Origin of the sequence: Cedecea neteri NBRC 105707 = ATCC 33855 (genome assembly GCF_001571265.1) — a bacterium.
In the GTDB taxonomy this organism is placed as follows: Bacteria; Pseudomonadota; Gammaproteobacteria; order Enterobacterales; family Enterobacteriaceae; genus Cedecea; species Cedecea neteri.
In genome coordinates this window covers 1-57,671 of sequence record NZ_BCTL01000025.1, presented here as the reverse complement: position 1 = coordinate 57,671, position 57,671 = coordinate 1, and the positions used below count along the sequence as shown (strand labels likewise).

Annotated in this window: 51 protein-coding genes (1 of these 51 running past the window's edge); 25 read left to right on the top strand and 26 right to left on the bottom strand. The window is 54.5% G+C overall.

The window, feature by feature from the left end; all coding sequences use genetic code 11:
* From CNE01S_RS11610 to mnmL, 7 genes are all read right to left on the bottom strand, one after another.
* A protein-coding gene (locus CNE01S_RS11610) for a glycerate kinase (RefSeq protein ID WP_061276149.1) crosses the window boundary here: on the bottom strand, positions 1–217 show its 5' portion. 920 nt of this gene lie to the left of the window's left edge; 217 of the gene's 1,137 nt are visible here — the first part of the coding sequence; the start codon lies at positions 215–217; the stop codon falls past the left edge of the window.
* A gap of 10 nt (positions 218–227) precedes the next feature.
* Entirely contained in the window at positions 228–1,496 is a 1,269-nt protein-coding gene (locus CNE01S_RS11605; protein WP_061276147.1) for a GntP family permease, read from the bottom strand.
* A 138-nt stretch (positions 1,497–1,634) separates the two neighbouring features.
* A complete protein-coding gene (locus tag CNE01S_RS11600) occupies positions 1,635–2,762 on the bottom strand; it encodes a sugar diacid recognition domain-containing protein (protein WP_061276146.1) in 1,128 nt (375 codons plus the stop codon).
* A 65-nt stretch (positions 2,763–2,827) separates the two neighbouring features.
* Positions 2,828–3,556: a monofunctional biosynthetic peptidoglycan transglycosylase gene (mtgA, locus tag CNE01S_RS11595; protein ID WP_061276144.1), complete on the bottom strand. Its 729-nt coding sequence runs from the start codon at positions 3,554–3,556 to the stop codon at positions 2,828–2,830.
* The gene (gene elbB, locus CNE01S_RS11590) at positions 3,553–4,206 is read right to left on the bottom strand and encodes an isoprenoid biosynthesis glyoxalase ElbB (protein WP_061276143.1); all 654 of its coding nucleotides are present in this window, start codon (positions 4,204–4,206) and stop codon (positions 3,553–3,555) included. The genes mtgA and elbB overlap by 4 nt, the downstream gene beginning before the upstream one ends.
* Positions 4,207–4,437: 231 nt before the next feature.
* Positions 4,438–6,780 carry an aerobic respiration two-component sensor histidine kinase ArcB gene (gene arcB, locus CNE01S_RS11585; protein ID WP_061276142.1) on the bottom strand — a complete coding sequence of 781 codons (2,343 nt, stop codon included), beginning with the start codon at positions 6,778–6,780 and terminating at the stop codon, positions 4,438–4,440.
* A 61-nt stretch (positions 6,781–6,841) separates the two neighbouring features.
* Positions 6,842–7,774 carry a tRNA modification radical SAM protein MnmL/YtqA gene (gene mnmL, locus CNE01S_RS11580; protein WP_061276140.1) on the bottom strand — a complete coding sequence of 311 codons (933 nt, stop codon included), beginning with the start codon at positions 7,772–7,774 and terminating at the stop codon, positions 6,842–6,844.
* Positions 7,775–8,453: 679 nt separating this feature from the next.
* Between mnmL and gltB the strand changes: the two genes are divergently transcribed.
* Both gltB and CNE01S_RS11570 read left to right on the top strand, forming a co-directional pair.
* Entirely contained in the window at positions 8,454–12,914 is a 4,461-nt protein-coding gene (gltB, locus tag CNE01S_RS11575) for a glutamate synthase large subunit (RefSeq protein WP_096753944.1), read from the top strand.
* Positions 12,915–12,923: 9 nt separating this feature from the next.
* On the top strand, positions 12,924–14,342 hold the full coding sequence (locus CNE01S_RS11570; protein WP_061276139.1) for a glutamate synthase small subunit: 1,419 nt from the start codon (positions 12,924–12,926) through the stop codon (positions 14,340–14,342).
* A gap of 82 nt (positions 14,343–14,424) precedes the next feature.
* Here CNE01S_RS11570 and sspB read toward each other — a convergent pair whose 3' ends face one another.
* From sspB to zapE, 5 genes are all read right to left on the bottom strand, one after another.
* Complete coding sequence (gene sspB, locus CNE01S_RS11565) at positions 14,425–14,928, bottom strand: ClpXP protease specificity-enhancing factor (RefSeq protein ID WP_061276137.1); 504 nt, start codon at positions 14,926–14,928, stop codon at positions 14,425–14,427.
* Between the two features lie 3 nt (positions 14,929–14,931).
* Entirely contained in the window at positions 14,932–15,573 is a 642-nt protein-coding gene (gene sspA / locus CNE01S_RS11560) for a stringent starvation protein SspA (protein WP_061276135.1), read from the bottom strand.
* Positions 15,574–15,893: 320 nt separating this feature from the next.
* Positions 15,894–16,286 (bottom strand): 30S ribosomal protein S9, encoded by a 393-nt coding sequence (rpsI, locus tag CNE01S_RS11555; RefSeq protein ID WP_000829818.1) that lies wholly within the window; start codon positions 16,284–16,286, stop codon positions 15,894–15,896.
* A 15-nt stretch (positions 16,287–16,301) separates the two neighbouring features.
* Entirely contained in the window at positions 16,302–16,730 is a 429-nt protein-coding gene (gene rplM / locus CNE01S_RS11550) for a 50S ribosomal protein L13 (protein WP_008454874.1), read from the bottom strand.
* Between the two features lie 227 nt (positions 16,731–16,957).
* A complete protein-coding gene (zapE, locus tag CNE01S_RS11545; RefSeq protein WP_061276133.1) occupies positions 16,958–18,082 on the bottom strand; it encodes a cell division protein ZapE in 1,125 nt (374 codons plus the stop codon).
* Between the two features lie 176 nt (positions 18,083–18,258).
* Between zapE and zapG the strand changes: the two genes are divergently transcribed.
* From zapG to degS, 3 genes are all read left to right on the top strand, one after another.
* On the top strand, positions 18,259–18,657 hold the full coding sequence (gene zapG, locus CNE01S_RS11540) for a Z-ring associated protein ZapG (RefSeq protein WP_061276131.1): 399 nt from the start codon (positions 18,259–18,261) through the stop codon (positions 18,655–18,657).
* Between the two features lie 174 nt (positions 18,658–18,831).
* Positions 18,832–20,202: a serine endoprotease DegQ gene (gene degQ / locus CNE01S_RS11535; RefSeq protein WP_061276129.1), complete on the top strand. Its 1,371-nt coding sequence runs from the start codon at positions 18,832–18,834 to the stop codon at positions 20,200–20,202.
* A gap of 88 nt (positions 20,203–20,290) precedes the next feature.
* Entirely contained in the window at positions 20,291–21,358 is a 1,068-nt protein-coding gene (gene degS / locus CNE01S_RS11530) for an outer membrane-stress sensor serine endopeptidase DegS (protein WP_061276127.1), read from the top strand.
* A gap of 57 nt (positions 21,359–21,415) precedes the next feature.
* On the opposite strand, the gene mdh is transcribed toward degS, so the two are convergent.
* A complete protein-coding gene (gene mdh, locus CNE01S_RS11525; protein ID WP_039298218.1) occupies positions 21,416–22,351 on the bottom strand; it encodes a malate dehydrogenase in 936 nt (311 codons plus the stop codon).
* A 488-nt stretch (positions 22,352–22,839) separates the two neighbouring features.
* Here mdh and argR point away from each other — a divergent pair, with 488 nt between their 5' ends.
* The 3 genes from argR (at position 22,840) to yhcN (CNE01S_RS11510) (ending at position 24,335) form a co-directional block, all read left to right on the top strand.
* The gene (argR, locus tag CNE01S_RS11520; RefSeq protein ID WP_061276125.1) at positions 22,840–23,310 is read left to right on the top strand and encodes a transcriptional regulator ArgR; all 471 of its coding nucleotides are present in this window, start codon (positions 22,840–22,842) and stop codon (positions 23,308–23,310) included.
* Between the two features lie 370 nt (positions 23,311–23,680).
* Positions 23,681–23,944: a peroxide/acid stress response protein YhcN gene (gene yhcN / locus CNE01S_RS11515; protein ID WP_038478367.1), complete on the top strand. Its 264-nt coding sequence runs from the start codon at positions 23,681–23,683 to the stop codon at positions 23,942–23,944.
* Between the two features lie 124 nt (positions 23,945–24,068).
* On the top strand, positions 24,069–24,335 hold the full coding sequence (yhcN, locus tag CNE01S_RS11510) for a peroxide/acid stress response protein YhcN (protein ID WP_039288192.1): 267 nt from the start codon (positions 24,069–24,071) through the stop codon (positions 24,333–24,335).
* Between the two features lie 71 nt (positions 24,336–24,406).
* On the opposite strand, the gene CNE01S_RS11505 is transcribed toward yhcN (CNE01S_RS11510), so the two are convergent.
* The 5 genes from CNE01S_RS11505 to aaeX all read right to left on the bottom strand — a co-directional run bounded on the left by CNE01S_RS11505 (position 24,407) and on the right by aaeX (position 29,384).
* Positions 24,407–24,679 (bottom strand): barstar family protein, encoded by a 273-nt coding sequence (locus tag CNE01S_RS11505; RefSeq protein ID WP_061276123.1) that lies wholly within the window; start codon positions 24,677–24,679, stop codon positions 24,407–24,409.
* A 35-nt stretch (positions 24,680–24,714) separates the two neighbouring features.
* Positions 24,715–26,169, bottom strand: coding sequence for an NAD-dependent succinate-semialdehyde dehydrogenase (locus CNE01S_RS11500; protein WP_061276121.1), 1,455 nt, complete (start codon positions 26,167–26,169; stop codon positions 24,715–24,717).
* Between the two features lie 99 nt (positions 26,170–26,268).
* Positions 26,269–28,230 (bottom strand): p-hydroxybenzoic acid efflux pump subunit AaeB, encoded by a 1,962-nt coding sequence (aaeB, locus tag CNE01S_RS11495; protein WP_061276120.1) that lies wholly within the window; start codon positions 28,228–28,230, stop codon positions 26,269–26,271.
* Positions 28,231–28,240: 10 nt separating this feature from the next.
* Complete coding sequence (gene aaeA, locus CNE01S_RS11490; RefSeq protein WP_061276118.1) at positions 28,241–29,173, bottom strand: p-hydroxybenzoic acid efflux pump subunit AaeA; 933 nt, start codon at positions 29,171–29,173, stop codon at positions 28,241–28,243.
* A 7-nt stretch (positions 29,174–29,180) separates the two neighbouring features.
* The gene (gene aaeX, locus CNE01S_RS11485) at positions 29,181–29,384 is read right to left on the bottom strand and encodes a p-hydroxybenzoic acid efflux pump operon protein AaeX (protein WP_008454892.1); all 204 of its coding nucleotides are present in this window, start codon (positions 29,382–29,384) and stop codon (positions 29,181–29,183) included.
* Between the two features lie 177 nt (positions 29,385–29,561).
* Between aaeX and aaeR the strand changes: the two genes are divergently transcribed.
* On the top strand, positions 29,562–30,497 hold the full coding sequence (aaeR, locus tag CNE01S_RS11480; RefSeq protein ID WP_061276116.1) for an HTH-type transcriptional activator AaeR: 936 nt from the start codon (positions 29,562–29,564) through the stop codon (positions 30,495–30,497).
* Positions 30,498–30,517: 20 nt separating this feature from the next.
* Here the strand turns inward: aaeR and tldD are convergent, their stop codons facing one another.
* From tldD to csrD, 8 genes are all read right to left on the bottom strand, one after another.
* Positions 30,518–31,963: a metalloprotease TldD gene (tldD, locus tag CNE01S_RS11475; RefSeq protein WP_038478346.1), complete on the bottom strand. Its 1,446-nt coding sequence runs from the start codon at positions 31,961–31,963 to the stop codon at positions 30,518–30,520.
* Positions 31,964–32,049: 86 nt separating this feature from the next.
* Positions 32,050–35,862 (bottom strand): AsmA2 domain-containing protein YhdP, encoded by a 3,813-nt coding sequence (gene yhdP / locus CNE01S_RS11470; protein ID WP_061276114.1) that lies wholly within the window; start codon positions 35,860–35,862, stop codon positions 32,050–32,052.
* Between the two features lie 46 nt (positions 35,863–35,908).
* The gene (rng, locus tag CNE01S_RS11465) at positions 35,909–37,378 is read right to left on the bottom strand and encodes a ribonuclease G (RefSeq protein WP_061276112.1); all 1,470 of its coding nucleotides are present in this window, start codon (positions 37,376–37,378) and stop codon (positions 35,909–35,911) included.
* Positions 37,368–37,961: a Maf family protein gene (locus tag CNE01S_RS11460; protein WP_061276111.1), complete on the bottom strand. Its 594-nt coding sequence runs from the start codon at positions 37,959–37,961 to the stop codon at positions 37,368–37,370. The genes rng and CNE01S_RS11460 overlap by 11 nt, the downstream gene beginning before the upstream one ends.
* Positions 37,962–37,970: 9 nt before the next feature.
* Positions 37,971–38,459 carry a rod shape-determining protein MreD gene (mreD, locus tag CNE01S_RS11455; RefSeq protein WP_008454899.1) on the bottom strand — a complete coding sequence of 163 codons (489 nt, stop codon included), beginning with the start codon at positions 38,457–38,459 and terminating at the stop codon, positions 37,971–37,973.
* Positions 38,459–39,445, bottom strand: coding sequence for a rod shape-determining protein MreC (gene mreC / locus CNE01S_RS11450; RefSeq protein ID WP_008454901.1), 987 nt, complete (start codon positions 39,443–39,445; stop codon positions 38,459–38,461). Before mreC ends, mreD begins: the two co-directional genes overlap by 1 nt.
* A 64-nt stretch (positions 39,446–39,509) precedes the next feature.
* On the bottom strand, positions 39,510–40,553 hold the full coding sequence (gene mreB, locus CNE01S_RS11445) for a rod shape-determining protein MreB (protein ID WP_000913396.1): 1,044 nt from the start codon (positions 40,551–40,553) through the stop codon (positions 39,510–39,512).
* A 306-nt stretch (positions 40,554–40,859) separates the two neighbouring features.
* The gene (gene csrD, locus CNE01S_RS11440; RefSeq protein WP_061276109.1) at positions 40,860–42,800 is read right to left on the bottom strand and encodes an RNase E specificity factor CsrD; all 1,941 of its coding nucleotides are present in this window, start codon (positions 42,798–42,800) and stop codon (positions 40,860–40,862) included.
* A 207-nt stretch (positions 42,801–43,007) separates the two neighbouring features.
* Here csrD and acuI point away from each other — a divergent pair, with 207 nt between their 5' ends.
* From acuI to CNE01S_RS11360, 16 genes are all read left to right on the top strand, one after another.
* A complete protein-coding gene (acuI, locus tag CNE01S_RS11435) occupies positions 43,008–43,982 on the top strand; it encodes an acrylyl-CoA reductase (NADPH) (protein WP_061276107.1) in 975 nt (324 codons plus the stop codon).
* A 113-nt stretch (positions 43,983–44,095) separates the two neighbouring features.
* Positions 44,096–45,100, top strand: coding sequence for a protein-methionine-sulfoxide reductase catalytic subunit MsrP (msrP, locus tag CNE01S_RS11430; RefSeq protein ID WP_061276105.1), 1,005 nt, complete (start codon positions 44,096–44,098; stop codon positions 45,098–45,100).
* Positions 45,101–45,700 carry a protein-methionine-sulfoxide reductase heme-binding subunit MsrQ gene (msrQ, locus tag CNE01S_RS11425; protein ID WP_008454910.1) on the top strand — a complete coding sequence of 200 codons (600 nt, stop codon included), beginning with the start codon at positions 45,101–45,103 and terminating at the stop codon, positions 45,698–45,700.
* 231 nt (positions 45,701–45,931) lie between these two features.
* Positions 45,932–46,384: a type II 3-dehydroquinate dehydratase gene (gene aroQ / locus CNE01S_RS11420; RefSeq protein ID WP_061276103.1), complete on the top strand. Its 453-nt coding sequence runs from the start codon at positions 45,932–45,934 to the stop codon at positions 46,382–46,384.
* A gap of 22 nt (positions 46,385–46,406) precedes the next feature.
* A complete protein-coding gene (gene accB / locus CNE01S_RS11415; protein ID WP_008454913.1) occupies positions 46,407–46,886 on the top strand; it encodes an acetyl-CoA carboxylase biotin carboxyl carrier protein in 480 nt (159 codons plus the stop codon).
* A 10-nt stretch (positions 46,887–46,896) separates the two neighbouring features.
* Positions 46,897–48,243, top strand: a complete 1,347-nt coding sequence (accC, locus tag CNE01S_RS11410) for an acetyl-CoA carboxylase biotin carboxylase subunit (protein WP_045784153.1) — start codon at positions 46,897–46,899, stop codon at positions 48,241–48,243.
* Positions 48,244–48,356: 113 nt separating this feature from the next.
* The gene (locus CNE01S_RS11405; RefSeq protein ID WP_061276102.1) at positions 48,357–48,599 is read left to right on the top strand and encodes a YhdT family protein; all 243 of its coding nucleotides are present in this window, start codon (positions 48,357–48,359) and stop codon (positions 48,597–48,599) included.
* Positions 48,589–50,043 (top strand): sodium/pantothenate symporter, encoded by a 1,455-nt coding sequence (gene panF, locus CNE01S_RS11400; RefSeq protein ID WP_061276099.1) that lies wholly within the window; start codon positions 48,589–48,591, stop codon positions 50,041–50,043. Before CNE01S_RS11405 ends, panF begins: the two co-directional genes overlap by 11 nt.
* Before the next feature lie 11 nt (positions 50,044–50,054).
* Positions 50,055–50,939, top strand: coding sequence for a 50S ribosomal protein L11 methyltransferase (prmA, locus tag CNE01S_RS11395; protein WP_061276097.1), 885 nt, complete (start codon positions 50,055–50,057; stop codon positions 50,937–50,939).
* A gap of 371 nt (positions 50,940–51,310) precedes the next feature.
* Positions 51,311–52,276: a tRNA dihydrouridine synthase DusB gene (gene dusB / locus CNE01S_RS11390; protein WP_039298255.1), complete on the top strand. Its 966-nt coding sequence runs from the start codon at positions 51,311–51,313 to the stop codon at positions 52,274–52,276.
* Positions 52,277–52,301: 25 nt separating this feature from the next.
* Positions 52,302–52,598, top strand: a complete 297-nt coding sequence (fis, locus tag CNE01S_RS11385; protein ID WP_000462905.1) for a DNA-binding transcriptional regulator Fis — start codon at positions 52,302–52,304, stop codon at positions 52,596–52,598.
* Positions 52,599–52,888: 290 nt separating this feature from the next.
* Complete coding sequence (locus CNE01S_RS11380; RefSeq protein ID WP_061276095.1) at positions 52,889–53,110, top strand: putative periplasmic lipoprotein; 222 nt, start codon at positions 52,889–52,891, stop codon at positions 53,108–53,110.
* A gap of 297 nt (positions 53,111–53,407) precedes the next feature.
* The gene (locus CNE01S_RS11375; RefSeq protein ID WP_038478292.1) at positions 53,408–54,433 is read left to right on the top strand and encodes an amino acid ABC transporter substrate-binding protein; all 1,026 of its coding nucleotides are present in this window, start codon (positions 53,408–53,410) and stop codon (positions 54,431–54,433) included.
* Between the two features lie 71 nt (positions 54,434–54,504).
* On the top strand, positions 54,505–55,686 hold the full coding sequence (locus tag CNE01S_RS11370) for an amino acid ABC transporter permease (RefSeq protein ID WP_061276093.1): 1,182 nt from the start codon (positions 54,505–54,507) through the stop codon (positions 55,684–55,686).
* 9 nt (positions 55,687–55,695) lie between these two features.
* A complete protein-coding gene (locus CNE01S_RS11365) occupies positions 55,696–56,799 on the top strand; it encodes an amino acid ABC transporter permease (protein ID WP_061276092.1) in 1,104 nt (367 codons plus the stop codon).
* Positions 56,800–56,807: 8 nt separating this feature from the next.
* Positions 56,808–57,566 carry an amino acid ABC transporter ATP-binding protein gene (locus CNE01S_RS11360; protein ID WP_039298264.1) on the top strand — a complete coding sequence of 253 codons (759 nt, stop codon included), beginning with the start codon at positions 56,808–56,810 and terminating at the stop codon, positions 57,564–57,566.
* Positions 57,567–57,671: the final 105 nt, after the last annotated feature.

The following is a 57,671-nucleotide window of genomic DNA, read 5'->3' as shown; positions in this document are numbered from 1 at the left end:
CAGGCAGCCCCAGCGGGCCAGTAACCGTTACCGGAATGATTTTCCCTTCCGTCGCGGCCACCATTGATTCAACGGTCCCTTCACCTCCGTCGGCCATCGGTAGCTTGATATACTCTGCGTTCGGGTAAACCTCCCGAAAACCTTGCTCAATGGCCTCAGCGACCTGCATCGCACTCAGGCTTTCTTTGAAAGAATCGGGGGCAATAATAATTTTCATGGCTACCTCATTAACCCGCTAAATTAAACACACCAAACATCAGGGTTGAAACAAAAGCGATGACCAAACCAACGGCGGTTTCATAGGGAAGCAGCTTTAAGCGTTCGTGAACCTGCATATTCACGCTGCCACCTGTGGCATGGAAAAAGCTGCCGTGCGGCATATGGTCAAGCACCGTCGCCCCGGCATGGATCATTGCCGCACCGGCAAGAGCAGAAATCCCCATATCGACAAGCGTTGAGCTAAACACTGCCGAAGCTACCGCGGTCCCGGCGGTCGTTGATGCCGTAGCCATCGACATCAGCGCCCCGGAGAAAGGTGCCAGTAGATAAGACGGCATGCCGGAGGCCGTTAAGCCGCTAATCAAAACATCCTTCAGCCCGGAGTTGGCGATAATCCCGGCCAGCGTCCCGGTCCCCATTAGCATAATCGCCACCGGAGACATTCGAGCCAGCCCCGACACCATATAATGGTTTGTCTGCCGCCACTGCCCCATCACTATAGTCCCAATCAGGCCGCCGATGGGCAGCGCGACCAGCGGGTCAATGGCGATGCCGGCGATCGGACGCAGCGCCAGCAGAAAAATAGCCACCAGCGGGGCCGCTATTGCCGCTCCGAAGGCCGGTAAAGCCTTCTCTGTTTTCACCGCAACCAGCTCATTGATGTCCACCTTCGAGCCTCGATGCTTCAGCCGTTTTGCCAGAAAATAGGCCAACACCAGGCCAAATAATCCCGGTACCACGCCAGCCATCATCAAATCGGTAAGCGGCACATGGAAAGCGTCAGCCGCCGCGATAGTATTGGGATTGGGCGACATAACGTTGCCGGCCTTACCACCGCCAATCATCGCCAGCAAAATAGCCATTTTCGAAATATCCGCCCGATGGGCTATCGCGAGGGCAATAGGTGAAACGGTGATCACAGCGACATCGATAAATACGCCGACGGCAGTCAGCAGCATCGTGGCCACCGCCAGAGCGAACAACGCCCTTTTCTCACCCACCTTACGGACAATGGTTTCGGCGATCGTGTTGGCGGCCCCGGATTCAATCAGTACGCCTGCCAGTATGCCCGCCCCCAGAATGCGCAGCACCGCGTTGGTAATGCCCTGCGCTCCGGTAATCATCAATGAAATGGTCTGGACTAAGTCTGCGCCGCCGACCAAACCGCCCGCCAGCGCGCCAGCAATCATGCCGTAGGCAGGCGGAACCTTGCGTAAAATAAGGACAATAGAGACAACCAGCGCCACCAGGGCGCCCAGAGCCGAAACCGTGGTCATGTATCACTCCTGTTTTGATTTTTTTAGGGAGATCGAATGGGTACGGCGGGACATTACCCTGGGCGGGCGATGAATAGCTTGAGACGAAACGCCAGAAAATAAGCGCCGAAAGAAAGATTTTTTGTAGATAACTACAAATCAGTCACTGAGCTGCATTCCGATAAACAGCTGAAGAATTGAATCTAACTTATTAATATTTAATGCTGTTATCGACTCTATTTTGCCCAGCCGATAGCGTAAGGTATTCACGTGGATATGCAGTAATTTCGTCGTTTGAGACAGATCACAATTCTGTTCAAAATAGCAGCGAAGCGTACGGCGCAATACGCCTTTTGGATCAGCCTCGCAGAGCGTCTGCCATGCCCGTCCCATTTCGTCCGCCTGCCAACTTCCGGCGAGACCGTTAATCAATACGGGCAATAAAAGGTCCTGATAATACAGCGTCGACTGCTCTATTTTCTGGCGTGTAGCCATTTCGTGCAGCGCCACCGCGCTAAGCCAGGAACGCCTTAAGGCATCGTTTCCGTCGAATAAACCACCGACAGAAAGAGTGACGTCAAAATGTGCCAGCAGCTGAGAGTGAAGCTTACGCAGCATTTTTTTCAGCAACGCCTGGCGTTCCTCGATTCGCCCTCCACCCAACGGCAGCAGCATCGCTATTTGTTCAAAACCGAATGGCGTGACCAGAACCTGGCTGTCGTAGTTGCTGAGGCGTTCCAGCAGTTCACGCTGACGCAGAGCCTGCTGAGATGAAAAGTGAATCATCAAAGCCACGCGCGGCAGTTCAAGATCGACCCCAAGGCCGCTGGCCATCGGGCGCAGTTCCGCCAGACTTTGCTGCCCGGAAATAATCTGGGCGGCGAGTTGCTCCCGATAGCGCTTTTCCCACTGATTTTGTTCGAGCATGTCCGCCTGCTCCAGAATCAGCTCGGCGGCCATTTTTACCAGCTCCGCGTAGGCCTGCACTTTCTCCGGCTCACCGGAAATACCGACCACGCCCACAATCTGCTGACGAAAGACAATAGGCAGATTAATGCCAGGTTTTACTCCTTTAAGACGGCGGGCAGAGGCTTCATCGATGATTACCGTCCTGTTTTCCGTAAGCGCAAGGACCGCACCTTCATGACGCTGGTGCAAACGGCGAGGATCGCCGGAGGCAATAATGACGCCCTGTTCGCTCATCACATTCACCGAGTGATCGATGATGTTCATGGTGCGCTGGACAATTTGCCGGGCGGTATCTTCTTTCAGGCAGGAGGTCATCATAGCGTTTACCTTGTCGTGGAGACAGCGGGATTGCACCGGGTGCGGCAGTGATAAAGCCGAATGGCTTATTTTAAATTGTGTTGTTCGAGGAACGACTCCCCACCCAGCTGGCGCATCTGACGCAAAATCCACTGCTGACGCTGGCGAATATAACCTGAAGGCGCGTTGGCTTTAAAACGAATCGGGTTAGGCAGGACGGCAGCCAGCAGCGCCGCTTCGGCTGGCGTCAGGCGGCTGGCCGGCTTGTTGAAGTAGCGACGGGAGGCTTCTTCCACGCCAAAAACGCCCTCACCAAATTCGGCAATATTGAGATACACCGTCAGAATACGTCGCTTGCTCCACGCGGTTTCAAGCCCCACCGTGAGACCAGCTTCCAGCCCTTTACGCAGCCAGCTTCGTCCATCCCACAAAAACAAATTCTTTGCGGTTTGCTGGGAAAGCGTCGACGCGCCTCGCACCCTGTTTTCGTTACGCTCGTTATGCGCCAGGGCCTTTTCTATGGCATCGGTATCAAAGCCCCAGTGCTCGGGAAACTTTTGATCCTCAGAGGCGATCACCGCCAGCCCCATCCACGGCGAAATATCATCCATGGAAACCCAGTCAGAATGGGCTACGTAACCGAAGTTGCCGCTAAACCAGGCGCTGAACTGCCGTTCTACCATCACCGCGGAAAAAGGCACCGGAAGGAAGCGGAAAACCAGTATACCCATGATCCATAAGGCCAAAACCGCCAGAACAACTTTCAGCAACCACCGTTTAACCCACTGCCACGGCGCGAAACGCCCTTTACTCATGCGCTAAGTTCCAGGACTCGGGCAACCAGCTTGTCGATCCCGGCAGCGGCTTCAGCGATATTTTGCGCCAGCATGTAAGCAGGCGTGGTGACAACCTTCTGTTCCTCGTCCACCACGATATCATCCACCGGGCAAGGGATGTGCTCAGCCCCCATAGCTTCCAGTAACTCAGCGGTATCAATGTCGGTACCGATGGTCAGACGCAAAGGCATATCCAGAATCTTTGGCAACATCGCCGGAGCAATACACATAAAACCGAGCGGCTTGCCCTGTTCGTGACATTCCCGCGCAAGGCGGCGTAAATCTGCATCCACCTCACAATCAGCACCCTGTGAAGCAAAGGTGCTGAGATTTTTAGCCGCGCCAAAACCGCCCGGCACAATCAATGCGTCAAGGTTTTCAGACAAAGCTTCATGCAACGGCTGAATATTGCCGCGAGTAATGCGCGCAGCTTCCACCAGCACACCACGAGTCTCCGTCGCAGGTTCACCGGTTAAATGATCGATCACGTCAGACTGAGGTTTATCCGGCGCGAAGCAAACTGCTTCAGCACCAGAGCGAGAAATCGCAAGCAGCGTTAATACCGCCTCATGGATCTCACTTCCGTCATAAACCCCACAGCCGCTCAGCACTACGCCTATTTTTTTCATCCGTCAGTTCCTTTTTGTTCCGGGTGAACCAGTATCAGTCACGTTAATTTGATCGCTATGCTTCACATATTTTACTGATTCACGTAACAAATATTTTAAGGTTTGCTATCTTATATGGCTGACAGCCCGCGAATTGCTGGTTGTGCCATTCGATAATTCAACGCTAAAAAAGGCGCAACCCTGTTTTCCCTGGTGTTGGCGCAGTATTCGCGCACCCCGGCCTGGCCGGGGTCATTTTTTTCCAGCATCCGCAACCCACGCTTTTAATACGCTAACGTCATGTTGCCACTCTTGTTTCAGCTCTTCGATCCATTCACCGACATTATCAGACCAGGCCGGTAAGTCCGGCGACTGAATTTGCTGGGCAACCTGCTGTAAATGCCGCAAACCAACCGAGCCAGCCGCGCCTTTTATTTTATGCCCCTCTTCCACCACACCTTTGTTATCTCGCGCGGTCATATTGGAATCGAGAACGTCTAAATAACCCGGCATCATTTTTTCAAACATCGCCAGGCCATCGGTAATGAGTTTTGGCCCCACCAGCTCGATATATTGTTCGAGCATCGGAATATCGAGTAACGCTTGCTGTTTTTCACTATCGACTTTTGTCACCACAGGCTCCTTGTCCGTTATCTGGTTATCCCAGAATTTTTGGATCATCGACATCAAGGCCGGCACGGCGAGCGGCTTACTCAGCACATCATCCATCCCGGCCTCAAGATATTCAGTCTTGTTTTTCAGCACGTTAGCCGTTAATGCCACCAGAGGCGGCAGTTCATCTTTGCTAAAGCGTTTATTCAGCTCGCGGGAGATATCCAGCCCGGTCATATCCGGCAACTGGATATCCAGCAGCACCAGGTCGTATTCGCCCGGCATAAACATTTCCAGCGCGTCTTTCCCGGTCATTGCTACGTCAACGCTGTTGCCAAGCTTCTCTAGTACCGAGCGCGCAACGATGACATTAAGCTCAATATCCTCCACCAGAAGCACATGCAGGGCAGGCAGCGGCATATCGTCATCTTCAAGCGTATCTTCCACTTCTTCCGCCACGCTCGGTGCCTGAACGGTCAGCGTGAACAGCGAGCCTTCACCCGGCCTGCTAGTGACGGTAATGTCTCCGCCCATGCTTTTCGCCAGACGGCGAGAAACTGCCAGCCCAATCCCCGTGCCGGTCGCAGGCTTGCCACCGTGGCTGTCTTTAACCTGATAGTACATAGCAAAGATTTTGTCCTGCTCATCCACCGGAATACCAATTCCGGAGTCCTGAACCTCAAAGCGCAGACAGCTCTCTTCTTCATAGCGAACGCGCACCGTGACTAATCCACCTTTCGGCGTGAACTTCACGGCATTGCTGATCAGGTTCCAGAGGATCTGGCGCAGGCGAGTACCGTCCGTCACTACCTTGTGCGGCAGCGGCAGAGTAGGATCCATCACAAACGACAATCCTTTTTGCTGAGCCTGCAGGCCAGAAAGGTTTTCAAGGTCAGCAAGGAAGCTGGTGAAATCCACCGGCTGGTTATCGAGCTGCACTTTGCGGCGCTCAAGCTTATCCATATCAATAATATCGTTGAAGATATTGCCAAGCGTGATGGCGGAAACGTGGATCGTTTTCAGGTAATTGGTTTGTTCGGCGGTGAGGTCGGTATCCAGCAGAATACGGCTCAGGCCGACAATGCCGTTCAGCGGCGTACGCAGCTCGTGGCTGATGGTTGAGATGAAGGTTGTCTTGTCCCGGCTCGCGCGCTCCAGCGCATCCTGGTAGCGTTTACGCTCGGTAATATCGCGGCCAAACCCCATCAACCCGTGGCGTTTACCAACGCGGTCGTAATAAGGCACTTTACGGATTTCGAAGCAGGCTTTTCGCCCATCCGGGTAATCCAGCCACTGCTCGTAGGTCAGAGAAACGTTATGGCGGAACACTTTTTCATCCGTTTCCAGCACTTTCTCTGCCGCTTCAGCCGTGTACACGTCCTGCGGTTTGAGATGCACCAGCTGTTTCTCGCTTTTGCCGGTCAACAGCTCCATCGCCCTGTTACAGCCGGAAAACTCTCGGTCTTCGTTGCGGTAGAAGACCAAGTCGGGAGAGGCATCAAGGAAAGAACGCAGGAAGGAGGATTGCTGCTCGAGGCGGATTTGCGTCTCTTCACGCTCCTGCATCTCGACTTTAAGCTGCTCAAGCATGGTCTGGCGTTCAGCTTCCGCTTTCACGCGGTCGGCAATTTCCTGGTTTAGCTGCGAGATATTGTCCTTCAGCTGCACGTTCAGAATAAGATCGCGCTCGCGCATCTCTTCCAGCTTTTCCACCAGCTTCGACAGCCGTTGCCTGGACTCCTCAAGCTGTTCGACAACCACCGACAGGAAGTAAACCGCCCAGGGCGTAATCAACAAACCAAAGAAGATAGAGCGGACCACGTCGATACTTTCGACCTGCCCGCGCAGCAGCATGGTGACGGCCATTTGCACCACCATCGCCAGTAGAACCAGCGCTGAGGCCAGCAGCAGGGAAAAGCGAACCAGCCCCAGCTTCACCATAAGATCAACGTAATACTGCGCCAATAACCGAATTTGCTTCATGGAACGATTCCTTCGCCGTGGATGCGCTAAATATACCGCAAAAAGGAATCGGGCTCAGGATTTACGAAAGAAGTGAGAGATCCCACGGCGTGCCCAGCGCTGAACCCTGCGTCCCGTGCGTCAGCAAATACCTGTCGATATCCACCATCGCGGCCCAGCGATTTTCACACCACAAAGGGGCCAGCAGCGTGGGGCGCCTGGCGTTAGCCGAAATACGATGGAACACCACATCAAGCGGCGTATGGCGAATCATTTCTCCCGCAGTGACGACGTACTCATCCAGCGCAATGCCCTCCAGGCGACCTGCTCGCCAGCTTTTGGCCATAATACTGCCTTCAACAATATGCAGAGGATGCAGCTTCAGGCCATCCACGCCGGTTTCAACCACTTTTTCCAGCGTGTCCATGCATTGCTGCTGACCTTCACCGGGCAAACCGACAATCAGATGGCTGCAAACCTTTAAACCTCTCGCTCGAGCCCGGCGGGTTGTCTCCTGATAGCAGGCAAAATCATGCCCACGGTTGATCCGGTGCAACGTCTTGTCATTCGCCGTCTGTAAACCCAGCTCCAGCCACACTTCATAGCCCTGTGCATGATAATCGCTTAACAAATCCAGTACGCTGTCGGGCACGCAGTCAGGTCGGGTACCGACACACAGCCCCACGATGCTAGTCTGGCTCACCGCCTGTTGGTACATCGACCGCAACACCTGCACCTCAGCCCAGGTGCTGGTGTAGGCCTGGAAATAGGCCAGATAGCGCTGAGCACGGTTCACCCGGCTGGCCTGATGTGCGAGTTGCTCGGCGATGGAATTGTGCTGCTGAGCTTCGTCAGCAAAAGAGGCTACGTTGCAAAAAGTGCAGCCGCCCCGCCCGATAGTGCCGTCGCGATTTGGGCAACTGAATCCACCGTGCAGCGTAAGTTTATGGACCTTTTGCCCATAGCGACGAGAGAGATCGCCGCCAAACATATTGACTAATTTCTGTAACTGCATAATCTGATGGGCCGTCCCGAAAAAGGGGCCTAGCCTGCCATTTTCTTCTCGCACCGGCGATGACCTGGATCAATCGCTTCGGCGCAGCCTTATCCATTGCATATAAACTCAAAATAAGTGCAACTCTATTCACATCAAGCTTGATTACTTTTCCTTATGATGCTGCCCTTTATTTAAAGAATATGACGAGCGGTGAAAAACAGTGTCATGCTGCACTCCTTGGGGGTTAAGCAGCATATCATGCTGGCAATACTACTCATGCCAGCATGGTCTGGAGTTTCAGAGGCTTTCGGATAGTGAGGACGATCACATAACGCTCGGCACTCGCCGTGCCGTCACTACAGGAAAAAAAGCTTAAAACCCCATTATATTCATGCTGTTAAACCACTCTTAGTACAATTCTGTATAAATAAGAATGCCATTTGACCTGTGTGCTCTTTCCCGATAAGTTGGAAATCCGCTGGAAGCTTTCTGGATGGGTTCTGTGCCCATCATATTTATGCAGTAATTGAGATTCCCTCTAAAGCAAGTCCTCAACACTTGTGACACCGGATGCGTTGGACATTAAGAGGGCGACACGCGAGGCAAGCGTATGATGCGCAAACCCCGTCGCCATGCCCTTGCTGCGTCCACGCGCAAACGGTTGGGAGTAACGTAGAGCCTGGGGAGGTTCACTGATATGTTGTACGATAAATCCCTTGAGAAGGATAACTGTGGTTTCGGCCTGATCGCCCACATAGAAGGCGAACCTAGCCACAAGGTAGTGCGTACCGCTATTCACGCGCTAGCCCGTATGCAGCACCGTGGGGCCATCCTGGCCGACGGTAAAACCGGCGACGGTTGTGGCCTGCTGCTGCAAAAACCAGATCGTTTCTTCCGCATTGTTGCAGAAGAACGCAATTGGCGTTTGGCCAAGAACTATGCCGTTGGCATGATTTTCTTAAGCCAGGATGACGCGCTTGCTCGCGCCAGCCGCCGCATTGTTGAAGAAGAGCTGCAAAACGAAACTCTGTCTATTGTTGGCTGGCGTGAAGTGCCGCTGAACAAAGACGTGCTCGGTGAAATCGCCCTCTCCTCTCTGCCACGTATTGAACAAATTTTCGTTAACGCCCCGGCGGGCTGGCGTCCTCGTGATATGGAACGCCGCCTGTTTATCGCCCGTCGCCGTATCGAAAAACGCATCCAGGAAGATAAAGACTTCTATATCTGCAGTCTGTCTAACCTGGTGAATATTTATAAAGGTCTGTGTATGCCGGCTGACCTGCCGCGCTTCTACCTGGACCTGGCGGACCTTCGCCTGGAATCGGCCATTTGCCTGTTCCACCAGCGTTTCTCCACCAATACCGTGCCGCGCTGGCCGCTGGCTCAGCCGTTCCGCTATCTGGCCCACAACGGTGAGATCAATACCATCACCGGTAACCGCCAGTGGGCGCGCGCCCGTACCTATAAATTCCAGACGCCGCTGATCCCCGATCTGCACGACGCCGCGCCGTTCGTGAACGAAACCGGCTCCGACTCCAGTTCCATGGATAACATGCTTGAGCTGCTGCTGGCGGGCGGGATGGATATCGTGCGCGCCATGCGTCTGCTGGTTCCGCCGGCATGGCAGAACAACCCGAACATGGATCCTGAGCTACGCGCCTTCTTCGACTTTAACTCCATGCACATGGAGCCGTGGGACGGCCCAGCCGGTATCGTGATGTCCGACGGGCGTTTCGCCGCCTGCAACCTGGACCGTAACGGCCTGCGTCCGGCACGCTACGTCATCACCAAAGACAAGCTCATCACCTGCGCCTCTGAAGTCGGGATCTGGGACTACCAGCCGGACGAAGTTGTTGAGAAAGGCCGCGTTGGTCCTGGCGAGCTGATGGTTATCGACACCCGCATTGGCCGTATTCTGCATTCCGCTGAAACCGATGCCGAGCTGAAAAGCCGCCATCCGTATAAAGAGTGGATGGAGAACAACGTTCGCCGCCTGGTGCCGTTTGAAGACCTGCCGGACGAAAAAGTGGGCGCGCGGGAGCTGGACGATGACACGCTCGCCAGCTACCAGAAACAGTTTAACTACAGCAGCGAAGAACTGGATTCAGTGATTCGCGTTCTGGGCGAAAATGGTCAGGAAGCCGTAGGTTCAATGGGCGATGATACCCCGTTTGCCGTGCTTTCCAGCCAGCCTCGCATTATTTATGACTACTTCCGCCAGCAGTTCGCGCAGGTGACAAACCCGCCAATCGATCCGCTGCGTGAAGCACACGTTATGTCCCTGGCCACCAGCATTGGTCGCGAAATGAACGTCTTCTGTGAAGCAGAAGGCCAGGCACACCGCCTGAGCTTTAAATCGCCGATTCTGCTGTGGTCTGATTTCCAGCAGCTCACCACGCTGGAAGAAGAACACTATCGCGCCGATACGCTGGACATCACCTATGACGTGACCGAGAAGTCGCTGCATGAAACCGTGATGGCGCTCTGTGACGAAGCAGAACGCATGGTGCGCAACGGCACTGTCTTGCTGGTGCTGTCCGACCGTAATATTGCTAAAAATCGTCTGCCGGTGCCGGCCCCGATGGCCGTGGGCGCCATCCAGACTCGTCTCGTCGAGAAGAGCCTGCGCTGTGACGCCAACATCATTGTTGAAACCGCCAGCGCCCGCGACCCGCACCACTTCGCCGTGCTGCTGGGCTTCGGCGCGACCGCTATCTATCCGTATCTCGCCTATGAAACCCTGGCGAAGCTGGTCGACAACGGCGCTATCGACAAAAACTACCGCACCGTGATGCAGAACTACCGCAACGGCATCAATAAAGGGCTGTACAAGATCATGTCCAAAATGGGCATCTCGACTATCGCCTCCTACCGTTGCTCTAAGCTGTTCGAAGCCGTCGGGCTGCACAAAGAAGTGTCCGAGCTTTGCTTCCAGGGTGCGGTCAGCCGCATCGGCGGGGCAGGCTTTGGCGACTTCCAGCAGGACCTTCTGAACCTGTCCAAACGTGCCTGGCTGGTGCGTAAGCCATTGGATCAGGGCGGCCAGCTGAAGTTCGTTCACGGTGGGGAATACCACGCCTACAACCCGGACGTGGTACAAACGCTGCAAAAAGCGGTGCAGAGCGGCGAATACAGCGACTATCAGCAGTATGCGAAGCTGGTTAACGAGCGTCCGGTTGCGACGCTGCGCGATATGCTTGCGCTGAATCCGCAGGACGAGTCCGTCAAAATTGAAGACGTTGAGCCAGCGACCGAGCTGTTCAAACGCTTTGATACCGCGGCTATGTCTATCGGTGCCCTGAGCCCGGAAGCACACGAATCCCTGGCTGAAGCGATGAACAGCATCGGCGGGAACTCTAACTCCGGCGAAGGCGGCGAAGATCCGGCGCGCTACGGCACCAATAAAGTGTCCCGTATCAAGCAGGTGGCTTCCGGCCGCTTCGGCGTCACCCCTGCTTACCTGGTCAACGCCGACGTTATCCAGATTAAAGTCGCACAAGGCGCGAAACCGGGCGAAGGCGGCCAGCTGCCGGGCGATAAGGTCACACCTTACATCGCCAAGCTGCGCTACTCCGTTCCGGGCGTGACGCTGATTTCACCTCCGCCTCACCACGATATCTACTCTATCGAGGATCTGGCACAGCTGATTTTCGACCTGAAACAGGTTAACCCGAAGGCGATGATCTCCGTGAAGCTGGTTTCCGAACCGGGCGTGGGTACCATTGCGACGGGCGTAGCCAAAGCCTATGCCGACCTGATTACCATTGCCGGCTACGACGGCGGCACCGGTGCAAGCCCGCTGTCGTCCGTGAAATACGCGGGCTGCCCGTGGGAGCTTGGCCTGGTGGAAACCCAGCAGGCTCTGGTGGCTAACGGCCTGCGCCATAAGATTCGCCTGCAGGTGGACGGCGGCCTGAAAACCGGCCTCGACATCATTAAGGCAGCCATCCTTGGCGCGGAAAGCTTCGGCTTCGGTACCGGGCCAATGGTTGCGCTGGGCTGTAAATATCTGCGAATTTGCCACCTGAACAACTGCGCAACCGGCGTGGCAACTCAGGATGACAAACTGCGTAAAAACCATTACCACGGCCTGCCGTTCAAAGTGACCAACTACTTTGAGTTCATCGCTCGCGAAACCCGCGAACTGATGGCGCTACTGGGCGTGAAACGTCTGGTTGATTTGATTGGCCGTACCGACCTGCTGAAAGAGCTGGACGGGTTTACCGCCAAGCAGCAGAAGCTTGATCTGTCTGCCCTGCTGAAAACGGCTGAACCGATGCCGGGCAAAGCGGTGTACTGCACCGAGCATAACCCGCCGTTCGATAAGGGCGACCTTAACGCGCAGCTGCTGAACCAGGCGCAGGCGTATGTGGACGACAAACAGAGCAAAACATTCTGGTTTGATATCCGCAACACCGACCGTTCGATTGGAGCTTCGCTCTCGGGCTACATTGCCCAGCAGCACGGCGATCAAGGCCTGGCGTCTGACCCAATCAAAGCGCACTTTAGCGGCACCGCGGGCCAGAGCTTCGGCGTCTGGAACGCAGGCGGCGTAGAGCTGTACCTGACCGGCGACGCCAACGACTATGTAGGCAAAGGCATGGCGGGCGGCCTGATTTCTCTGCGCCCTCCGGTCGGCTCAGCCTTCCGCAGCCACGAAGCGACCATTATCGGCAACACCTGCCTGTATGGCGCTACCGGCGGGAAGATGTATGCCGCAGGCCGCGCAGGTGAGCGTTTCGCGGTGCGTAACTCCGGTGCCATCACCGTGGTTGAAGGCATTGGCGATAACGGCTGTGAGTACATGACCGGCGGTATCGTCTGTATTCTTGGCAAAACCGGGGTTAACTTCGGGGCCGGCATGACGGGCGGATTCGCCTACGTGCTGGACGAAGACGGTGAATTCCGCAAACGCGTGAACCCGGAACTGGTTGAATTACTGAATGTGGAAGAGCTGGCGATTCATGAAGAGCATCTGCGCGGCATGATAACCGAACACGTTCAGCTGACCGGCTCCCAGCGCGGTGAAGAGATTCTGGCTAACTGGCCGGCATTCGCCTCGAAATTCACCCTGGTTAAACCGAAGTCCAGTGATGTTAAAGCATTGTTGGGTCACCGCAGTCGTTCCGCAGCCGAGCTGCGGGTGCAGGCGCAGTAAGAGGTCACGATGAGTCAAAACGTTTATCAATTTATCGACTTGCAGCGCGTTGATCCGCCGAAGAAACCGCTGAAGATCCGCAAAATTGAATTTGTGGAAATTTACGAGCCGTTCTCTGAGGGGCAGGCCAAGGCGCAGGCCGACCGCTGCCTCTCCTGCGGCAACCCGTACTGCGAGTGGAAGTGCCCGGTTCATAACTACATTCCAAACTGGCTGAAACTGGCCAATGAGGGGCGCATCATTGAGGCAGCCGAGCTGTCTCACCAGACCAACAGCCTGCCGGAAGTGTGCGGCCGCGTCTGTCCGCAGGACCGCCTTTGCGAAGGTTCCTGTACGCTGAACGACGAGTTCGGCGCAGTGACCATCGGCAATATCGAGCGCTATATCAACGATAAAGCGATTGAGATGGGCTGGAAACCGGATCTGACCGGCGTGAAGCAAACCGGTAAGCGCGTGGCTATCATCGGTGCAGGCCCTGCCGGGCTTGCCTGTGCGGACGTCCTGGCGCGTAACGGCGTGAAGGCCGTGGTTTATGACAGGCATCCAGAAATCGGCGGCCTGCTGACCTTCGGTATTCCGGCATTCAAGCTGGAAAAAGAGGTGATGACCAAGCGTCGCGAAATCTTCAGCGGGATGGGGATTGAATTCAAACTCAATACCGAAGTGGGCCGCGACGTACAGATGGACGAGCTGCTCGGTGAATACGACTCCGTGTTCCTGGGCGTCGGCACCTATCAGTCAATGCGTGGTGGTTTAGAGAATGAAGACGCGCCTGGCGTTTATGACGCCCTGCCGTTCCTCATCGCTAACACTAAGCAGATTATGGGCTTTGCTGAAACGGTTGAAGAGCCGTACATCAGCATGGAAGGCAAACGCGTCGTTGTGCTTGGCGGCGGTGACACCGCGATGGACTGTGTGCGCACGTCTATTCGCCAGGGCGCAAGCCACGTAATTTGTGCCTACCGCCGTGATGAAGAGAACATGCCGGGCTCCAAACGCGAAGTGAAAAACGCGCGTGAAGAAGGCGTGGAGTTTCAGTTCAACCTGCAGCCGCTGGGCGTTGAAATTAACGCTAACGGCCGCGTTTGTGGCGTGAAGGTTGCGCGTACCGAACTAAGCGCACCAGATGCTCAAGGCCGCCGTCGCCCGGAAATCGTGGCAGGATCTGAACATGTTCTGGCTGCTGATGCGGTCGTTATGGCGTTTGGCTTCCGTCCACACAGCATGACGTGGCTGGAGCAACACAGCGTTGAGCTGGACAGTCAGGGCCGCATCATCGCGCCTGAAGGCAGCGAAAACGCTTTCCAGACCAGCAATCCGAAAATCTTCGCCGGTGGCGATGCCGTTCGTGGTTCCGATCTGGTGGTGACCGCCATTGCTGAAGGGCGTAAAGCCGCCGACGGGATCCTGAACTTCCTCGAGGTGTAAACGTTAAAACCTGGCGGCTTCGGTCGCCAGATTTAGCCGCCATCACGCCATAAAAAAAGCCAGTCTTTCGACTGGCTTTTTGTTATTTCACCACGCGCAGTGCGGGGCGACCACCACGCGGCGGCGGCGGCGGATCGTCATCAGGGTTATTGTCGTCATCGCCGTGATCCGGGCGATCGCCGTCAATAACCTGCATCACTGTTTCAGGCTCACCGACGACTGGCTGGTCATCATTGTGGCTTTCGGCGTCTTCATCATAGCCCGCTTCTGGCTCAAACATCGTACCCGCGCCATTTTCACGCGCATAGATAGCCAGAACGGCGGCCATAGGCACGTTCACCTGGCGAGGTACGCCGCCGAAACGCGCGTTAAAGCGCACTTCGTCATTGGCCAACTCCAGATTGCCCACGGCGCGCGGCGCGATGTTCAGCACAATTTGCCCGTCACGCGCATACTCCATCGGAACCTGTACGCCCGGCAGCGTGATATCGACCACCAGATGCGGCGTGAGCTGGTTATCCAGCAGCCACTCATAAAAAGCCCGCAGCAGGTAAGGACGGCGCGGCGACAGCTGCGACATATCCATCACTTAGCCTCGGGTCTGCAGACGCATTTCGCGCTCAGGTTCGGTCAAAGAGGCGAGGAAGGAGTCACGCTCGAAGACGCGGGTCATATACCCTTTCATCTCTTTGGAACCCGCACCTGTCAGCTCAATGCCCATCTGCGGCAAGCGCCACAGCAGCGGAGCCAGGTAGCAGTCTACCAGGCTGAACTCATCGCTCAGGAAGAAAGGCTTCTGGGTAAATACCGGGGCAATGCTTAACAGCTCTTCACGCAGCTGCTTACGTGCTGCTTCCGCTTCCTGCGCGGAGCCGTTCATCACCACGTTCATCAGGGTGTACCAGTCTTTCTCAATGCGGTGCATGTACAGACGGCTTTCACCACGCGCAACCGGGTAAACCGGCATCAAAGGTGGGTGCGGGAAACGCTCATCAAGGTATTCCATGATGATGCGGGATTCCCACAGCGTCAGCTCGCGGTCAACCAGGGTCGGTACGCTGTGATTGGGGTTGAGGTCAATCAGATCCTGAGGCAGGTTATCCGTTTCCACATGCTCAATTTCAACGCTAACACCTTTCTCAGCCAGGACGATACGTACCTGGTGGCTGTAGATGTCAGTAGGACCGGAAAACAGCGTCATCACCGAACGTTTGTTGGCAGCGACAGCCATGAAAACCTCCAAGTTTATCCAGAAAATTACTGCTAATAGCCGCAAGCGGCGACTAACCTGACCGTTTATTACCCAATGCTTCGCCAAAACATCGCTGACGCCCTTTAAGGGGCGAAAACAACCGGATGCCGACATTTGGGCAGAAAATTGGATGATAGTTTACCAGATTTTACTGGTTTTGTGGTGGTCGTATATTGAATTTGCCTGAAAGGCAATTTATTTCAAAGTGTTAGAAGCAATAATATAAATTACGGGCATAAAAAAACCCGGTGCGAAGACCGGGTTTTTGCCAATTGCCTTTCTGCGTAAGCAGAGAACAATTAACGTTTGGAGAACTGAGGACGACGACGTGCTTTACGCAGACCGACTTTCTTACGTTCAACCTGACGAGCATCACGGGTAACGAAGCCAGCTTTACGCAGCTCGGAACGCAGGGACTCATCATACTCCATCAGAGCGCGGGTGATACCGTGACGGATCGCACCAGCCTGACCAGAGATACCACCACCTTTAACGGTGATGTACAGATCCAGTTTCTCAACCATGTCGACCAGTTCCAGCGGCTGACGAACTACCATGCGGGCAGTTTCACGACCGAAGTACTGTTCCAGAGAACGTTGGTTGATAACGATTTTGCCGTTGCCCGGTTTGATAAACACGCGAGCTGCGGAACTTTTGCGGCGACCAGTGCCGTAGTATTGATTTTCAGCCATTGCCTATAATCCCGATTAAATGTCCAGAACTTGCGGTTGCTGTGCCGCGTGGTTGTGCTCGGTGCCCGCGTAAACTTTCAGTTTACGGAACATTGCACGACCCAGCGGGCCCTTTGGCAGCATGCCTTTAACCGCGATTTCAATCACACGCTCAGGACGGCGGGCAATCATCTCTTCAAAGGTCGCTTGTTTGATACCACCGATGTGGCCGGTGTGATGGTAGTACACTTTGTCAGTACGCTTGTTGCCGGTTACAGCAACTTTGTCAGCGTTCAGAACGATGATGTAATCACCAGTATCAACGTGCGGAGTGTATTCCGCTTTGTGCTTACCGCGCAGACGGCGAGCCAGTTCAGTAGCCAGACGACCTAAGGTCTTACCTTCAGCATCAACAACATACCAGTCGCGCTGTACAGTTTCTGGTTTAGCTGTAAAAGTTTTCATTAAAAGCTTACCCAATATATAGTTACACGTTGGTGAACACCCAAACGTTTAAAATCAGTTGAGGTTCACGCGACATTGTCCAGCAAACCTACCCCTTCGAATAGCCTATGCCGGCACGACAAAAGTTTTGGGAAAAAAACTTTGGTTGTAACGTGGGGTCGCAAGATTATAGAGAAGTCGACCTCAAAGATCGACCACAATTTGTCGTTGATATCACATATTCATCGTCAAGGCAGATGAGGGCGACGTAAATACTCTTCACTTTGCATTTCCTGCAGCCTGGAAAGGCAGCGCTGGAATTCAAACTTAAGCCTTTCCCCTTGATAAATAGTAAATAGCTCAGCCTCTGCGGACACCACCAACTTCACGTGGCGCTCGTAGAATTCGTCCACCAGCGCGATAAAACGGCGAGCCTCGCTCTCCATCAACGTGGTCATCACCTGTACATTAAACAGCATGACGGTATGAAACTGACGAGAAAGCGCGATGTAATCATGCTGGCTGCGGGCGTCCACGCACAGCGTGGTAAAATCGACCGCCAGCGTCTGATTAGCCATGCCGAGCGTCGCCAAAGGGCGATGATTAATCTCCAGCACCGGGCCGCCTTCACGTTTAGCGCCCGCAAGCGCCGTATAAAGCTTCTCCATCTGCTGAGCAGACGCATCGTTAAGCGGCGAAAGCCAAAGGTGTGCTTGGGTCAATGTTCTCAGACGATAGTCAATTCCGGCATCGACGTTCATCACATCGCAATAGCGTTTAATCGCTTCTATAGCCGGCAAGAACCGTGCGCGCTGTAACCCATTACGATACAAATCATCCGGCGGGATATTCGACGTTGCTACCAGCGTGATACCGCGCGCAAAAAGCGCTTTCATTAATGTACCCAGCAGCATCGCATCGGTGATGTCGGAGACAAAAAATTCATCAAAGCACAGCACGTCCGCCTGAGCTTTAAAACCGTCGGCAATGATTTCCAGCGGATCGGTGTGCCCCTGCTGCTGCGCCAGTTCCTCATGTACCCTAAGCATAAAGCGATGGAAGTGCAGCCGAAGCTTGCGCTCTCCCGGCAGGCTATGAAAAAACATATCCATCAGCCAGGTTTTACCGCGACCCACGCCTCCCCACATATATAAACCTCGAGCGGGCTCCTGCCCGGCCTGAGTCTCTTTTTTACCGAACAGTTTGCCAAACTTAGTCAGTAGCCCACCGGAAGGTACAGGCGTGGGTGCAGTCGACAATGCTTGCCAGATAGCGTCGAGGCGCATAATCGCTTCACGCTGTACTTCATCAGGTTGGAAGCTGCCTTCTGCCAGGGCCTGCTGGTAGCGCGATGCAGGAGAGAGATTTTGCATGGTATTATTATCTTCCCTTTATAATCGGATAGCCGTTCACTGCCATTTTCGAGCAGGTTGTCGAAAAAAAGGCCGTTCTACCCTAAGCGATGCTGCGTCAGGATTCCACTTCTCTTCGGTTAACGGTTATAGTGGCTACATTACCCTACGGAATCACAAGATAACGGGAGAAGTTCATGACTTGGGAATATGCGCTTATTGGGTTAGTGGTGGGCCTTATTATCGGCGCCGTAGCCATGCGTTTCGGCAACCCTAAGCTGCGCCAGCAGCAAGCTCTGCAGTATGAGCTGGAAAAGAACAAAGCGGAGCTTGAAGAGTACCGCGAAGAGTTAGTCAGCCATTTTGCCCGCAGCGCCGAGCTGCTGGACAACATGGCGCACGATTATCGTCAGCTTTATCAGCACATGGCAAAAAGCTCCAGCAGCCTGCTGCCGGAAATGACCGCGGAAGCCAATCCGTTCCGTAACCGCCTTGCCGAATCCGAAGCCGGTAACGATCAAGCGCCGGTTCAGATGCCGCGTGATTATTCAGACGGTGCTTCCGGCCTGCTTCGCGCCGGTGCAAAACGCGATTAATCCCCGTCTTAGCTTTTCCGGGGCACAGTTCAAGTGCCCCATCCTTTCCTGACCCAGCTATCATTTAATTGTCTTGTGCTTTCTTATTACGCCATTGTGAGTCGACTGGTATTTCAATAACATCAATTGCGTGAGTGGGCATTCCTTTTTCCAGGTGACGAGAGCCAGCATCCAATGAAGAAACAAACACGGCTGTTGAGTGCATTAGCGTTAAGCGTCGGTCTGACGCTCGGCGTATCCCCTCTGGCAAGCGCGTCACTGCCTTCCCAGGTTCCTGGCCAGCCGGCTTTGCCAAGCCTTGCGCCGATGCTGGAAAAAGTATTGCCGGCGGTTGTCAGCGTGCAGGTTGAAGGCACCGCCTCAGCTTCCAGCCAGAAAGTGCCGGAAGAGTTCAAGAAATTCTACGGGGATGACGCCCCGTCCGACACGCCACAGCAGTTCGAAGGCTTAGGTTCCGGGGTCATCATCAATGCCGCCAAAGGCTATGTCCTGACCAATAACCATGTCATCAATCAGGCACAAAAAATTAGCGTGCAGCTGAATGACGGGCGTGAATTTGATGCCAAACTGATTGGCGGGGACGATCAAAGCGATATCGCGCTACTTCAGTTACAAAACGCGACCGGACTTACCGAAATCAAAGTTGCCGACTCTGACAAGCTCAAAGTGGGTGATTTTGCCGTTGCGGTGGGTAACCCCTTTGGCCTGGGACAAACCGCGACCTCCGGCATCGTTTCCGCGCTGGGCCGCAGCGGGCTTAACCTTGAAGGCCTGGAGAACTTTATTCAGACCGACGCCTCAATCAACCGCGGGAACTCCGGCGGCGCGCTGCTGAATCTGAACGGTGAACTGATTGGCATTAACACCGCTATTCTTGCCCCAAGCGGCGGCAGCGTAGGGATTGGTTTCGCCATCCCGAGCAATATGGCCCAAACCCTGGCCAAACAGTTGATGGAGTTTGGTGAAATCAAACGGGGCCTGCTGGGCATTAAAGGCATGGAGATGAACGCCGACATCGCCAAAGCGTTTAATCTTTCCACCCAGCGCGGCGCGTTTGTCAGTGAAGTCCTGCCTCAATCCGGGTCGGCAAAAGCGGGCATTAAAGCCGGGGATATCATCACCAGCCTGAACGGCAACCCGCTGAGCAGTTTCGCCGAGCTACGAGCGAAAATCGCCACAACCGAGCCAGGTACCGTGGTGAAACTGGGCCTGCTGCGCGACGGTAAACCGCTGGAAGTTAGCGTGACGCTGGACAAGAGCACAGCCTCTTCCGCCAGCGCTGAAATGATCCTGCCAGCGCTGCAAGGGGCCACGCTCAGCGATGGGCAGCTAAAAGACGGTGGCAAGGGCATTCGTCTGGATAACGTGGATAAAGGCACGCCTGCGGCTCAGGTTGGGCTGCACAAAGACGATGTCATCGTCGGCATTAACCGCGAGCGTATCCATACCATCGCCGAAATGCGTAAAGTGCTTGAAGCCAAACCCGCTGTCATTGCGCTGCATATTGTTCGCGGCGAACAGAGCCTCTATTTACTGTTGCGTTAACGGAAGCAGAGAAACGGACATCGTCTGTACGATGTCCGTTCAACTCATGCTATTCTGCGGTCGATATCTCACTCATTAACTCAAACTCATGTTTCTAAAGATCTTACGTTCGGTGGTCATTGGGCTGATTGTTGCGGGGCTGCTGCTGCTCGCGATGCCGTCATTACGCAAAGCCATTGGTCCGCTTGCGCCTGCGCAATATGACAGCGCAGACGAAACGCCGATGAGCTTTAATCCGGCGGTGCGCCGCGCTGCCCCTGCGGTGGTGAACGTGTACAACCGCAGCGTCGGCAATAACGGCCAAAACCAGCTTCAAATCAAGACGCTCGGCTCCGGCGTTATCATGGATGGGCGTGGCTACATTATTACTAACAAGCACGTTATCAACGATGCCGAGCAGATCATCGTCGCGCTCCAGGACGGGCGAGTGTTTGAAGCATTGCTTATTGGTTCCGATAGCCTGACCGACCTCGCGGTGCTGAAAATCAACGCCACCAACCTGCCGATCATTCCTATTAACGGCAAGCGCCAGCCGCATATTGGCGATGTGGTGATGGCCATTGGTAACCCCTACAACCTCGGGCAGACGGTGACTCAGGGTATTATCAGCGCTACCGGCCGCATCGGCCTGAGCCCCTCGGGTAGACAGTCGTTCCTGCAAACTGACGCCTCGATTAACCGCGGCAACTCCGGAGGAGCGCTGGTGAACTCGCTCGGGGAACTGATGGGCATCAACACCCTGTCGTTTGATAAGAGCAATGACGGCGAGACGCCGGAAGGGATTGGCTTTGCGATACCGACCCAGTTAGCGACCAAGATAATGGATAAGCTGATCCGCGATGGCCGGGTGATTCGTGGTTACATCGGTATTGGCGGCAGGGAAATCACCCCGCTGCATGGCCCATCCACCGGCATCGATCAGCTACAAGGCATCATTGTTAATGCGGTATCCCCTGACGGCCCGGCGGCCCAGGCAGGTATTCAAGTGAATGACGTGATTATCTCGGTGAACCACAAACCGGCCGTCTCCGCGCTGGAAACGATGGACCAGGTGGCGGAAATTCGTCCAGGCTCAGTGATTCCGGTAGAAGTCATGCGTGAAGATAAGAAACTTACGCTGCAGGTCACCGTTCAGGAATACCCCGCCGGGAGCTAAACGATAGACATAAAAAAACCGGAACCTGAGTTCCGGTTTTTTTTATCCAGCCGTCGATTACTTAACGAATTCTTCGCCCAGCTGAATATCTTTCTTCAGGGTATCCAGCATGCCTTCCATCGCGTTTTTCTCAAACGCGCTGAGGGTGCCAATAGCCTTACGCTCAACGATACCGTTTTTACCCAGCAGCAGTGGCTGAGAGAAGAAACGTGCATGCTCGCCGTCGCCTTCAACGTAAGCGCATTCAACAACATTGCTCTCGCCCTGCAGAGCGCGAACCAAAGACAGACCAAAGCGAGCTGCGGCCTGGCCCATAGACAGCGTTGCAGACCCACCGCCGGCTTTCGCTTCAACCACTTCGGTACCCGCGTTCTGGATACGTTTGGTCAGGTCAGCCACTTCTTGTTCTGTGAAGCTGACGCCTGGGATCTGGGACAGCAGCGGCAGAATGGTCACGCCAGAGTGGCCGCCAATAACCGGTACTTCGATATCTGTAGGCTGTTTGCCTTTCAGCTCGGCAACAAAGGTATTGGAGCGGATGATATCCAGCGTTGTAACGCCGAACAGTTTGTTCTTATCGTAGACACCCGCTTTTTTCAGCACTTCTGCGGCAATCGCCACGGTGGTGTTTACCGGGTTGGTAATAATACCGATGCAGGCTTTAGGGGCAGTTTTCGCCACTTGCTCGATCAGGTTTTTCACGATGCCCGCGTTCACGTTGAACAGGTCGGAACGATCCATACCTGGTTTACGTGCAACACCCGCGGAGATCAGCACCACATCTGCACCCACCAGCGCAGGGGTAGCATCTTCGCCGGAGAAACCTTTGATTTTCACGTCAGTCGGGATATGACTCAGATCCACCGCAACCCCAGGGGTTACTGGCGCAATGTCATACAGAGAGAGTTCTGAGCCTGAAGGCAGTTGGGTCTTAAGTAGAAGGGCAAGCGCCTGGCCGATACCGCCAGCTGCGCCGAGGACTGCAACTTTCATCCTAAACTCCTTATTATGGTTAGCAAAATCGTGCCGTAACTCCATGCGGTGGCGACCATAATCCAGAGAGGAGATAATTACAATCTTCCCGCCGCCAGATTGCGATATAAAGCAATCACCGACCGCGTTGCTGCTGCATTTACTCGCCGGGAGGAACGACGCCATAGCGCCCGGTCACGACCTGATGTGGTTACATCAACGGCGGTTACATTACCCCTCCGCGCACACCAAAACAACATCATTTTGATAACATTTAATTTACTTTGAGGCTTATTTGCGAGTCGTGACACAGGCATGTTCGCCGATAACGAAATTTGATAAAATCGCCCGCTTTCATAACATTATTTCAGGCTGTTCTCCGCCGGATGATTCTCCCACCTTATTCAGGTCGCCGTATAATCAGGCATCTGAAGGAAGATGAACAATTTGCATAAAAATTCATTTAAATGCATAATAATGTTATCTCTTTTACCCAGGATAGGTTATTTATGCGTAACTCCTCAAAACAAGAAGAATTAGTAAAGGCTTTCAAAGCATTACTTAAAGAAGAGAAATTCAGCTCACAGGGCGAGATAGTTCAGGCGTTACAAAACGACGGCTTCGAAAACATCAACCAATCCAAAGTTTCCCGCATGCTGACCAAATTCGGCGCGGTGAGAACGCGTAATGCAAAGATGGAAATGGTCTACTGCCTTCCTGCCGAGCTGGGCGTCCCGACGACCTCCAGCCCGCTAAAAAACCTGGTGCTGGATATCGACTATAACGACGCCGTCGTGGTGATTCATACCAGTCCCGGCGCCGCGCAGCTCATTGCCCGCCTGCTGGATTCACTGGGGAAATCGGAAGGTATTCTTGGCACCATTGCCGGGGATGACACCATTTTCACCACGCCGGCCAACAACTTCACGGTGAAAGAGCTGTACGAAGCCATTCTGGTACTGTTCGAGCAAGAGCTGTAATCTCCCCCCCTCTTCTCTGCCCGCCGCCATGACACGGCGGGCCCCGCACTCGGTAATCTTCCGTAAACAAACCTCAATCCAGCGTATGGAATTGCTTCAATAGCATTCCATAGGGCATTGTTCTGCGCACCACCGCACAAATAGTTAAATTCACCCATATATATGATTTTACTTATATTTAACAAAAATGGCGTGATAAAAACGTCTTTTTTATAACTCATAGTAATAAAAAATCGTTCCATTAATTTAAAGTTGCATAGGCAACAATTAGCAGGGTATTAATTTTTCCCGTAACTAGTGTATACTTAATTTCGTGATGAGGGTCACAGAACGATGACCCAACCAAAAGAATACGACGAGGAAAAAAACCATGAACATGAAAGCCACTTTAGTTACCGCAAGCCTGCTCTCCGCTCTGTCATTCGGCGTTTTCGCCGCTGATTCTATCAACGCTCAGCAGGCGCAAGACCGCCAGTCACTGGGAACCGTTTCCGTCGATGACATCGGCAGTTCTCCGATGGATATGCACGAAATGCTGAACCAGAAAGCTGAACAAAACGGTGCTTCCGCTTACCGCGTTATCGAAGCCCGCACCGGCGGACACTGGCATGCAACGGCAGAACTGTACAAATAATCGTTCTTAGCCATAAGCCAGTTGAATAGATGTCGTTAGAAACGTTATGCCTCGGCGGCCCTAAGTAGAATAAATGCCAGTAAGCCCTTCCGGCCGCCACGTTAAACCTTTAGGAGTAAAGACTATGAAAACCAAATTAACTATCGCCGCACTGAGCCTGTTGTCCGTTATCTCTTTAGGCGCTAACGCTGCCGCACACCAGATCAACAGCGAACAAGCTCAAGGCCTGCAATCCATGGGTTCCATTTCTGTAAGCCAGGTAGGCAGCGCGCCAATGGATATGCGTCAGGAATTGTCCCAGAAAGCGACAGAACAAGGTGCCTCTGCTTACCGCATTACCGAAGCCCGTAGCGGTGATAACTGGCACGCGACCGCAGAGCTGTACAAATAAACCCTCGTCGTACTTGTCCTACGACTTTGCCCCCGCTCGCCGGGGGCTTTTTTATGGCTGCGGATGATATGTTAGCCGTGGATATTAAAGCGAAGCTGGCCCTCCAGCTCCTCTTCAGCCTCGTCAAACAGCAGGATGAGTGCGCCGAATCTGCGCCGCTTGCTCTCCGGTAAGTGTGCAAACTCGATCTCCACCGGCAGTGGTAACATTGACGCCGTGACCACATCCCACAGGCTATCCAGATCGTGAACCTGCTCTTTACGTAGCGCGAGTTGCTCCGCAAACTGGCGATAGAAAGCCAGGTTGTCGTCGATGTGGTTAAAATCAAAAATAAATTTTTTCATCGCTGCCGTCCTGACTCTTTTAAGCAAGCGCTGAGCTAAAGCCCGCCGATATGTAGCGTTTTCACTTCCAGGAACTCATCCAACCCCAGCACGGAGCCTTCACGCCCTAACCCGGACTCTTTCACCCCGCCGAAGGGTCCCAGCTCCGTAGAGACAGCGCATTCATTGATCCCGACCATGCCGCTTTCCAGAGCCTGCGAGACGCGGAAAACGCGCTGTAAATTCTGGGTATAGAAATAGGCCGCCAGCCCAAATGGCGTACCGTTCGCACGCTCGATAACTTCCTCTTCTGTTTTAAAACTGAAGCAGGCCGCCAGCGGGCCAAACGTCTCTTCCCTGGCCAGCTTCATCTCGTCATTAGCATCTATGATGACCGTAGGCTGCCAGAAGTTACCACCTAGCTGGTGAGGTTTACCCCCGACAAGCGCTTTCCCGCCTTTCGCCAGCGCGTCCTCCACATGCTCACGCACTTTATCGACAGCAGACTGCTCAATCAGAGGCCCGACAATCACCCCTTCTTCCAGTCCGTTGCCTACCTTCAGCTTTTTGACCTCTTCGGCAAGCTTGTTCACAAAGCTGTCGTACACGCCCTGCTGGATAAAGAACCGGTTAACGCTGACACACACCTGACCCGCATTACGGAATTTATTAGCAATGGCACCTTTGACCGCCGCGTCGATATCCGCATCATCAAACACGATATAAGGCGCATTACCCCCCAGTTCCATCGACACTTTCTTCATTGTTTCTGCGGCGTTACGCATCAGCGTTTTACCCACCGCCGTGGAACCAGTGAAGGAAATTTTGCGCACCTGATGGCTGGCCATAATGGCGTCGCTGATTTCCTGCGTGTTCCCTGCTACGGCGTTAAGTACGCCGTCCGGCACGCCTGCCTGCGTTGCCAGTTCCAGCAGCGCAAAGGCGGATAGCGGTGTGTTATTGGCGGGTTTTATCACGCCGGTACAGCCAGCGGCCAGAGCGGGCCCGAGCTTGCGGGTCAGCATCGCCATCGGGAAATTCCACGGCGTGATCGCCGCCACAACGCCGACAGGTTCACGCGTGGCCAGAATACGGGAGCCGGGCTTAACCGGAGGAATGATCTCCCCGTTGGCACGTTTGGCCTGTTCAGCAAACCACTGAATGAAGCTCGCGGCATAATCCACTTCACCCTCGGCCTCTTTGAGCGGCTTCCCCTGTTCAAGGGTCATTAACCGCGCGAGCCAGCTTTTGTTTTTCAGAATGAGTTCAAACCAGCGATAGAGAATTTCAGAACGCTGTTTGGCGGTTTTCTCTCGCCAGGCAGGGAAAGCTTTACTGGCGGAAGCAATCGCGGCTTCGGCTTCGCGCTTGCCCGCCTTCGCCACTTTCGCCACCACTTCTCCCGTCGCAGGGTTCAGTACATCAAAGGTTTCGCCGAGCGAGTGCCACTTGCCATCTACCAGATATCCGGTTTTGAAGAGTTCACTTTGCTGGAGGGATTCATTCGTCATAATTTCTCCTGTTGTTAAGTGTTCATCCCAGTAACCGCAGTTAAGTATAGATAGAAAAAAGCCGACGCAGGCGTCGGCTCAAAGTGCAAGGGTTTGGGCTCAGGCGTTAATCAGCGTGTGCCGGTAGCGATGTAAAATGTCTGCCAGCCGCTTCACCGGCTCGGTGACCTGCAGCGGCGCTTCCCACAGGCGAAGCTTCTCTTGATAGATTTCAAGCTCGCCTAAAAGCCTTGCGTAATAGCGTTCTCGCTTATCATCGCTGCTGGCTGAAATCACCTTATCAGCCGTTTTACGCAGCTGCCGGTGGAAGGCAGAGAGATCGTCGTTCACCGGGATAGGCGCATCCCGCAGACGTTGATGCGCGATGATCAGAGTCAGCGCCAGGCGATAACGATCTATGTCGCCAGGGAACATGTTGAGCAGTAAAAACAGCTGCTGATACAGCGCCGGAAGGTGGTTCTCTTTGCGGCGAGCGTTATTGGTCGTCAGCGCCGAAACGGCAGCAGAGACAAACTGGTTCAGCAGCGTGCGGCCCGTACGCTCTTTCGAATTATCGCGGATCAACAGGATCACCATCATGGCAAGGAAACAGCCGACGATCTGCCCCAGTGCGCTGTCCAGGAAGCTGCTGAAATGGAAAGTCATCGGGTTATCCAGCACGATAATATTGATTGTCCCGGCCAGCGCCCCCATCGAACCCAACCGCCTTTTTTGCACCTCAATTCCCATGAAGAATCCAAGCAGGGCAAGGCTGACGCACAACAGCAGCATGCTCTGCTGCGTGGACGGCAGTACCACAAGGAAGTAGAACGCCCCGAGCGGTAGCGCCACCAGCATGCCATAAAGGAAATCGAGTGAAACCATACGCGGGTTAGGCAGGCGCATCGCCAGCGCGGTAACCACCGCAATCATCACCATGGCGCCGCTGCCCGACGTCCAGCCGGTCCACAGCCAGAACAGACTTCCGAGCACGCAGGAAATCGTCGTACGCCAGAAGTTAATCATCGCGTGGTGGCCTTCGGCGGATTCCACCTTCACCACCGCCTCGCCGTTCAGCACTTCCTCTTCAATCGCGCTGACCCGGGTATTACTGATAAAGCCTCGCTTCAGCAGCAAAAAACGAGTAGAGGCCGAAACCCAGGAGCCGATGGTGACCGGCGTGGCCTTTTCACCCATCACGGAAATCGCCCTGCGCAGCACTTTCATACGCTTATAAACATCGTCGGCGGTTTCCACTTCGGCGGCGAAAAGCTGTCGAAATTCCGGCGTGACGTATTCCGGCCGGGTGTTCTGAATGAGGAAGGTTTCACAGGCCTGAGTGATCAACGTCAGCGAAAGTGTATTAATCGCTTTCAGGCGGCGATTGGCCTTCGACCAGCGGGCAGACTCCATATTCAGGTTGGCGCGCATGCCGTTGAGCGCGGTCACTTTGCGCACCAGCCCACTCCAGGCCTTATCCACCTCTTCTTTGTCACCGTGGGCGATGCAAAGCTGCATCAGGCGATACTGATCCACCAGCAGGTTATCCAGCTCCCGATCTATCTCTTGCTTGATGGATCGCGGCGAAAACAGCAGGTCAGCGACGATGGCACAGACAATACCGATCACGATTTCGCTACAGCGCTCAACGGCAAACTGCGGCGTGGTCAACGGAGCCACCTGGATAGTGACCACGATAATCAGCGCGGTATAGCCGGCGAGCCCCCAGGCGTAAGAGTTTTCGACGCGAACAAGCGAAGAGATCCAGGTGCAGAATCCGGCCCAGATACAGCACACCAGCAGCATAACGACCGGCGCACGAATCAGGGTAATGATGATCGCCAGCGCGGCAGCACAACCGATAAACGTCCCGATAATACGTAGCATCCCGCGGTAGCGAATCGCCCCGGAATAGGGCTCCCCGCCGGCGGCAAAGGCAGGCCCGGCGGCAACAATCGCGGCGGTGAGCACCGCCCAGCGCGGTGTTTCCAGCTCAAAGTGGAAGCCGACAAACACCGCCAGCACGATGGCGAAGGCGAGCTTTATCGCAAAGCGGACGTGAAGCCTGGAAATGTTATACATAGCGGCCTGCTTAACCGAACTCGCGCAGGCGATGCATCAGCTTGATAAACGCCGAGTCATTTTCCGCCTTCCGGTCTTTTTCTCCCGTCACAACGACTGTCGCGGTTGTCCCGGCGGGATACAGATTCCCCATCTGCTCATCGAGACGGATTCTGACCGGCACGCGCTGAGCAAGGCGAACCCACTCGAGGTTAGAATCAACCGTCGCCATGCCTTTTGCATCGCTGGTGCTGCTGGCGTTTGTCACCCCGGCAGAAATGCTGTCAACGCTGCCGCGTAGCACTCGGTTGCTGCCGAGCGGCGTAATTTGCACACGGTAGCCTGGGCGAATGCCTTCAAGCTTGGTCTCTTCCATGTAGGCAAGGATGTAGAACGAATTTTGTTTTACCAGCGCCACGGACGTCGCGCCACGATTAATAAACTCGCCGGTATGTACATTAAGGTTAGTCACCCAGCCGTCTGCCGGGGCACGAATCACCGTACGCTGCAGGTCCAGTTTGGCCAGATCGCGCGTGGCCTGCGCTTTATCAAGCTGGTGCAACACGGTTTGCAGCAGATTGTTCGATTGATCTATCTCTTCGCGCGACATCGCCTGAATACCAAGCGTATTACGCCTGCCGGCTTCGCGGCGTTTCTCAGATGCCAGCGCCTGGTAATAGGCCACGTCCGCCTCGGCCTGTTCGAGCGCTTTCTGATAACGTGGCTGGTCGATGGTGAACAGCACCTGGTCTTTTTTCACCAGTTGGTTGTCCTGAACATTCACGCTGGTGATAAGCCCGGATACATCCGGGGCGATAGCAACGACATCAGCGGTGAAACGCGCGTCGCGCGTCCACGGGGATTCGGTGTAAAACACCCACGCACGGAAGATAGCGATGAAGGCCAGCAGCACCAGTAAAAGCGTGATAGCGGTACGGGTTATGTTTCTTGTTAGTATTTTCACATCAACCTCAAACGAACAAACGCGAAATCAGATAAAAAAGGCAGCAATAGAGCGCTGTATTGAATAATGCAGGGTGCCAGACAAAATCATAGATACCGGTTGGGGTCAGCAGCCGACGCGCCAGCCAGAACGCAGCGAGCGACAGAATTAACTCGAAGAATATCGGCGGAAACGAAAGACCGAATATTACGATTACCGGAAATAGACTCATTTTGACCTTGATAAGATAATGCAGGCGATACATAACTCGACGATAAACCGCGACGGAGAGGCCAGAAAAGGCGGGCGAGCGTGCGGTATGAATTATGTTAATAATAATATATTAACGTAACTGTTACCCTGTTATCTATAATATGTGATCTAAATCACTTTTCACTCAGAGTGAACAATGGAACGACTGAAACGTATGTCGGTGTTTGCCAAAGTGGTTGAACTTGGCTCCTACACCGCTGCCGCAAGGCAGCTACAAATGAGCGTCTCTTCCATCAGCCAGATCGTGTCCAAACTGGAAGATGAGCTGCAGGTTAAGCTGCTCAACCGCAGCACCCGCAGCATTGGCCTGACCGAAGCGGGCAAAATCTATTATCAGGGCTGCCGCAAAATGCTTCACGAAGCGCAGGAAGTCCACGAGCAGCTTTACGCCTTTAACAACACGCCCATCGGCACGCTACGCATCGGCAGCTCTTCAACTATGGCACAGAATGTCCTCGCCGACATGACGACCGAAATGTTGAGAGAGTACCCAGGCCTGACCGTAAATCTGGTGACGGGCATTCCCTTTCCCGATCTGATTGCCGACGGCCTGGACCTGGTGATTCGCGTAGGTGCTCTGCAAGATTCCAGCCTGTTTTCACGCAAGCTGGGTTCGATGCCGATGGTGGTCTGCGCTGCGAAAAACTATCTGCAGCTTCACGGTACGCCGGAAAAACCCGCCGATCTGGCGAACCATTCCTGGCTCGAATACAGCGTACGTCCGCACAATGAGTTTGAGCTCATCGCGCCGGAAGGGATTTCCACCAAAGTAATCCCGCATGGCCGCTTTGTCACCAACGATCCGATGACGTTAAGCCGCTGGCTTAAGGCCGGTGCCGGAGTAGGGTTTGCGCCGCTGATGTGGGTGATCGACGAGATCAACAGCGGGGAGCTGGAGATCCTGTTCCCTCGCTATCAGTCCGACCCACGCCCGGTTTACGCGCTGTATACCGAGAAAGACAAACTGCCGCTGAAGGTGGAGGTGTGCATTAACTATCTGACGGATTATTTCGTGCGGGTGACGCAGCTTTTTCAGGGCGTGCGGGCGAGAAATGAAAACAGCCGGGGTTAGAGCCCGGCTGCCAGATGAACTTAAGCGGTACCGCCCACGGTCAGATTATCGACCTTCAGGGTTGGCTGGCCGACGCCAACCGGCAGGCTTTGCCCTTCTTTACCGCAGACGCCGACGCCGTTGTCCAGCGCCAAATCGTTACCGACCATTGAGATCTGCTGCATGGTTTCAATGCCGGAGCCAATCAGCGTGGCGCCTTTCACCGCCTTTGTGACCTTCCCTTTTTCAATCAGGTAGGCTTCGGAGGTGGAGAACACAAACTTGCCGGAGGTGATATCGACCTGGCCGCCGCCGAAGTTTGGCGCAAAGATACCGTAGTCCACGGACTCGATAATCTCCTGCGGGGTAGATTTGCCCGCCAGCATGTAGGTGTTGGTCATACGCGGCATCGGCAGATGCGCGTAGGATTCGCGGCGACCGTTACCAGTAGGCGCAACGCCCATCAGCCGAGCGTTCAGCTTGTCCTGCATGTAGCCTTTAAGAATGCCGTTTTCGATCAGCACGTTGTACTGCCCCGGCACGCCTTCGTCATCGATGGAAACAGAACCACGGCGGTTAGCCATCGTGCCGTCATCCACCACGGTACACAGCTCTGAAGCCACCAACTGGCCCATCTGGCCGCTGAAGACCGAAGTACCACGGCGGTTAAAATCGCCTTCCAGACCGTGACCGACCGCTTCATGCAGCAGAACGCCAGGCCAGCCAGCACCCAGCACCACCGGCAGCATGCCGGCAGGAGCCGCAACCGCTGACAGGTTCACCATCGCCATACGCACCGCTTCTTTCGCCCAGGCGTCAGCCCGAACTTCGCCGTTTACGCTTTCCAGGAAATACTCATAGCCAAAACGACCGCCGCCGCCGCTCGCGCCGCGCTCACGTTTGCCGTCTTCCTCAACCTGAACGCTAACCGACAGGCGCACCAGAGGGCGAACATCCGCCGCCAGCGTTCCGTCCGTAGCCGCCACCAGAATCAGCTCGTAAACGCCCGTCAGGCTGGCACTCACTTCCTGCACACGAGCGTCTGCCGCGCGCGCGACGCTGTCCACACGTCTCAGGATGTCGAGCTTCTCTTCACGCGTCATGCTCAGCAGCGGATCGGCGCTGGTATAAAGCGCGCTGTGCGGCACGTTACCCAGCGTGCGGGCACGCCCGTCGCCCTGCTCGCGCACGATGCTGCGAGCCGCATGAGCGCTCTGCTCCAGCGCCAGCAAAGTAATTTGATCCGCGTAGGCAAACCCGGTTTTCTCGCCGCTAACCGCACGAACGCCAACGCCCTGATCGATATTCCATGAACCATCTTTAATAATGCGGTCTTCCAGCACCCAGGATTCATGATAGCTGGACTGGAAATAGAGATCGCCGTAATCGAGACGGCGCTCGGACAGCTGCCCGAGGATGGAAAACAGATCTTGATGGGTTAAGCCATTCGCAGACAGCAACTGCTCACTTACCAGGTTAAGACTCATCGTTTCGCTACTCTTATTGCTTATCGCCCGTTTGGCGAGGAATGGTTTATTAATGGAGCTTGCGGCAATTAACCGCTAACGTCAAATCAGTGGGCTTCGCTGGTACGCGGCTGGCGCAGCACTTCATCAATTTTCGGTTTATCTACCGGGCCGGTAATGCTGTAGCGCAGCACGGAGATTTTGCTCCACAGCGGGCCAAGCACTTTACTGGCGGCAAACACCGCGGCACCGACTATCGGGTTAACCGCAAAAGCAGTAGCCACGCCTACCGTCGCGGAGATTTCAGGGGCGACGACCGCTTCCATATTCAGCTCACGACGAACCAGGTCCACCGAACCTTTCATCGCAATGTCCGCCTCCAGCCCATCAACCAACGTATCGTCTGTATGTAATACGCCATCTTTTATCCAGGCGGTACTGCGAATCGAATCGTAGTAGAAGCCGCTGCCAAAAGTATCGCTAAAATCGAAACGTAGTTTACGAAGCAGCGCGTCAAAGCTGACCAGGCGCAGGAGCTGGCCGGCATGGCCCGTGCTGACGTCGGTAATTTGCCCTTTCCCCAGTTTGGTATGCAGAATGCCGTTCAGCGAAGCTTCATCCGGCTTCCAGGGCACCGCCCGCCAGTGCAAATCATAATCAACGTCGAAAGAAGATCCCTGCAGCGGCGTTTTCACCCCAAAGAAGTTCGCGGCTGCGTCAAGCTTCTCGCCCTTCAGCTTGCCTTTAAGCGATGTGCGCTCGCTACCCGGCTTATTCACCCATTCACCGTCGGCGGTGAGACGCGCAAAGCCGGTATCAACCAGCCCGTTAGCCAGCTGCAGCGTGTCACCATTAATGGTCACATCCCCATCGATACGGCCATATTTCTGCCCCCACAGCCAGCACTCCGCACAGCGTATCTGCATATTTGGCCAGCCACGGAAATTAAGCGTATCGCTGTTTTCCGGTATCTGCGGCTTATTCGTTCCGTCCGCAGCGCCCGACAGCACGCTCCAGTTCGGGTTGAAATAAAGATACTTAACGCTGGCCTGCCAGGGCGCGTTATTCTTCATGCTCAGCGAGGCATTAATCTCACGTCCCTGAGCCTCAACCTGCGTGCCGTTCAGCACAGGGCGGGAAATCAGGCTCAGGTTATGCCACTGCTGGCCCGCTAGCGTTAATGCCGGTGTCCGCAATGTCACTGCTGACGGGAATACTGCAGATCCCCCAACGCTGTCCGCCGCACCTTCACTGAAGAGCGCCAGCCACTGGGCGCCGTCCATTGCGGGGAGATCCAGCTCAACGCCAGGCTGCTCCGGAAGCGGAGGCACGGTTTTACTGTCGGTCGCCCAAATGGCCCGGTCAAGGGTGAGTTTCTTATTCAGCAGCCAGCGGCTGGAAAAGTGATTGAGTGCGCCCGCATTACCCGTGAGATCGAAGCTTTTTAAATTGCCCTTAACGGCGATGTTCAGCGGCAGCACTGCCCCGGATTTTTTGTCCACTGGCGCAGGTAAGTGACTGCTCACATTCTTCAGATCGCCCGCCAGATTTACCTTGTAGCTGGCGCTGCCGTGATAAGGCAGCGTAATCCCCACATCGCCTTTCCACGTCACGTTGCCGCTAACTGCGTCGTTGACCTGCTTCGGCAGAACGCCGGTTTTGTTGGGCTGCCAGTCGCCGCTCAGGTTAACGCCTATCTGGTAGTCCTTATCACCGGTTTTAGTGTTGAAGTTCAGGCTTACCGGCTGATTAAACCAGCTGGCGCTCATCGCCTCGCTCTGCAGGTCACCGTTGGTAAAGCTGAATTTACCGCTTAGATTATGCAGCGTACTGTCCAGCGGCTTGATAAGCAGCGTGTTGTTGTTCAGCCGAACGTCGCCTTTCGCCGTCGTCATTTCACCGGTCAGCGGGATATCGAGATGTAAGCGGGCATTCACATCGCCGCCAATCTGTAGTTCATCCAGCGCGGCGGCAAGGGAATCATCCAGCGGAGTATCTTTGAAATACGGGCCTACCGCGCTGCCCGGCCCGTTGATATCGGCATCAATCAGCAGCTTTTCTTTGGCATAATCAGGAATGTTCGCCGTCAGGTTAGTGGCCGTTACGCCGCCCAACTTGACCTCATTACTGTTCATCCACAGCCCGTTGTTAATGAAGTCGAGTGTAATATCGAGATTTTCCAGCGCCGGCCAGTCCGGCTGGAAAGCAAATTTAGCGTTACGAAGCGGGACGTAAACTTCAAACTGGCCTTCGTTGTGCTCATAGGGGAAAAGATGCGGATTGCCGCCGTACACCAGCGTGGCGTTATCGGCCTGGCCGCCCTGAATCGCCGAGCTAAGATAATCCGTCAGCTCTTTGCCCATCAGGTTTTCCGGGAAGTAGCGCCAGGCGTCCGCGCCGTTATCAGTGCTGATACCCGCCAGTATGCCCAGCCACGGATCTCCGCTGGCGGGCTGGAAGTAACGGAAATCACCGCGAGCCCAAACGGAGCGAGCCTTAACGTCAATGTTCTTACCGTCTAACTGAAAGCCCTCGGCGTTTTTCTGCCAGGCAAGCGTTGCAGCGCCTTTCTCAATCTCAAGCGGCGCGCGGAAGACGGTTTCGTACGGCATTTTGGCGTCGGTCATTACGGCGTTAAGCTGCCCGTTTGCGACGCTGCCGGTCACCGAGCCAGAGAAGTGTTCCGCCCCCGGCAGCAGCTTCCATTGTTTCCAGCTCACGTCATTCCATCGCGCCTGCATTCGGGTCTGCTCGGTTTGCTGCAGTGGAATATCCAGCGCCAGCACGTCGATATGGCCCTGAGGCTGAAGCGAAGTCCAAATGTCGCCAAACTGAGGCGAGATTTTCGCGGCAATCGGCAACAGGCCATTAAACCGATCCAGTTCCATATTGCTGGCACGCACGCGCAGTTCGTCGCTGCGCTGGCTTTGTTTACCGCCCACGTCCTGCGGCGCTATCCAGGCCACGGAGAGCGAGCCTTTGGGCCAGGCCTGGTCATCCAGCGTGATATTGGTGGAAGGGATAGAGAGTTGCCAGCTGGATTTCTCCCGGCTGACCTGCGCCGTCAGGTTATCGACTGAAAGAGAGTGCGTTACGTTGTCGGTGCCCGGCCAGCTTGCCCCGCCTTTTTTCAGCCAGATGCTACCGCCGCTGATATCGCCTTCCTTCACGTCCATCCAGGCTTCGAGGCTAAAACGAGCGCTTTTCAGGTCAACATTGTCTTCCATCCAGCGGCCCAGCCAGGGCTTCACATCCACGTCGTCTGCCTGCAGCCAGACCTTGCCGTTGTTCAGAATGCCGTTTTCATCCCGCAGATCCATGCGGACGTTGGCTACGCCGTGCTGGCCGTTGAAGCTGGATAAGCTCACCTGACCTTCCGCGCGATGCCGGTTTTTACCGTTGAGCCAGGTTAGCTGAGGAATCGAGAGTTCGGCCCGCTGGCCGGAGAGCGTCAGAAAACTAAGAGAGCTGTCGCGGAGATCGAAGTGATCGAACTGGCGCAGGAAAAGATCGCTGATTTTGTCTGCTTCCAGCGAGCCATCGCCGCCATTCTGGCTGAGGGGCGTGTTGGTGCGCATTTGCAGCTGATAGAAGGTTAGATCGCGAAACTGCCAGCGGACGTGAAGCAGGCTTTGCCAGACATCCAGCGCCAGAGTCACGCGTTTGATGCTCAGCGTGCCGCCGTCTTTGAGCCCGGCTTTAACATCACGCACGTCCAGCGTAGGGCCGAGGTTCTCCCAGCTAGCCTTTAAATTGCTGACTTCAACCGGCACGCCGGTCGCCGCCTCAATCTTATCCAGCAACGCAGGCCGCCAGGCATCCAGGTGCGGCAAAACGAGCCGCAGGCCACTCACCAGCAGCGCGACGATAACAACCAACGTTACGCCTGTGAGCAGCAGAATGCCGGGCAGTCGCCTCACCTTTCTCTCCTTGTCAGCCTTACGGGCAAAATGCGCATCCGCACATTTACATCATAACGACGTCGAACTGCTCCTGATTGTAGAGCGGCTCAATCTGGACTTTAACCTGCTTACCTACAAAGATTTCTACTTCGGCCAGCGCGTGAGACTCTTCGCTTTTCAACGCTTCACCTACCGCAGGAGAAGCATAGACCAGGAAACGGTCAGAATCGTAGGCATGATGCACGCGCACGATTTCACGCATAATTTCATAGCAGACCGTTTCGACCGTCTTTACCGTACCGCGGCCGTGGCAGGTCGGGCATTCGTTGCACAGCACATGCTCTACGCTTTCGCGCGTGCGCTTACGGGTCATCTCGACCAGGCCAAGCTGGGAGAAGCCGTTAATACTGGTTTTCACGCGATCTTTATTCAGCGCCTGCTCGAGAGAATGCAGCACGCGACGGCGGTGATCTTCATTACTCATGTCGATAAAATCGATAATAATAATGCCGCCCAGATTACGTAACCGAAGCTGGCGCGCAATGGCCTGAGTGGCTTCGATATTGGTATTGAAAATCGTGTCGTCGAGATTGCGGTGACCAACGAACGCGCCGGTGTTGATATCGACCGTGGTCATCGCTTCGGTTTGGTCAATAACCAGGTAGCCACCTGACTTCAGTTCCACTTTACGCTCCAGCGCGCGCTGGATTTCGTTCTCAACGTCATAGAGGTCGAAAATGGGCTGTCGGCCGCTGTAATGCTCAATTTTGCTGGTCATCTCCGGCATGTACTCGGCGGTAAATTCCAGCAGCATTTCATAAGTCAGGCGGGAATCAACGCGGATACGATCCAGCGCCGCATCAGCAAAGTCACGCAATACGCGCTGCGCCAGCGCAAGCTCGCCGTACATTTGATAGCGGGTTTGATTGCGTTTTTTGCGCTCGCTGACCTTGGTCCAGACTCGCTTCAGGTAAGCCGCATCAGAGGCTAAATCTTCTTCGCAGACACCTTCTGCGGCGGTACGAATAATAAAGCCACCATGCTCATCACAATATTCATTCACGATGCGCTTCAGGCGGTCACGCTCGGCTTCGCTTTCAATACGCTGGGAGACACCAACGTGAGAGGCGCCAGGCATGAAAACAAGGTAACGGGAAGGAAGCGTGATGTCGGTGGTCAGGCGCGCGCCTTTGGTGCCCAGCGGATCTTTCACCACCTGCACCATTAAATCCTGCCCCTGGCGAACCAGCTCGGCAATATCGCGCACGCTAAAGTTCTTTTGCTCCTCACCGGCCACGCACTCGGTGTGTGGCATAATGTCAGAAGCATGAAGAAATGCCGCCTTGTCCAGGCCAATATCTACAAATGCCGCCTGCATTCCAGGCAGCACCCGGCTAACGCGACCTTTGTAGATATTCCCTACTATTCCGCGGCGCGCTTCGCGCTCAATATGAATCTCTTGTAATATGCCACCGTCAATATAGGCTACCCGCGTCTCTGATGGGGTAACGTTGACTAATAATTCAGCCGTCATCTTTTCCTCGTCCGTCACGCAGCGCGTGAAAATTGCTCAGCAACTCACCAGTTTCCACCAGCGGTAATCCCACCACTGCATGATAACTGCCATTAATCCTTTTAACGAAACAGCCACCAAGCCCCTGAATGCCGTAAGCCCCGGCTTTGTCCATAGGTTCACCGCTGGCAATATAGTCGGCAATATCCTGTTCGGATAAGCGGCGAAACGTCACGTCGGTCACCACCAACGCTTCCAGCACCTGATTCGCGTCGGCGACAGCAACAGCCGTCATCACCTGATGCTGATTGCCTGAGAGCAAACGCAGCATTTGTGCGGCATGCTCCGCATCCTTTGGCTTTTCCAGTACTTCGCCGTTAAAAATAACTATCGTATCTGCACCCAGTATCGGCAAATCCTTGACGGCAAGCGCCACGCCAGCCTGGGCTTTTTCTCGCGCCAGACGGCGAACATACTGTTCCGCGCTTTCGTGCGGCTGCCGCTGTTCTTCAATGCCTGGAACCAGGCGTTCGAAAGAGACGCCCATCAGGGTCAGAAGCTCCTGACGGCGAGGCGAACCGGATGCCAGATACAACGTAGTCATGTTTACCTTTTATTGCACAGCGAATTGCTGGCGAACTTTGCGCATTAACAGGAAAATCCAGGGCCACAGGATACCGTTAACTACACTACTCCAGAACACTTCCGGTCTGAAAGAGACGTTGATCACTAAAAATTCTGACCAGAAAACAATGATGTCTGTGACCAGCGAGAGCAGCATGACAACCAGCGCCTGCTGCCAAAGAGCGAGGTTACGGAAAAGCTGGTATTTCAGCGCCACCAGGTAGGCCACAATACTTAATGATAGAGCGCGAACGCCAAGCGTGGAGCCGCTAATCAAATCAAGTATGGCGCCCACAATAAAACCCGTCCCGACGTTCACGCGGTGCGGCAGGGCTAAAATCCAGTAAAGCAGAATCAGCAATACCCAATCCGGCCGGTAAAACTTTAGGTCATCCGGCCAGGGCATTACCTGCAACAGCAGGGCAATCAAAAATGAAAGCCAGATAACCCAACGGCCCTGGCTACGATAACTTCCCACTACTGTGCTCCCGTAGCAGGCTGGGTAATGCCGGTGGCTGGCGCAGGAACCGGCGCTGGTGGGCCCATTGAACCCGGCGGCGGCAGAACCTGTGGCATCATCTGCATCAGACGCTCATTGGCCACGCGATGGACTTCCTCAGGCGGCATTGGCGACGACCCGTTTTTGTCCGCGCCCCACAGCAGCAGCAGGTAACGCAAACGCTGCAGGCCAGCGGTAGGACGAGCCTGGATTACGGTATAGGCGCGCTGGGTGTCCAGCTTAACCGATGATACAACCCCAACCGGGTAGCCTTCAGGGAAGCGGCCGCCAAGACCGGAAGTCACCAGCACGTCCCCGACGCGAATATCGGTATTGGCCGGCAAATGCTCCAGTTGCAGATCGTCGGTGCAGCCGTTACCGGCGGCAATCACGCGGATATCGTTACGCAGTACCTGAATCGGCAGCGCGTGGGTGGCGTCGCAAATCAGCAGCACCCGACTGGTCAGCTTCGCGACCGCGACAACCTGGCCGACAACGCCTTTATCGCTAATGACCGGCTGGCCTTCGTAAACGCCGTTGACGCTGCCCTTGTCGATCACCACCTGATCGCTGTACGGATCGTTAACGGTGGAGATGACCTGGGTCACCATTTTTTGCTCATCCTGACGCAGAGGGGAACCGAGCAGCTCGCGCAGGCGCGCGTTCTCCTGCCGGTATTGACCCAGCATCAGCAATTCACTGTTTTTCAGGATTAGCTCCTGACGCAGAACCCGATTTTCAAGTTCAAGCTGGTCGCGCGAGGCCAGCGTCTGAGACACGCTGTCGAGTAATTCACGGGGACCATTAGAGACAAAATAGAAAGGACTGACGGCTGTATCCATGTATGTTCGAATCTGGCTGAACATACCGAGGCGGCTGTCGGCGATAATGACACCAAGCGCAACCAGCACCGCCAGAATAAGGCGAATCTGTAGCGACGGGCCACGGCTAAAAATTGGCTTCATAGGCTATGCGTATTCCCAAACCAGCAAGCAGGGGCAGCCGAAAGCTCCCCCTGTCCTGTGGCTGTTACTCTTCGCTAAACAAGTCGCCGCCGTGCATGTCGATCATTTCCAGTGCCTTGCCGCCGCCGCGGGCAACACAGGTCAGCGGATCTTCTGCAACTACTACCGGGATACCCGTCTCTTCCATCAGCAGGCGATCGAGGTTACGCAGCAACGCGCCACCGCCGGTCAGAACCATACCGCGCTCGGAAATATCGGATGCCAGCTCTGGCGGACACTGTTCCAGCGCAACCATCACCGCGCTAACAATACCGGTCAGTGGCTCCTGCAGTGCTTCGAGGATTTCGTTAGAGTTCAGGGTGAAGCCGCGTGGCACACCTTCAGCCAGGTTACGACCGCGAACTTCGATTTCACGCACTTCATCGCCAGGGTAGGCAGAACCGATTTCGTGCTTGATGCGTTCCGCGGTAGCTTCACCAATCAGGGAACCGTAGTTACGGCGCACATAATTGATGATGGCTTCGTCAAAGCGGTCACCGCCGATACGGACGGAAGAGGAATAAACCACGCCGTTCAGGGAGATAACGGCCACTTCGGTGGTACCACCACCGATATCCACAACCATCGAGCCGGTGGCTTCAGAAACCGGCAGGCCTGCGCCAATTGCCGCAGCCATAGGTTCTTCAATCAGGAACACTTCGCGTGCGCCTGCTCCCTGTGCGGATTCACGAATAGCACGACGTTCAACCTGGGTCGCACCAACCGGCACACAAACCAGCACGCGCGGGCTTGGGCGCATGAAGCTGTTGCTGTGAACCTGTTTGATAAAGTGCTGCAGCATTTTCTCGGTCACGAAGAAGTCAGCGATAACGCCGTCTTTCATCGGACGAATAGCCGCGATGTTGCCCGGGGTACGGCCCAGCATCTGTTTAGCATCATGGCCTACGGCCGCAACGCTTTTTGGCGAGCCCGCTCGGTCCTGGCGAATGGCCACAACGGAGGGCTCATTCAGTACGATGCCTTGTCCTTTCACATAAATCAGGGTATTCGCAGTACCCAGGTCAATGGACAGGTCATTGGAAAACATGCCACGAAATTTTTTCAACATACTAAGGGATAATCCTGAAAGCTGGGGCGGATACAAAATCCGCTTACTTTACCAACCACACGTTACAGCGACAAGGCGCAAAAATGTTCTGCAACGGTGAAAAATAGTGCAGTTCACTACGGCTGTAACACTTTTGAAACGTCTTCCTACATGGCGTTCAGAAATGCGGCAAACGCGGTAGAATAAACGAACAGCTAACAGCAGCAAACCGGTTCATAACGGCTGCGACAATCTGGCCGGCAGGCTGACTAGCCCCCTTGAGATGCAGCGCGCGTTATTCTACGTGAAATAATGGCAAACGGCAGGTTAAACCGAGTATCTTTGTGAATATTTTTTCACATTACTGTCAAGCGGCTGAGATGCGGCGATAAAATCGCCCTGCGCCCCCGCAACCCCGTTATCAATCAGCGTCTGCCATTCACCGCGGGTCCTCACTCCTGTGGCAAAAACACGGATTCGCGTACCGTTACAGGCTTCAACCAGGCTCTTCACAAAAAGCTGGTTTTCGGTACGCTTGCCGATGTTTCTGACCAGACCTGGATGCAGCTTAATTAACTCCACATCCAGCTCTTTTATATAAGTTGTGCTGACGACCGTTAATCCCGCCTGGATAATCACAACCCTTGCCCCTAAAGCAGTAATTAACCTTACAACATGTTGTAATCGGCTGATGTGTTGACAGACATCTGCCTCAGCAAGTTCAAAAAGAATCCGTGCGCGCTTCGATTTTTCGCACTGCATCAGTGAATCGCGCAGCCAGCGCTGGAAAGGTGCGCGGATCAGCGAGTCGACGGTGATTTGAATGGCAAGCATTTCTTCCGGCCAGAAGTTTAGCAGCGGCAACAGTCGTGACACGATCTGCCGATCATATTGTTCAGATAGACCAAACTGCCTGACCATCGGCATGTATTCTGCCGACAAAACCTCTTGCTCGCCGTCGAAGATACGGCACATGATTTCACGGTGGTGAACCACCCCATGCTTATCCACCGCGGGTTTCTGGTAAAAACGCGGGCCGCCCTGCTTGAGTACCTGTTCTAATAAAGTGCGCCATTTCACATTGCCCCGGCCCTGTTCCGGGAGCTTATCGTCGTAGACGGACCAGCTGTTGGCCCCCTGGAAAGCGGCATTGCGGGTGGCGATTTCCGCATGCTCCATAACCTGCTCTTTTGTCTGCCCGCTGCGCCACGCACAAATGCCGATATGCAGCATATCGCTGCGATCAACCATGCGGGTAGACGGGAGTGCATCCACGGAGTTCAGCAACTGGCTGGCGATACCGTCCGCTTCTTTCAGCGTGCGGTGCGGCAGTAATACTGCAAAATCACTGCGGAAATAACGGGCCAATAAGGCGCCAGGATAGCGCATCACAAAGGTCGAGAGCAGGTTGACCAAAGTGAATAAGTATTCTTCAACCGGACCATTGCCCCAGGTCTCTTTTAATAACTCGAAATCAGGCAGGCGAATCATCATCACCACGCCGTGCGCGCCGACCTGCTCCTGACCCTCCAGCAGCGTGGCCAGTTGGTTATCAAAGAACAAACGATTGTTGAGGCCAGTTTTAACGTCCTGGGCGGCAAATGCCCGGATCAAGGTATCCACGCGGCTTCGCTGCTCGCTGGCGCTTTGCAGATCGGAAAGTAGGGTATCCATTGCGCTGCTCACCAACGGCGGCCATTCATGCACGGAACCACGCACTTCCGCCCCACGCTCTCCGCTAATGATTTTTCCTGCCCTGATTTCCAGAAGCTCTTGCCCGGAAAGCTGGCGCCTCAGCCAGCGTCCGGCCAGGAAGAGCACCACCAGCATAAAAGCGACTGCCGCAGTCAATGGCGTAGTGGTAAACATGGCGTGATAGTAGACAGCAATCGGATCGAGGTAAGTCAGCCGCAGGGTCATGCCAGGGTGTTTCATCAACGCGACGTTAATGGTGCGATAGGTATATTGCGTCCCCACCGGGCGATAGCCTTCGGGTAAAACATGCTGAAAGAGGTAGGTCTTATCCGCCATCAGGCGAATTTCGGTGATATCCACCGGTATCATCAGCTCGCTAAAATGATCAACAAGATCCTGAGGCGAACGTGAGACCAACTGGTTATCAACGATCGTGGCAACAGCCATAATGCGCTGCTGAGTTTTGTCGTGAACAGAGTTATAGAAACTTAGCAGGCACCCGAAGAGCGTGACGAAAATCGCCAGCCCGGTTAAGAGGGTAATAAAGGCTGAAAGTTTCGTCGTTAATCGCATCCCTGTATTAACTCCGGTTAGTGAAAATTAACCACACTCATCATGGGCCCCAAACGAGGAAGCATTAAATAGCAAAGGTCGACCTCAGGCAAACGAAACCCCTCGGGAATTTCTGAGCATTTATTGCGTCAGGTCGGCTCTTCTCATCAGTATCGGAGTATAGTCTGCTAAGATTTTTTTCCCATTGCTACCGACCGAGGAACGCCCATGCAGGCATTAATCCTGGAACAGTCCGAAGGCCAAACCGTGGCCGCGGTAAAAACGCTCGACCACAGCGCGCTGCCAGAAGGCAACGTCACCGTGGAGATTGATTACTCCAGCCTGAATTACAAAGACGCACTGGCCATCACCGGCAAAGGCAAAATTATTCGTAATTTCCCGATGGTGCCGGGCATTGACTTTGCAGGCAAAGTACTCACCAGCGAAGACGCTCGCTTTCAGCCTGGCCAGGCGGTGCTACTCACCGGCTGGGGCGTTGGAGAAAACCATTGGGGTGGCCTGGCGGAAGCCGCGCGGGTGAAAGGTGACTGGCTGGTCGCAATGCCTGAAGGTTTAGACGCACGCAAAGCGATGATTATCGGTACGGCCGGCTTTACCGCGATGCTCTGCGTGATGGCGCTGGAAGACGCTGGCGTTACGCCAGAAAGCGGGGAAATAGTTGTGACCGGCGCAAGCGGCGGAGTGGGCAGCACGGCCATCGCGCTGCTGCACAAACTGGGCTATAAAGTGGCCGCCGTATCCGGCCGCGAAAGTACGCATGATTATCTTCGCAGCCTCGGCGCTGACCGCATTCTGGGCCGTGACGAGTTCGCCGAAACCCGCCCGCTGGAAAAACAGCTCTGGGCCGGTGCCATTGATACCGTGGGCGATAAAGTGCTGGCGAAAGTCCTGGCGCAGATGAACTACGGCGGCTGCGTGGCTGCCTGCGGTTTAGCCGGTGGCTTTGCGCTGCCAACCACCGTGATGCCGTTTATCCTGCGTAACGTTCGCCTGCAGGGCGTGGATTCGGTCATGACGCCACCGGCACGCCGTGCCGCCGCCTGGGCACGTCTGGTAAAAGACTTGCCGGATGCCTTCTACCAACAGGCAACCACCGAAATCGGCCTCGCAGAAGCGCCAAAGTACGCCAGCGACATCATTAATAATGCCGCCCAGGGCAGAACCCTGGTAAAAGTACGCTAACCCTTGCCCGAGGAGTGACATTTTGTCGCTCCTCAAATTTCAATTTTTCGTGACATATTCGCCGGAACGCTTTCTCTCGGTCATGCTTAGGCTATCGCTACGAGGAGAACGTCATGAAAAAGGTCACCCGGCTCACCGAAGCCGACGTTACGCCAGAATCCGTGTTTATGATGAAGCGCCGCCAGGTGCTGAAGGCCCTGGGCATCAGCGCTGCCGCCCTGTCGCTCCCGCAGACAGCCAACGCCGATATTCTTTCCTGGTTCAAAGGTAACGATCGCCCACCGGCCCCGGCAGGCAAACCACTGACGTTCACTAAGCCAGAAGAGTACCAGGCAAAACTGGCGCTGACTCCGGAAGACAAGGTCACCGGCTACAACAACTTCTACGAATTTGGGCTGGATAAGGCCGATCCTGCCGCTAATGCCGGCGGGCTGAAAACCGATCCCTGGCAAATTAAAATCAGCGGCGAAGTCGCTAAGCCAATGACGCTCGATCACGACGATCTGTATAAACGCTTCCCGCTCGAAGAACGCATTTACCGCATGCGCTGCGTTGAGGCCTGGTCGATGGCCGTACCGTGGATTGGCTTCCCGCTCCATAAGCTGCTGGCGATGGTTGAGCCCACCAGCAACGCAAAGTACGTTGCCTTTGAAACGCTTTATGACCCGGAGCAGATGCCGGGACAAAAGGACCGGTTTATCGGTGGCGGCCTGCAATACCCTTATGTAGAAGGATTGCGGCTGGATGAAGCGATGCATCCGCTCACGCTGTTAACCGTGGGTGTATATGGTAAGGCTTTACCGCCGCAAAACGGCGCGCCGATTCGCCTCACCGTGCCATGGAAGTACGGCTTTAAGGGCATTAAATCGATCGTCAGCATAAAGCTGGTACGCGAACTGCCGCCGACGACGTGGAACCTTGCCGCGCCTAACGAATATGGTTTCTACGCCAACGTAAACCCGCACGTTGATCATCCTCGCTGGTCGCAGGCATCAGAGCGCTTTATTGGCTCCGGCGGCGTGCTGGACGTTAAGCGCCAGCCCACGCTGCTGTTTAACGGCTATGCCGACCAGGTGGCCTCGCTATATCGCGGTCTGAATTTGAAGGAGAACTTCTGAGTGCGCCTGACGGTAAAACAGATTACCTGGCTGAAAGTGGGGCTTCATCTGGCCGCATTTCTGCCCTTCGTCTGGCTGTTTTATGCGGCAAGCCAGGGACTTTTCAGCGCCGATCCTGCAAAAGATATTCAGCATTTTACCGGCAGAATGGCGCTCAAACTGCTGCTGGCGACGTTACTGGTCACGCCACTCGCGCGTTACGCTAAACAGCCGCTCTTAATTCGCACACGCCGCCTGTTGGGCGTGTGGTGTTTCGTCTGGGCGACGCTGCATCTCACCAGCTATTCCCTGCTGGAACTGGGGATCAGCAATCTTGGTCTGCTAGGCCAGGAATTAGTGAGCCGCCCTTATCTGACACTGGGCATCATTTGCTGGATTATCCTGCTGGCATTGGCCGTAACGTCGACCCAGCGAGCACAGCGTTTTTTGGGCGCCCGCTGGCAGAAGCTGCATAACTTCGTCTATCTGGTCGCGATCCTCGCGCCAATTCATTTCCTCTGGTCGGTTAAGATTTTATCCCCTCAGCCCTTGCTTTATGCGCTGGGCGCAATCATTCTTCTTGCACTTCGCTACAAGAAGTTTCGCCAGTGGTGGCGCTAACCGCAAAGCGTGTGCTTCTCCGCAGAATAAACATCAATCGGTATCCTTAACTGGATATCGATTGATCATCTTCCCTGATAAGACCAGTATTTAGCTGCCAAATGCTACGAAATCGTTATAATGTGCGACTTCGGTTTTTTCTGACGGCCATTTTCGGCTCGAAAAGGTGACAACCGGAAAACTTAGGTATATTTTGTAAATTGCCTACTAATCGCAGGAGATGGCAGCACGATGTCGGGTGAATTTCACATTTTGCTTTTGAATGGCCCTAATCTGAATATGCTGGGCACGCGGGAGCCGGACAAGTACGGTCACCAGACGTTAGCAGAAATTGTTAACACGCTTGAAGCAGAAGCAACAAGCCTTGGCGTGACGCTCAGCCACCTGCAATCTAACGCCGAATATGCGTTGATTGACCGAATTCATCAGGCCAAAGACTCTGTCGACTTTATCCTGATTAATCCGGCCGCGTTCACGCATACCAGCGTCGCGCTGCGCGATGCGTTACTGGCGGTGGATATCCCGTTTATCGAGATTCACCTCAGCAATGTGCACGCGCGTGAACCGTTTCGCCATCACTCCTATCTTTCAGATAAGGCCGTCGGCGTGATCTGCGGATTAGGCGCTGACGGCTATTCATATGCTTTACAGACGGCAGTAAAACGCCTGTCAAAATCCATCTAAACAAAGAGTACGGAACCCACTCATGGATATTCGTAAGATTAAAAAACTGATCGAGCTGGTTGAAGAATCAGGCATCGCTGAACTGGAAATTTCTGAAGGCGAAGAGTCTGTACGCATCAGCCGCTCCCCAGCAAACGCTGGTTTCCCAATGATGCAACAGGCTTACGCTGCGCCAATGTACCAGCCTCAGCCACAGCCGGGTCTGGCTCAGGCCGTTGCACCAGCCGCAACCCCAGCAATGGAAGCCCCTGCAGCTGCTGAAGTCAGTGGTCACATCGTACGTTCCCCAATGGTCGGTACCTTCTACCGTACCCCAAGCCCGGATGCAAAAGCGTTTGTAGAAGTGGGCCAGAAAGTAAACGTTGGCGACACCCTGTGCATCGTTGAAGCAATGAAAATGATGAACCAGATCGAATCTGATAAAGCCGGTGTGGTTAAAGCAATTCTGATTGAGAATGGTCAGCCGGTAGAATTTGACGAGCCGCTGGTCGTCATCGAGTAACGAGGCGAACATGCTGGATAAAATTGTCATCGCCAACCGCGGCGAGATTGCACTGCGTATTCTTCGTGCCTGTAAAGAACTGGGCATCAAGACCGTCGCTGTGCACTCAAGCGCGGACCGCGATCTGAAACACGTATTACTGGCGGATGAGACGGTCTGTATCGGCCCGGCTCCGTCCGTAAAAAGCTATCTGAACATCCCGGCAATCATCTCTGCGGCGGAAATCACCGGCGCGGTAGCGATTCACCCGGGCTACGGCTTCCTGTCTGAAAACGCCAACTTTGCCGAGCAGGTTGAGCGTTCTGGCTTTATCTTCATCGGCCCGAAAGCTGAAACTATCCGCCTGATGGGCGACAAAGTTTCCGCGATCACCGCGATGAAAAAAGCAGGCGTACCGACGGTACCAGGCTCTGACGGCCCACTGGACGGCGACATGGATAAAAACCGTGCCCATGCAAAACGCATCGGCTACCCGGTGATTATCAAAGCCTCCGGCGGCGGCGGCGGTCGCGGTATGCGCGTAGTGCGCAGCGACGCGGAACTCGAGCAATCCATCAACATGACCCGTGCGGAAGCCAAAGCGGCTTTCAACAACGACATGGTTTACATGGAAAAATACCTCGAGAACCCACGCCATATCGAGATTCAGGTACTGGCCGACGGCCAGGGGCACGCTATCTATCTGGCTGAACGTGACTGTTCAATGCAGCGTCGCCACCAGAAGGTTGTTGAAGAAGCACCAGCGCCGGGCATCACGCCAGAGCTGCGTAAATTCATCGGCGACCGCTGTGCCAAAGCCTGTATCGACATTAACTATCGCGGCGCAGGTACTTTCGAGTTCCTGTTCGAAAACGGCGAGTTCTATTTCATCGAAATGAACACCCGTATTCAGGTAGAACACCCGGTTACCGAAATGATCACCGGCGTTGACCTGATCAAAGAGCAGCTGCGTATTGCGGCCGGTCAGCCGCTGTCCATCAAACAGGAAGACGTTCACGTTACCGGCCACGCGGTGGAATGCCGTATCAACGCCGAAGACCCGAACACCTTCCTGCCAAGCCCGGGCAAAATCACGCGCTTCCATGCGCCTGGTGGTTTTGGCGTGCGTTGGGAATCGCATATCTACGCCGGCTACACCGTACCGCCGTACTACGATTCAATGATTGGGAAGCTCATCTGCTACGGCGAAACGCGTGAAGTGGCTATTGCCCGCATGAAAAACGCCCTGGCGGAACTGATTATCGATGGCATCAAAACCAACATCGAGCTGCAGACCAAAATCATGAACGACGAAAACTTCCAGCACGGTGGAACGAACATCCACTATCTGGAGAAGAAACTCGGTCTTCAGCACTAAGTTTCCGTTGAACATGTCGACAAAAGGCCGGATTTCCGGCCTTTTTCTTTTTTTATCCTCCGACAGGATGGATGCGTTACAATCCCCGCTTTCTGCGAACTCAAGGGACAAAAATGGACAACCGTTTTGTTCAAGCCCATAAAGAAGCGCGCTGGGCGCTCTGGCTGACCTTGCTCTACCTTGCCGCATGGTTAGTGGCTGCTTACTTACCTGACAATGCACAGGGTATCACCGGCTTGCCGCACTGGTTCGAGATGGCTTGTCTGCTGGTGCCGCTGCTGTTTATCCTGCTCTGCTGGCTGATGGTGAAACTCCTCTTCCGTGACATTCCGCTGGGGGATGACCATGCAAAATGAAGTGATTGCCGTGCTGGTCATCTACCTGATTGCGGTCTTTGGCCTGTCCGTCTACGCCATGCGTCAGCGCACCTCCGGCACCTTTCTGAGTGAGTATTTCCTCGGCAGCCGTTCGATGGGCGGCTTCGTGCTGGCCATGACGCTCACCACGACCTACATCAGCGCCAGTTCGTTTATTGGCGGACCGGGCGCTGCCTATAAATTCGGCCTGGGCTGGGTGCTGCTGGCCATGATTCAGATCCCGACGATCTGGCTTTCTTTGGGGATTCTTGGGAAGAAATTCGCTATCCTGGCGCGCCGCTATAACGCCATTACGCTGAATGACATGCTCCAGGCTCGCTACCAGAATCGGGCCGTCGTCTGGATTGCCAGCGTCAGCCTGCTGGTCGCCTTTGTTGGCGCGATTGCCGTCCAGTTTATCGGTGGCGCAAGGCTGCTGGAAACCGCGGCGGGCATAAAGTACGAAACTGGCCTGCTGATTTTCGGGATCACCATTGCCCTCTATACTTCCTTCGGCGGTTTCCGGGCCAGCGTACTTAACGACACCATGCAGGGTATGGTGATGCTGATAGGGACTATCGTGCTGCTGGTCGGCGTGGTTCATGCCGCCGGCGGGCTGGGCAACGCGGTACAAACGTTAGAGCATATTGATCCGAAACTCGTCAGCCCCCAGGGTGCAGGCGACATTCTGACGCCCACGTTTATGGCCTCGTTCTGGGTACTGGTCTGTTTTGGCGTGATCGGTCTGCCCCACACGGCGGTACGCTGTATCTCTTACAAAGACAGTAAAGCCGTTCACCGTGGCATTATCATCGGCACCATTGTGGTCGCGATTCTGATGCTGGGTATGCACCTTGCAGGCGCCCTGGGTAGAGCTGTTCTCCCTGGCCTGACGGTGCCGGACCTGGTGATCCCTACGCTGATGATGAAGGTTCTGCCGCCCTGGGCCGCTGGGTTATTCCTGGCCGCCCCAATGGCCGCCATTATGTCCAACGTTAACGCACACTTGCTGCAGGCATCCGCGACGATCGTGAAAGACCTGTGGCTTAGCGCAAGTCCGGCTAAAATTCGTCAGGAGCGCCGCCTGAAGCGCATTTCTACCACCACTACGCTGGTGCTGGGTATCCTGATGATGCTGGCTGCCTGGCGGCCGCCGGAAATGATTATCTGGTTAAATCTGCTGGCCTTCGGGGGCCTGGAAGCCGTTTTCCTGTGGCCGCTGGTGCTGGGCCTCTATTGGGAGAAAGCTAACGCTGCAGGCGCGCTCAGCGGCATGATTGCCGGGGGCGTGCTATACGCGGTGCTTGCCAGTTTTGGCCTGCAGCTCATGGGCTTCCACCCGATTGTGCCTTCGCTACTGTTCAGCTTGCTGGCGTTCCTGATAGGTAACCGTTTTGGTCGCCCCGTTCCGGAGCCCCTTCTTGTTTCCACTACTGATAAATAAAGAGTTTCGCCATGCCATGGATCCAACTGAAAATTAACACCACCGGCGGTAACGCTGAAAGCCTGGGCGATGCGCTGATTGAAAGCGGGGCGGTTTCCGTCACCTTCCAGGACACCCACGACACGCCGGTCTTTGAACCGCTGCCGGGTGAAACTCGCCTTTGGGGCGATACCGACGTTATCGGCCTGTATGACGCAGAAATCGACATGGAAGAAGTTGTCGCTATCCTTGAAAACTGCCCATTACTGGGCCAGGGCTTTCACCACAAAGTCGAGCAGTTGGAAGACAAAGACTGGGAGCGCGAATGGATGGATAACTTCCACCCGATGCGCTTCGGCAATCGTCTGTGGATCTGCCCAAGCTGGCGCGATGTGCCGGACGAAAACGCGGTGAACGTGATGCTCGACCCGGGCCTGGCGTTTGGCACCGGTACTCACCCAACGACCTCGCTGTGCCTCGAGTGGCTCGATGGCCTGGACCTGGCCGGCAAAACCATTATCGACTTCGGCTGCGGCTCCGGGATCCTGGCCATTGCCGCCCTGAAATTGGGTGCTGCAAAAGCCATCGGCATTGATATCGATCCACAGGCCATTCAGGCGAGCCGCGATAACGCAGAGCGTAACGGCGTTTCAGAGCAGCTTGAGCTTTACCTGCCGAAAGACCAGCCAGAAGCCATGAGCGCTGACGTGGTGGTCGCTAACATCCTGGCAGGCCCTCTGCGTGAGTTAGCGCCGTTAATCAGCGTGCTGCCGGTTGAAGGCGGTTTCCTTGGCCTCTCTGGCGTTCTGGCAAGCCAGGCCGAAGGTGTTTGTGAAGCTTATGCTGATAAGTTCACGCTTGATCCGGTCGCGGAAAAAGAAGAGTGGTGCCGCATCACCGGCCGCAAGCACGACTGATGAAAATAACGGCATACGGCGCTCCTGCCGTGTGCTGTTTTTAGCCAGTTTTAGTGAGTAAACCGCACCCAAAAATGAGAGCTTGTTCGCATAAAAAATCCAAAACTGGCCACAAAAACAGCGGTTTATCTGGTGAAAACCCCCTGTTCGACAGCATATTTCTGCTAACTTTCAGGAAAATTTAAAACAGCATGAAATAAACGAAAAACTCTAACCATCTGATTAATTGGATTAATTGTGTAATCTGGCTACACTTGTTGCCGCTTCATTGATCTGTGACAGAGGATTGTTCAAAGTTTGGCCTTTCATCTCGTGCGAAAAATGCGTAATATACGCCGCCTTGCAGGCACAGTATGGTCATTTCTTAACTCATGCGCATCGGACACCACCAGCTCAGAAATCGCCTGATCGCAGCACCTATGGCTGGCATCACTGACAGACCATTCAGGACGCTGTGCTACGAGATGGGAGCCGGGTTAACCGTTTCCGAGATGATGTCCTCCAACCCGGAAGTTTGGGCGAGCGACAAGTCCCGTTTACGTATGGTTCATGTGGATGAACCGGGTATTCGCACCGTGCAAATTGCCGGCAGCGTACCGGAAGAGATGGCAGAGGCCGCGCGAATTAACGTGGCTAATGGCGCCCAGATTATTGATATCAATATGGGTTGTCCGGCAAAAAAGGTGAATCGTAAGCTAGCAGGTTCAGCCCTTCTGCAGTATCCGAGTCTGGTAAAGGACATCGTGACGACGGTAGTGAAGGCAGTGGATGTTCCTGTGACGTTGAAAATTCGTACCGGCTGGGAGCCCGCGCACCGTAACTGTGTAGAGATTGCCCAACTGGCTGAAGACTGTGGGATTCAGGCTCTGACAATTCATGGACGCACACGCGCCTGTTTATTCCAGGGCGATGCTGAATACGACAGCATTCGGGCAGTTAAGCAGAAAGTTTCCATTCCGATTATCGCGAATGGTGACATTACTGACCCGCTTAAAGCCAGAGCTGTACTTGACTATACGGGGGCTGATGCCCTGATGATAGGCCGGGCGGCTCAGGGAAGACCCTGGATCTTTCGGGAAATCCAGCATTATCTGGACACTGGAGAGCTGCTGCCCCCCTTGCCTCTGGCAGAGGTAAAGCGCTTACTTTGCTCGCACGTTCGGGAACTGCATAGCTTTTATGGCGATGTAAAAGGTTACCGAATTGCTCGTAAACACGTCTCCTGGTATCTCCAGGAGCACGCTCCAAATGACCAGTTTCGGCGCACATTCAACGCCATTGAGGATGCCAGCGAACAGCTGGAGGCGTTGGAGGCATACTTCGAAAATTTTGCGTAAACAGAAATAAAGAGCTGACAGAACTATGTTCGAACAACGCGTAAATTCTGACGTACTGACCGTTTCTACCGTTAACTCTCAGGATCAGGTAACCCAAAAACCCCTGCGTGATTCCGTGAAACAGGCACTGAAGAACTATTTTGCTCAACTGAATGGTCAGGATGTGAATGACCTGTATGAGCTGGTACTGGCTGAAGTAGAGCAGCCATTGTTGGACATGGTGATGCAATACACCCGTGGCAACCAAACCCGCGCTGCCCTGATGATGGGCATCAACCGTGGTACGCTGCGTAAGAAACTGAAAAAATACGGCATGAACTGATACTAATCAGTTAAGTCGTTGATGAAAAAGGCGCTCTTCGGCATGGGGAAGCGCCTTTTTTCTTTTCCTGAGATCTGACATTTTTCCTCATCATTGGCTGCTGCGCTGCGCTTTCCTCCACTTTGTTTACACTGCACACGCTTTGCAATTATTCCCCGATCCTGTGGTCTGAATCGCAGTGGTAAAATAGCCACATTCACACCGGTGCAGCATCCGTGAAAGCTTCGTACCTTTATGGGCACCTACGAAAGCAATCCCTGCTCCGGCGTTTGGTTAAACCGAGGTTCAAAATGACTAAATTCATCGCCGTCGCATTGCTCACGACTTTTCTGGCAGGCTGCGCGACCGAGTCTCCTTGCGTACCGGTCTATGACGACCAGGGGCGCCTGGTGCACACCAATACCTGTATGAAAGGCACCACCCAGGATAACTGGGAAACTGCGGGCGCTATTGCCGCCGGCACAGCTGCCGTGGCAGGCGTTGCCTTGGGTATCGTGGCACTCACCAAATAAATCCCCACGTCTGGCAAAGCGCGAGCCTCTCGCGCTTTTTTGTTTATTATTCCTGCAACATCTGAATCATTTTGCTCTGAAATGCGCCGTTAGTTGCAGACCTGCACTATTTCGGCACATTTTTTGCCCCTTTCTTCATAACAGTCAGCCTTCTTCTGCGTAGTACGTTCCTCCAGTAAACCTGGCATCCACTTTGCTTTAAAGACGATGACTCGGGCATTTGCCACGAATACGGATCTGGCTCCTCCCGGAAGCCATTTCGCCAATAACGATAATTTCGCCACTCAGGATGCATTTATGAAGAAGATGATGATCGCCACTCTGGTCGCTACCGGCACACTGTTTGCGATGGCTAATCAGGCTCATGCAGGCACCACGCTGGATGCCGTAAAAAAGAAAGGCTTCGTGCAATGTGGGATTAGCGATGGCCTGCCGGGCTTTTCTTACGCTGACGGTAGCGGCAAGTTTACCGGTATCGACGTGGACGTTTGCCGCGGCGTGGCGGCGGCCGTATTCGGCGATGCTTCTAAAGTCAAATACACCCCGCTGACGGCGAAAGAGCGCTTTACTGCGCTGCAGTCCGGCGAGGTAGATATTCTTTCCCGTAACACCACCTGGACCTCCTCCCGCGATGCGGGAATGGGGATGGTCTTTACCGGCGTCACTTATTATGACGGCATCGGCTTCCTGACCCACAATAAAGCCGGCCTCAAAAGCGCGAAAGAGCTCGACGGTGCAACGGTTTGTATTCAGGCAGGAACCGACACCGAACTGAACGTCGCCGACTACTTCAAAGCCAATAACATGAAGTACACGCCGGTAACCTTTGACCGCTCAGACGAGTCAGCCAAAGCCCTGGAGTCCGGACGTTGCGATACCCTGGCCTCAGATCAGTCTCAGCTCTATGCCCTGCGCATCAAGCTTAGCAACCCGGCTGAATGGCTCGTGCTGCCAGAAGTCATCTCAAAAGAGCCACTGGGGCCTGTTGTACGTCGCGGTGACGATGACTGGTTCTCCATCGTGCGCTGGACGCTGTTCGCCATGCTGAACGCAGAAGAGATGGGTATTAGCTCTAAAAACGTCGACCAGATGGCGGCTAATCCAACCACGCCGGATATGGCGCACCTGTTAGGGAAGGAAGGCGATTTCGGCAAAGACCTGAAGCTGGACAACAAATGGGCCTACAACATCGTGAAGCAGGTCGGCAACTACGCTGAGATTTTTGAGAGCAACGTCGGCGCCCAAAGCCCGCTGAAAATCAAACGCGGCCAGAACAACCTGTGGAACAACGGCGGTATTCAGTACGCCCCGCCGGTTCGCTAAGCGAAATGCCAGAACAGGGCACTGCTCGGTGCGGTGCCCAGGATTTATGTTCCTGTTACTGAGGTTTGCTTATGCGTCATCACCGCCCAGCCGTGAAGGCCGACTTATCTTTTTCTAACCCTTCGGTTCGCGCCTGGCTGTATCAGATAGTCGCCATTAGTTTTGTGATTGGCGTGGCCGTTTATCTGATTCACAACACGATTACCAACCTGGATAGCCGCGGCATTACCTCCGGCTTTGCCTTTCTCGATCGCGCCGCCGGGTTCGGCATTGTCCAGCATCTGATTGATTACGATCAGGGTGATACTTACGGCAAAGTCTTTGTTGTTGGGCTCCTGAATACTCTGCTGGTGTCTGTCCTGTGCATCGTGTTCGCCACGTTTATCGGCTTCTTTGTGGGCCTGGCACGGCTCTCTGATAACTGGCTGGTGCGTAAACTCTCTACCTTCTATATAGAGACGTTTCGCAACATTCCCCCGCTGTTGCAAATCTTCTTCTGGTACTTTGCCGTCCTGCGCAATCTGCCGGGGCCAAGGCAGGCAATAGATGCCTTTGGCCTGATGTATTTGAGCAATCGCGGGCTGTCTCTTCCGGCCCCGGTTATGGGTGAAGGCCTGCTGGCATTTGCTGTTGCCGTGCTGCTTGCGCTTCTCGTCTCTGCGGGGCTGTATCGCTATAACAAAATGCATCAGATGAAGACCGGGCAAATTCGTCGTACCTGGCCCGTGACGATCGCCTTGATCGTTGCGCTACCGCTGCTGGCACATTTGATCTTCGGGGCCGCACTGCATTGGGATATTCCAGCCCTGCACGGCTTCAACTTTAGCGGCGGGATTGTACTTATTCCTGAGCTGGCGGCTTTAACGCTGGCGCTGTCGGTTTACACCTCGGTGTTTATCGCGGAAATCATTCGTTCAGGTATTCAGTCCGTACCTTATGGCCAGCATGAAGCGGCTTTGTCCCTGGGTCTGCCTAAGCAGGTGACGCTTCGCCAGGTGATTGTGCCTCAGGCGTTGAGAGTCATTATTCCGCCACTGACCAGCCAGTACCTGAACATCGTCAAAAACTCCTCGTTGGCGGCGGCGATTGGTTATCCGGATATGGTTTCTTTGTTTGCCGGCAGCGTACTGAACCAGACGGGACAGGCAATCGAAACTATCGCTATCACGATGTCCGTTTATTTGCTTATCAGCCTGGTTATTTCGCTGCTGATGAACGTCTATAACCGCCGTATTGCCCTGGTTGAGCGCTAAGAAATGTCGATGATTAAAGTTCTGAAGGCGCACAGCGCCCGCCCGGCAGGCAACGCCCCTGAGCAAGTCTGGCGATGGATGCGTAAAAACCTCTTCTCCAGCTGGTTGAATACCCTGCTTACTCTGCTGTGTTTCGGCTTGATGTGGGTGCTTATCCCTCCGCTTCTGGACTGGGCACTTTTCCAGGCGAACTGGATAGGCGAGACCAGAGCCGACTGCACTAAAGGCGGAGCATGCTGGGTGTTTATCCACGAACGTTTCGGCCAGTTCATGTATGGGCTTTACCCCCACGAGTGGCGCTGGCGAATCAACCTTGCGCTTGTCATTGGACTGATTTCCGTTGCAGTCATGTTCTGGAAGTCGCTTCCTCATCGCGGCCGCTATATTGCCTGCTGGGCAGTAGCTTATCCGGTCGTCGTCTGGTGGCTGATGTACGGTGGCTTTTTAGGTCTGGATCGTGTTGAAACACGTCTCTGGGGTGGATTAACGCTCACGCTGATCGTTGCTTCCGTCGGTATCGCCGGCGCCCTTCCACTGGGTATTGTACTGGCGCTGGGCAGACGCTCACGCATGCCGGTCGTGCGAGTCCTCTCAATAATGTTTATCGAATTTTGGCGTGGTGTTCCGCTGATTACGGTGCTTTTCATGTCTTCGGTGATGTTGCCGCTGTTTCTCCCGGAAGGCACCACCATCGATAAGCTGATTCGGGCATTAGTCGGGGTGATTTTGTTCCAGTCCGCCTATGTCGCAGAGGTGGTTCGCGGCGGACTACAGGCCTTACCGAAAGGGCAATATGAAGCTGCAGAGTCACTGGCTCTCGGCTACTGGAAGACGCAAGGATTAGTGATATTACCTCAGGCGCTAAAGCTGGTGATCCCGGGCCTGGTGAACACGATTATTGCGCTGTTTAAAGATACCAGCCTGGTGATCATCATCGGCCTGTTCGATCTGTTCAGTAGCGTCCAGCAGGCAACGGTTGATCCGGCCTGGCTGGGAATGTCGACAGAAGGCTACGTCTTTGCCGCCATCGTCTATTGGATTTTCTGTTTCAGCATGTCGCGCTATAGCCAGCACCTGGAAAAGCGCTTCCACACCGGCCGTACGCCGCACTAAGGATTATCATGAGTAAAATGACACTGCAGGCTGCCGACACGATGATCACGCTGGAAAACGTGAATAAGTGGTACGGGCAATTCCATGTTTTAAAAGACATTAACCTTAATGTGAAGCAAGGTGAGCGTATCGTGCTGTGTGGGCCATCCGGCTCCGGAAAATCAACAACTATTCGTTGTATTAATCATCTTGAAGAGCATCAGCAGGGGCGTATTGTCGTCGATGGAACAGAGCTGAATGACGATCTCCGGAATATAGAAAAAGTCCGTACCGAGGTTGGCATGGTCTTTCAGCACTTTAACCTGTTCCCACACTTAACCGTCCTGCAGAACTGCACTCTGGCCCCTATCTGGGTTCGTAAGATGCCGAAGAAAGAGGCCGAGGCGCTGGCGATGCATTATCTCGAACGAGTGAGAATCGCTGAACATGCACATAAATTTCCGGGGCAGATATCGGGAGGCCAGCAGCAACGTGTGGCCATTGCCCGCTCACTGTGTATGAAACCAAAAATCATGCTTTTTGACGAGCCAACCTCGGCACTTGACCCGGAAATGGTGAAAGAAGTGTTGGACACCATGATAGGGCTGGCAGAATCCGGCATGACAATGCTCTGCGTCACGCACGAAATGGGTTTTGCCCGCACCGTCGCTGACCGAGTTATCTTTATGGATCGCGGAGAGATCGTAGAACAGGCTCCGCCTGAAGAGTTTTTTGCCCATCCAAAATCGGAAAGAACGCGAGCTTTCTTGTCTCAGGTTATCCATTAAACGACAAAGGCCGCTGACGCGGCCTTTTTATGGTGTTTGCCGAATTCAGAAAACAAAAAGGCCACCTGTTAAGGTGGCCTTTTTGTTTTATTTAATGCCTGACAG

What these genes read in the sequence shown, in the direction of transcription:
- CNE01S_RS11605 (WP_061276147.1), bottom strand. Translation starts at nt 1,496, where the DNA reads ATGACCACGGTTTCGGCTCTGGGCGCCCTGGTGGCGCTGGTTGTCTCT.
- CNE01S_RS11600 (WP_061276146.1), bottom strand. Translation starts at nt 2,762, where the DNA reads ATGATGACCTCCTGCCTGAAAGAAGATACCGCCCGGCAAATTGTCCAG.
- mtgA (WP_061276144.1), bottom strand. Translation starts at nt 3,556, where the DNA reads ATGAGTAAAGGGCGTTTCGCGCCGTGGCAGTGGGTTAAACGGTGGTTG.
- elbB (WP_061276143.1), bottom strand. Translation starts at nt 4,206, where the DNA reads ATGAAAAAAATAGGCGTAGTGCTGAGCGGCTGTGGGGTTTATGACGGA.
- arcB (WP_061276142.1), bottom strand. Translation starts at nt 6,780, where the DNA reads ATGAAGCAAATTCGGTTATTGGCGCAGTATTACGTTGATCTTATGGTG.
- mnmL (WP_061276140.1), bottom strand. Translation starts at nt 7,774, where the DNA reads ATGCAGTTACAGAAATTAGTCAATATGTTTGGCGGCGATCTCTCTCGT.
- gltB (WP_096753944.1), top strand. Translation starts at nt 8,454, where the DNA reads ATGTTGTACGATAAATCCCTTGAGAAGGATAACTGTGGTTTCGGCCTG.
- CNE01S_RS11570 (WP_061276139.1), top strand. Translation starts at nt 12,924, where the DNA reads ATGAGTCAAAACGTTTATCAATTTATCGACTTGCAGCGCGTTGATCCG.
- sspB (WP_061276137.1), bottom strand. Translation starts at nt 14,928, where the DNA reads ATGGATATGTCGCAGCTGTCGCCGCGCCGTCCTTACCTGCTGCGGGCT.
- sspA (WP_061276135.1), bottom strand. Translation starts at nt 15,573, where the DNA reads ATGGCTGTCGCTGCCAACAAACGTTCGGTGATGACGCTGTTTTCCGGT.
- rpsI (WP_000829818.1), bottom strand. Translation starts at nt 16,286, where the DNA reads ATGGCTGAAAATCAATACTACGGCACTGGTCGCCGCAAAAGTTCCGCA.
- rplM (WP_008454874.1), bottom strand. Translation starts at nt 16,730, where the DNA reads ATGAAAACTTTTACAGCTAAACCAGAAACTGTACAGCGCGACTGGTAT.
- zapE (WP_061276133.1), bottom strand. Translation starts at nt 18,082, where the DNA reads ATGCAAAATCTCTCTCCTGCATCGCGCTACCAGCAGGCCCTGGCAGAA.
- zapG (WP_061276131.1), top strand. Translation starts at nt 18,259, where the DNA reads ATGACTTGGGAATATGCGCTTATTGGGTTAGTGGTGGGCCTTATTATC.
- degQ (WP_061276129.1), top strand. Translation starts at nt 18,832, where the DNA reads ATGAAGAAACAAACACGGCTGTTGAGTGCATTAGCGTTAAGCGTCGGT.
- degS (WP_061276127.1), top strand. Translation starts at nt 20,291, where the DNA reads ATGTTTCTAAAGATCTTACGTTCGGTGGTCATTGGGCTGATTGTTGCG.
- mdh (WP_039298218.1), bottom strand. Translation starts at nt 22,351, where the DNA reads ATGAAAGTTGCAGTCCTCGGCGCAGCTGGCGGTATCGGCCAGGCGCTT.
- argR (WP_061276125.1), top strand. Translation starts at nt 22,840, where the DNA reads ATGCGTAACTCCTCAAAACAAGAAGAATTAGTAAAGGCTTTCAAAGCA.
- yhcN (WP_038478367.1), top strand. Translation starts at nt 23,681, where the DNA reads ATGAACATGAAAGCCACTTTAGTTACCGCAAGCCTGCTCTCCGCTCTG.
- yhcN (WP_039288192.1), top strand. Translation starts at nt 24,069, where the DNA reads ATGAAAACCAAATTAACTATCGCCGCACTGAGCCTGTTGTCCGTTATC.
- CNE01S_RS11505 (WP_061276123.1), bottom strand. Translation starts at nt 24,679, where the DNA reads ATGAAAAAATTTATTTTTGATTTTAACCACATCGACGACAACCTGGCT.
- CNE01S_RS11500 (WP_061276121.1), bottom strand. Translation starts at nt 26,169, where the DNA reads ATGACGAATGAATCCCTCCAGCAAAGTGAACTCTTCAAAACCGGATAT.
- aaeB (WP_061276120.1), bottom strand. Translation starts at nt 28,230, where the DNA reads ATGTATAACATTTCCAGGCTTCACGTCCGCTTTGCGATAAAGCTCGCC.
- aaeX (WP_008454892.1), bottom strand. Translation starts at nt 29,384, where the DNA reads ATGAGTCTATTTCCGGTAATCGTAATATTCGGTCTTTCGTTTCCGCCG.
- aaeR (WP_061276116.1), top strand. Translation starts at nt 29,562, where the DNA reads ATGGAACGACTGAAACGTATGTCGGTGTTTGCCAAAGTGGTTGAACTT.
- tldD (WP_038478346.1), bottom strand. Translation starts at nt 31,963, where the DNA reads ATGAGTCTTAACCTGGTAAGTGAGCAGTTGCTGTCTGCGAATGGCTTA.
- rng (WP_061276112.1), bottom strand. Translation starts at nt 37,378, where the DNA reads ATGACGGCTGAATTATTAGTCAACGTTACCCCATCAGAGACGCGGGTA.
- CNE01S_RS11460 (WP_061276111.1), bottom strand. Translation starts at nt 37,961, where the DNA reads ATGACTACGTTGTATCTGGCATCCGGTTCGCCTCGCCGTCAGGAGCTT.
- mreC (WP_008454901.1), bottom strand. Translation starts at nt 39,445, where the DNA reads ATGAAGCCAATTTTTAGCCGTGGCCCGTCGCTACAGATTCGCCTTATT.
- mreB (WP_000913396.1), bottom strand. Translation starts at nt 40,553, where the DNA reads ATGTTGAAAAAATTTCGTGGCATGTTTTCCAATGACCTGTCCATTGAC.
- csrD (WP_061276109.1), bottom strand. Translation starts at nt 42,800, where the DNA reads ATGCGATTAACGACGAAACTTTCAGCCTTTATTACCCTCTTAACCGGG.
- acuI (WP_061276107.1), top strand. Translation starts at nt 43,008, where the DNA reads ATGCAGGCATTAATCCTGGAACAGTCCGAAGGCCAAACCGTGGCCGCG.
- msrP (WP_061276105.1), top strand. Translation starts at nt 44,096, where the DNA reads ATGAAAAAGGTCACCCGGCTCACCGAAGCCGACGTTACGCCAGAATCC.
- aroQ (WP_061276103.1), top strand. Translation starts at nt 45,932, where the DNA reads ATGTCGGGTGAATTTCACATTTTGCTTTTGAATGGCCCTAATCTGAAT.
- accB (WP_008454913.1), top strand. Translation starts at nt 46,407, where the DNA reads ATGGATATTCGTAAGATTAAAAAACTGATCGAGCTGGTTGAAGAATCA.
- accC (WP_045784153.1), top strand. Translation starts at nt 46,897, where the DNA reads ATGCTGGATAAAATTGTCATCGCCAACCGCGGCGAGATTGCACTGCGT.
- CNE01S_RS11405 (WP_061276102.1), top strand. Translation starts at nt 48,357, where the DNA reads ATGGACAACCGTTTTGTTCAAGCCCATAAAGAAGCGCGCTGGGCGCTC.
- panF (WP_061276099.1), top strand. Translation starts at nt 48,589, where the DNA reads ATGCAAAATGAAGTGATTGCCGTGCTGGTCATCTACCTGATTGCGGTC.
- prmA (WP_061276097.1), top strand. Translation starts at nt 50,055, where the DNA reads ATGCCATGGATCCAACTGAAAATTAACACCACCGGCGGTAACGCTGAA.
- dusB (WP_039298255.1), top strand. Translation starts at nt 51,311, where the DNA reads ATGCGCATCGGACACCACCAGCTCAGAAATCGCCTGATCGCAGCACCT.
- fis (WP_000462905.1), top strand. Translation starts at nt 52,302, where the DNA reads ATGTTCGAACAACGCGTAAATTCTGACGTACTGACCGTTTCTACCGTT.
- CNE01S_RS11380 (WP_061276095.1), top strand. Translation starts at nt 52,889, where the DNA reads ATGACTAAATTCATCGCCGTCGCATTGCTCACGACTTTTCTGGCAGGC.
- CNE01S_RS11375 (WP_038478292.1), top strand. Translation starts at nt 53,408, where the DNA reads ATGAAGAAGATGATGATCGCCACTCTGGTCGCTACCGGCACACTGTTT.
- CNE01S_RS11370 (WP_061276093.1), top strand. Translation starts at nt 54,505, where the DNA reads ATGCGTCATCACCGCCCAGCCGTGAAGGCCGACTTATCTTTTTCTAAC.
- CNE01S_RS11365 (WP_061276092.1), top strand. Translation starts at nt 55,696, where the DNA reads ATGATTAAAGTTCTGAAGGCGCACAGCGCCCGCCCGGCAGGCAACGCC.
- CNE01S_RS11360 (WP_039298264.1), top strand. Translation starts at nt 56,808, where the DNA reads ATGAGTAAAATGACACTGCAGGCTGCCGACACGATGATCACGCTGGAA.